The sequence below is a fragment of the Streptomyces sp. NPDC013157 genome (assembly GCF_042899865.1).
GTDB lineage: Bacteria > Actinomycetota > Actinomycetes > Streptomycetales > Streptomycetaceae > Streptomyces.
The window spans coordinates 732,778-790,448 of record NZ_JBIBAK010000001.1; the positions used below are offsets into that span (position 1 = coordinate 732,778).

A 57,671-nucleotide genomic window follows, 5' to 3' on the forward strand; every position below is an offset into this window, starting at 1 on the left:
ACCATCGCGTACCTGCCGCCGAAGAAGCCCGGCAGGGTGTCCGAACCGCCGCTGCCCAGGGTGGAGCCGGGCGCGCTGTGGTCGACGTCGACCTGGTCGTGGATGGTGCGCGGCACGACCTGGTCGGCGGCCCCGAACCGCACGGTCACCTTGCCGTCGGCACCCCGGTGGAAGAGCTGCCCGCCCGCCGACAGCGACAGGTTGAGCGTGGCGGAGACGGGCTCCTTGAGCGGCCAGGCGACGCCGTACCTGCCGTCGCCACTGAGCTGTTTGGTCACCTGCCTGAACTCGGTCCAGGTCCAGGGGTGTGCAGGGGTGGGCACGCGCACTCCGGACTTGGCGAGCCAGGCCCTGTTGGCGATCAGTACCCGGGGCTCCTGGAGGAACGGCACGCCGTAGACCCCTTTTCCGAATGCCGCCGTCTGCCAACTGCGCTGCGGTATGTCGGACTTGAGCCGGGCGGACAGCAGTCCGGTCAGGTCGGCGAGGTAGCCGCCGTAGGCGAAGTCCGCGAGGTCGTCGGAGGCGTCGTGGATGATGTCCGGGGCCTCACCGCCCTCGAAGGAGGTGAGCAGCTGGTCGTGCACGCTGTCCCAACTGCCCTGGACGTACTCGACCTTGACGTCCCGATGCGTGGCGTTCCACTCCTTCACCAGCTCCTTGCTGACGGCGACCGACTCGTCCTGCCAGGCCAGGGACTGGAACCGCAGGGTGATCGGGCCGCCGGTGCGGGATGCGGAGGTGCAGCCCGCGAGCAGCAGGAGCAGTACGGCGACCGCCGTGGTGAGCCTGGTGCGCATCAGCTCTTCACCGCCCCGGCGAGCATTCCGCCCGTGATCCGCCGCTGGACGAGCGCGAAGACGACCAGCGAGGGAAGGGTGGCGAGGAAGGCGGCCGCCGCCAGCGGGCCCAGGTCGGCCACGCCCTCCGCGCCGATGAAGTGGGTGAGGACGACCGGCAGGGTCTGTTTCTCGGGCGTCTTCAGCAGCACCAGCGCGAAGAAGAACTCGTTCCACGCGGTGACGAAGGCGAACAGCCCGGTCGCCACGATCCCGGGCGCCAGCAGCGGCGCCGTCACCGACACCAGCGTCCGCAGCCGCCCGGCCCCGTCGACGGCCGCCGCCTCCTCCAGTTCGACCGGCACCGCGCGGACGTATCCGACGAGCATCCAGAGCGCGAACGGCAGCGCCCACACCACGTACACCATCACCAGCCCGGCCAGGGAGTCGATCAGCCGCAGGTGTTTCAGCACCAGGAACAGCGGGATGATCACCAGGACGAACGGGAAGGCCTGGCTGACCACCACCCACCCGGTGGCCGCCCGGGACAGCGCGGTGCGCCGCCGGGCCATGACGTACGCCATCGGGGTCGCGAGCAGGACGGCGATCAGCGCGGCGCCGAGCGCGGCGAGCAGGGAGTTGAGACCGGCCCGGAGCAGGGGCTGCTCGTCGAAGGCCTGGCGGAAGTTGGCCAGGGTGGGGTGCCGGGGGATCCAGGTGGGGTGCAGACTGCCCAGCTCCTGCGGGGACTTGAAGGCGGTGGAGAGCAGCCACAGGAGCGGGAAGGCCAGGAAGACGAGGTAGGCGAGCAGCGCCGCGTACTGGCCGGCGCGGGCTGCGGTACGGCTCCTCACGCGTCCTCGCCTCCCCGCAGCCGGCCCGCCAGGAAGACGGCCAGGAGCACCGCGATCACCGCGACCATCACACAGCCCATCGCGGCCGCGTACCCGAACTGGCCGTAGCTGAAGGCCTCTTCGTAGGCGAAGAGCATCGGCAGCCGGGTCTTGCCGCCAGGGCCGCCGTTGGTCAGGACGTAGACCAGGGCGAAGGAGTTGAAGTTCCAGATCAGGTTGAGTGCGGTGACGGCCAGGGCGACCGGTCGCAGGGCGGGCCAGGTGACCGTGCGGAAGCGGCGCCAGGCGCCGGCGCCGTCCACCGCCGCCGCCTCGTGCAGTTCGCGCGGGGTGTTCTGGAGTCCGGCCAGCAGGGCGACGGTGGTCTGCGGCATCCCGGCCCAGACGCCGACGACGATCACGGCGGGCAGGGCGGTGGCAAGACCGCTCAGCCAGTCCCGGCCGTCGCCGAGGCCGAGGTCGTGCAAAGTCTCGTTGAGGATGCCGGCGTCCGGGTTGTACACCAGCCGCCAGATGATGCCGACGACGACCTCGGGCATCGCCCACGGGACGATCGCCAGGGCCCGGGCCGGCCAGCGCAGCCGTAACTCCTGGTCGAGGAGGAGGGCGAGGCCGAGGGCGAGCAGGAACTGGGGCACGGTCACGCCGACGGCCCAGACCAGGCCGATCCGGAACGACTCCCAGAAGAGAGTGTCGTGCACCAGGTCCCGGAAGTTGAGACCGCCGATCCACCGCGTCGCCGCGGTCCGGCCCGACTGGGCGTCGGTGAACGCCAGCAGGATCCCGTAGAGCAGCGGGCCGACACTCAGCACGAGGATCGGGATCAGCGCGGGCAGGACCAGGAACCAGGCGCCGCGGCCGGTGACACGTGCGGCGGCCGGCCGCCTCGTACTCGCCGCGTCGGTAACCAATGCCACGTCATCCCCCTTTGCGCGGCCCGGTCGGGCCTGGACATGGTCGTGAAGGCGGGTTGTCCCGTCAAGGCACCGCGCACACCGTCCGACCTCCGTGGATGCGAGACTGACCGCCGGATGGCGAGAAGACGACGCCGTGTGCACCCGCACAGCCACGGGCGCGCGGGCTTCGCGGACGGACACGGAGGCGGACCATGGACGAGGCAAGGGCGCGGGACGTACTGGCGGCGGCGGGTGTGCTGCCCGGTGCGGCGGCCGGCGCCTCGCTGCTCGCGCTGGGCGAGAACGCGGTGTTCGCCGCGGGGGACCTGGTGGTGAAGGTCGGCCGGGACGCGGAGCTCCTCGACCGGGCCCGCCGGGAGCTGGAGATCGCCGGGTGGCTGGCGGAGGCGGACGTGCCGGCCGTACGCGCCGCCGAGCCGAAGGCGCTGCTCGTCGAGGGCCACCCGGTGACGGTGTGGCACCGGCTGCCGGATCCGGTGCGGCCGGCCGAGCCGCGGGATCTGGCCGAACTGCTGCGGATCGTGCACGCACTGCCCTCTCCTTCCTTCGCGTTGCCGCCCCGCGAGTTGCTGGACGGTGTGGAGCGCTGGCTGCGGCTGGCCGGCGACGCGATCGCCCCCGCCGACGCGGCGTACCTCCGGGAGCGCCGGGACGGCTTCGCGACGGCCGCGGCCGCGCTGACGCCCCGCCTGGCGCCGGGGCCGATCCACGGGGACGCGCTCCCCCGCAATGTGCACGTCGGTCCCGACGGCCCGGTCCTGGTCGACCTGGAGACCTTCTCCTCCGACCTGCGCGAGCACGACCTGGTGGTGATGGCACTGTCCCGGGACCGGTACGGGATGCCGGCCGAGGCCTACGATTCGTTCGTCACGGCCTACGGGTGGGACGTACGCGAGTGGGAGGGCTGCGGTGTCCTCCGCGGCGCCCGGGAGACGGCCAGCTGTGCCTGGGTCGCGCAGCACGCCCCGAGCAACCCGAAGGCCCTGGCGGAGTTCGACCGCCGGGTGGCGTCGCTACGGGAGGGCGACGCGTCGGTGCGCTGGTACCCCTTCTGAGGAGCGCCCGCCGAGGAGCGCCCCAAAGGGGCGCGGGGCTGTGTTGGATGTGCGGCTACCGCCGCGTGGGCGCGACCAGCCACGACGGCGCCGCAGCCGAACGACCACGCACCGCAGCGTTTCCGGGCACTCAGACGACGTCGGCCAGCTCCCGCAGGGGCCACGCCCCGTCCACCACCGCGTCGGCCTCCCCCTTGCGCCGCAAGAACTGCTGGAAGTCCGCCGCCCACTCCGCGTACCACTCCACCTGGCGCCGGTGCAGCTCCGCCGGACCCAGCGCCGCGATCTTCGGGTGGCGCTCGGCTATCGCGCCGGCCAGCCGCGCCGCGGCGAGGGCGTCGGCCGAGGCGTTGTGCGCCGCGGCGAGGGTGATGCCGTACTCGGCGCAGACCGCTTCCAGGTTCCGCTTGCCGCGGCGGTAGCGGTCGACCCAGCGGTCGATGGTGTACGGATCGACGACCGGCGCCGGGTCGAGGCCGCCGAGGCGGTCGGAGAGGGACGGGAGTCCGTGCCGGCGCAGCTCCGCCGAGAGCAGGGTGAGGTCGAAGGTCGCGTTGTAGGCGACGACCGGGACACCGGTCTTCCAGTAGCCGGTGAGGACGTCGGCGAGGGCGTCGGCGACCTGGTCGGCCGGTCTGCCCTCGGCCGCGGCCCGCTCGTTGCTGATGCCGTGCACCGCCACCGCGTCGGCCGGGATCTCCACTCCCGGATCCGCCAGCCACTCGCGGCGGCCCAGCTCCTGCCCGGCCCTGACCTCGATCACGGCCCCCGTGACGATCCGTGCCTCGCGCGGATCCGTACCCGTCGTCTCCAGGTCGAAGCCGATCAGGAGCTCCTGGTGCCAGCCCATGGGCGGCCCCCCTTCTTGGTGGTGCTTTCCCCCAGTGGTCTCCACCCTCGCATGCGGCACTGACAATCAGACGACCGCGTTCCGCTTACCGGCACGTCCGGGTCGCACACGCGCGTCAGGACACCGGGCGCGAATCCGCCCAAGCCATCTCGAACTCCTCGCGGTATGTCGGGAAGAGACCCGTCTCCACGACGTCGTCCGACGTGACCACCTTGCTGCCGTTGCGGAGCACCAGGACGGGTGACTCCATCCCGCGCGCCCCGCGCAGATAGGACTGGATGATCCCGACGCCGTCGGCGCCGTCGCCGTCCACCAGGTAGGCGGAGAAGCGGGGGGTGTCGTCGTACACCTGGATCTCGAAGGCGCCCGGGTCGCGCAGCCGGGAGCGGACCCGGCGCATGTGGAGGATGTTCATCTCGACCGAGCGGGCCAGTTCGCCCCGTTTCATCCCGAGTTCGCGCTCGCGGCGCTTGACCGCGCTGGAGGCGGGGTTGAGGAAGAGGAGGCGGACCCGGCAGCCGGTCTCGGCGAGGCGGACCAGGCGGCGGCCGGAGAAGTTCTGCACGAGCAGGTTGAGGCCGATGCCGATGGCGTCCAGGCGGCGGGCGCCGCCGAAGAGGTCCTCGGCCGGGAACTGGCGCATGAGGCGGACCCGGTCGGGGTGGACGGCGACGACGTCCGCGTAACGGTCGCCGACCAGGTCCTCCACGGCGTCGACCGGCAGCCGGCGCGCGGAGGGCACGTCGCCGCCCGCGCCGAGCATCTCCAGGAGCCGCGCGGAGGCGCGCTCGGCCTGGTCGAGGACGGCCCCGGACAGCGCCCGGTTGCGGGAGACGACGTTGCGGGTAACCTCCAGCTCGTCCAGGGCGAGTTCGACGTCCCGGCGCTCGTCGAAGTACGGCTCGAAGCACGGCCAGTGCTGCACCATCAGCTCGCGCAGCTGGGGCAGGGTGAGGAAGCTGAGCACGTTGTCGTCGGCGGGGTCGAGCAGGTACCCCTTGCGGCGGCTGACCTCGCGGACCGCGACGGCCCGCTGGACCCACTCCTGGCCGGCCGGACCGGCCGCGGCGACCACCCACTCGTCGCCGTGGACGGGTTCGTAGATGGGCCGCAGCACGGCGGCCACGACCGTGCGCATCCGCTGCTCGACGAGGTTCAGCCAGATGTAGGCCCGACCGGCCCGCTGGGCGCGCGTACGCACCTCCAGCCAGGCGTCGGCGTCCCACTCCAGCTCCGGCCCGATGGAGCCCGTGGCGTCCATCGGCCGGGCCAGGGACACCGCGCCGGGCGGGACGTCTTTGGAGTTCCCCTCGTGACCCTCGTCACCAGGGGGCAGCTCCAGGCCTCCCGAGCCCACCCGTGCACCGCCTTCCGCTCCCCCGAGCTCTCCCTGTGCCAACGATCAAGGAAGGGTACTCCGGGAGTGGTCGGCGGTGCAGCCCGATGGACAGGTCGTTTCTCAACTACCGTTTCCGGGCTGTCCGTTCTGATCAGCGAGGGCGGCCGGAGTGAGCGGATTCATAGCGGTGACGTCCCGGGGGGCGATGGAGAAGCCCTGCCAGTGGACCGGCATCGGCTGCTGGTCCTCGTCGCGCGCGATGTGGTGGAAGCCGACGTTCACCCAGACCACGGGGTTGGTGAGGGTCTGCCCGTTGACGAACTTGTCGACCGTCTTGGGGTGACCGGTCGCGCAGCCCGGGTTGTTGCTGGCGAACTGCTCGCACTTGTCGTACTGGGTGAAGTAGACGTCGTGCGAAGTGAACGCGTGGCCCGGGTACTTGCTGCTGGCGCCCCGGACGATCTCGTACGACCGCGCGTGCCCGTCCTTGTTCTTGCCGGCCGTGCTGACCACGCGCCACCAGCGCATGTTCTCGGCGTCGCCTGCGAGTTCGTTGGTGACATTGGTGCGGGTGGTCTTGTTGCTGGGCGCCTCCTGGCCGTGCACAGGGGCGCTGACCTTCGAGTCGTACTGTTCGATACGGCTCTTGGAGGAGCCGTCGAGGTCGAAGTCCAGCTTCCAGAAGACGTTGTGGGCGTGGCTGGTGGCGTAGGCGTGGGCGCCCTTGCCGATCGGCCAGCCGCGGCCGTCCCCGGCGTCGTAGTCGCCCGGCGAGAGGCTGCCGGTGGCGCCGACGTTCATGTTGATCGTGCCGTCGTCCTGGAACCGCCACTCGGTCATGTACTCGTACCAGCCGACCTTGTTGACGGTGTAGATCAGCAGGTCCTTGCCCTGCTGCTGGTACACCCGGTTGCCGGTGTCGGCCTGCATCCGGTACGCGTGGCCGCGCGAACGGGTGGTGGTGCACAGACCGTTGACGTCGGGGTGGGCCGGATCCCAGGCCTCGGGGACCTTGACGGTCTTGATGGTGCCGCCGGGGCACTCGGCCGAGGCGAGCGGCACCAGGCCCTGGGCGAAGCCGAAGCCGGTCAGGTCGTCGTACTCGACGCTGCCGTCGTCGTAGGGGACGTCGATCTGGGCGAGCCGGGCGCTGGAGAGCACCTTGATGGGGGCGGCCTCGCCCTTGGGCTGGTAGGAGATGTGCTCCAGGACCAGTCCGGCCTTGCTGTCGTAGCGCCAGCACATCCGCCAGGTGGTGCCGGTGGAGAGCTTCTGCTCGATGCGGTAGGCCGCGGAGCAGTCGGCGGCGGTCGCGGCGGCCCGCTTCGGCTGGGCGACGGCGGGTCCGGCCGCGGTGGTGGCGCCGGCCGCCAGCGCGACCGCGGACAGGCCCACGGCGGCCGTCCTGCGGGCATGGCTGATTCTGGGCGCACGCGTGCTCGCGCGCAGGTTCACGTGCATGACGAAATGACTCCTGGTACGGGAGATGCAGGGTGGAAAGGTGACCGAAGGAGCCGGCTCAGCGGCCGAGCTTCACGACCTTGCGCGCGCTCAGGTCGACGATGAGCGACCTGGCGTCGATCCAGGGCCCGTTCTTCACCTTCGGGAAGAGCCGCACACAGCGGTGTTCGCCGCACGCGTCGAGCGCGGCCGGCTGGGCCCCCGGAGTGGCGCGGTAGACCGCGCTGTTGAGCAGCAGCTGCTGTTCCGGGTCGGCCAGCGCGCTGCCGGTGGCGTCCTTGAAGTCCGCCTTCAGGCCGGCGCCGAGCGGGTCGGCGATCAGCAGCTTGAGCGCCTCGACGTTCTCGTCGTGGCTGAGCGGCGGCTGGACGCCCGTCCGGCTGGTGGTCTGCTCGACCTTGCCGGTGTCGAGGTTGACGGTCCGGGTGACCAGGGTGTCGTCCCGGTAGTCGTAGAACGTCACGTCCGCGCGGCGCGGCGCGTTCGAGCTGTCCAGTTCGCTCGCGTCCGGCTCGGCGAGATCGACGCTGAGCCGCTCCGGGCCGCGCCGGCCCTCGACGTTCTCCCCGGCGGTGAACATCTGCTTGGTCAGAGCGAGTTGTTCGACGCGCTTGGTCTCGTCGTCGGTCAGCGGGTCGCTGCCCGTGCCCTTCTTCCCCTCGGCCGGTGCCTGTTCCACCACGCCCGGCTTGACGGCGTCCTGTCCCTGGCCCGCCTGCTGCGCGGTGACCGCGCCGTTCCCGTCGCTCCCTCCCGACTCGTTCGCCCCTGCCGTGCCCGGCAGGGTGATCCCGACCATCACGGCGGTCCCCGCCACCGCCAGTCCCGCACCGGCCACCACCTTGCCCAGATGGCGGTGCACTATCTTGCGCACATCTTCCCCCTACTCCCCCTTGGTCACAGGGAGTACGTGATTGCCCCACTGGTTCGGCACACTTCGCCACATAAGCCGCTGTGTGCACTGGTCGCCGGGTAAGAGGGCCGTAAGCCAGGAGGGGTTCCATTACTTTCGGGCAGACTCATGACCAAGGCGCCCCCGGGCGCGGGACACACCTGGAAGAGTCGACTTCATGCAGGTCTGGCCTGGAGAGGCATATCCGCTCGGCGCCACGTACGACGGCGCCGGGACCAACTTCGCGGTCTTCACGGAGGCCGCGGACCGAGTGGAGCTGTGTCTGCTGCACGACGACGGCTCCGAGACGGCGGTGGAACTGCGGGAGAGCGACGCCTTCGTACGGCACGCGTACCTGCCGGGCGTGATGCCCGGCCAGCGGTACGGCTTCCGGGTGCACGGCCCGTACGACCCCGGGCGCGGGCAGCGCTGCAACTCGGCGAAGCTGCTGCTCGACCCGTACGCGAAGGCGGTCAGCGGGTCGGTGCGCTGGGGCGAGGAGGTGTACGGCTACCACTTCGGCGACCCCGACAAGCGCAACGACCTGGACTCGGCGCCGCACACCATGACGTCCGTGGTGATCAACCCGTACTTCGACTGGGGCGACGACCGGCGGCCGCGCACCGAGTACCACCACACCGTGATCTACGAGGCCCACGTGAAGGGCCTGACCATGCGCCACCCGGGCCTGCCGGAGGAGCTGCGCGGCACCTACGCGGGCCTGGCCCACCCGGCCGTCGTCGACCATCTGACGGCGCTGGGCGTCACGGCCCTGGAGCTGATGCCGGTCCACCAGTTCGTGAACGACCACCGGCTGGTCGACATGGACCTGAACAACTACTGGGGCTACAACACCATCGGCTTCTTCGCCCCGCACAACGCGTACGCCTCCTGGGGCGACCGCGGCCAGCAGGTCCTGGAGTTCAAGTCGGCGGTCCGGGCGCTGCACGAGGCCGGCATCGAGGTGATCCTCGACGTGGTCTACAACCACACCGCCGAGGGCAACCACCTGGGCCCGACCCTGTCCTTCCGCGGCCTGGACAACCAGTCGTATTACCGCCTGACGGACGACCCGCGTTACTACATGGACACCACCGGCACCGGCAACTCGCTGCTGATGCGGTCCCCGCACGTCCTTCAGATGATCATGGACTCGCTGCGGTACTGGGTCACCGAGATGCACGTCGACGGCTTCCGCTTCGACCTCGCGGCGACGCTGGCGAGGCAGTTTCATGAGGTGGACCGCCTTTCGTCGTTCTTCGACCTGGTGCAGCAGGACCCGGTCGTCTCCCAGGTGAAGCTGATCGCCGAGCCCTGGGACGTCGGCGAGGGCGGCTACCAGGTGGGCAACTTCCCGCCGCTGTGGACCGAGTGGAACGGCAAGTACCGGGACACCGTGCGCGACCTGTGGCGCGGCGAGCCGCGCGCGCTCGCGGAGTTCGCGTCCCGGCTGACCGGCTCCTCCGACCTCTACCAGGACGACGGCCGCCGCCCGCTGGCCTCCATCAACTTCGTCACCTGCCACGACGGCTTCACGCTGCACGACCTGGTGTCGTACAACGACAAGCACAACCAGGCCAACGGCGAGGACAACCGGGACGGCGAGAGCCACAACCGGTCGTGGAACTGCGGGGTCGAGGGCCACACCGACGACCCCGCGATCCTCGAACTGCGCGAGCGCCAGATGCGCAACTTCATCGCCACGCTGATGCTGTCCCAGGGCGTGCCGATGCTCGGCCACGGCGACGAGTTCGCACGCACCCAGCAGGGCAACAACAACGCGTACTGCCAGGACAACGAGGTGTCCTGGGTGGACTGGCCGGCTCCCGAGGACGACAGCGAACTGCTCACCTTCACGCGCGCGATGGCGCGGCTGCGCAAGGAGCACCCGGTCTTCCGGCGCCGCCGCTTCTTCCACGGCCGCCCGGTGGAGGGCACCCACGACGAGCTCTCCGACATCGCCTGGTTCACCCCGGAGGGCCACGAGATGGTCCAGCGGGACTGGGACTCGGCCCAGGCGTCGGCCCTCACGGTGTTCCTCAACGGCAACGCGATCTCGGAACCGGGCACCAGGGGGCAGCGGATCGCCGACGACTCCTTCCTGCTGATGTTCAACGCGTCACCGGACCCGCTGGACTTCGTGGTGCCGGTGAATCACGGCCGGGAGTGGGAGGTGGTGGTCGACACGGCGCACGCCGAGGGGGTGCCACCGGGGCCGAAGGTGGACGCGGGGGCACGGCTGACTCTGGTGGGCCGGAGCCTGGTGGTGTTGAAGAGGCCGGCGTAGGGATGCGTGCTCCGATGGGCTGTGGGGCAGACGCGGGCCGGTGGGGGCTGGTCGCGCAGTTCCTCCCCCAGCCTTCGGCCGGGGGTACCCCCAGCGCCCCTTTGGGGCGCGTACCGCACCCGGTGGCACAGAAGCCGACCAGACGGGTACATACGTCCGCATGACAGCCGAGCGAACCGCCCCCACCGTCCCGACGGCCACCTACCGACTCCAGCTCCAGCCCGGCTTCCCCTTCTCGGCCGCCCAAGCCGCCGTGCCGTACCTCGCTTCGCTCGGCGTCTCCCACCTCCACCTCTCCCCCGTCCTGGAGGCCGTCCCGGGCTCCACGCACGGCTACGACGTCGTCGACCACGCACGCGTGCGCGAGGAACTCGGCGGCGAGGACGCGCTCCGCGCGCTGTCGCGCACCGCGCGGGAACACGGTCTCGGCCTCGTCGTGGACATCGTGCCCAACCACATGGCGATGTCCCCCCGGCACAACCACGCCCTGTGGGAGGTGCTCCGGGAGGGCCCGAAGTCGCCGTACGCGCGCTGGTTCGACGTCGACTGGGAGGCGCAGGGCGGGCAACTGCTGGTGCCGGTGCTGGGCGGGCCGGTCGGCGAGGTGCTCGGGCAGCTGGTGGTCGACGGTGACGTGCTGCGCTACCACGAGCACGCCTTCCCCCTCCGTGACGGCACCGCGGACCTGCCGCTGCCGGAGCTGCTGGACGCGCAGTGGTACCGCCCGGTGTGGTGGCGGCTGGCCCGTACCGAGCTGAACTACCGGCGGTTCTTCAGCATCTCGGAGCTGATCGGGGTGCGGGTGGAGGACCCGGAGGTGTTCGAGGCCACCCATGCCAAGATCCTCCAGCTGCTGCGCGAGGGCGTGGTGGACGGGCTGCGCGTCGACCATCCCGACGGCCTCGCCGACCCCGACGGCTATCTCGCCCGGCTGCACGAGGCGACCGGCGGGCGCTGGACGGTCGTGGAGAAGATCCTGGCCGACGGCGAGCACCTGCCGGCCGGCTGGGCGGTCGCGGGCACCACCGGGTACGACGCCCTGCGCCACGTGGACGGCCTGTTCACGGATCCCGCGGGCGCCGGTGAACTGCTCGGCCAGTACCGGAGGTTCGCGGCCCCGCAGACGGACCGGGGCGGCGACTGGGCGGCCACGGCGCGGCGGGCGGCGTACAAGGTGATCACGCACGAGCTGGCGGCCGAGACGGACCGGCTGACGCGGGCGGCCACGCGCGTGTGCGCGACGTCGCCGGATCCCGCGCTGCGCGACCGGGCGCCCTGGGCGCTGCGCACCGCGCTGCAGGAGCTTCTGGTGCGGATGCGGGTGTACCGGCCGTACGCCTCCGGTGACGCGGCCGCCGTGGTCACCGCGGAGGCCGCCGAGGACGCCCGGCGGGCCTTCGTGGTGCCCGAGGAGGGCGGGGCGGTGGACGTGGTGCGCCGGCTGCTCCTGGCGGGTGACGGGCCGGGGCTCGCGGAGTTCCGGACGCGGTTCGCGCAGACCGCGTCGGCGCTGCGGGCCAAGTCCGTGGAGGACACGGCGTTCTACCGCTACGTGCCGCTGCTGTCGGCGACCGAGGTGGGCGGGGACCCGGGCAGTCCGGGGGTCTCCCCGGAAGCCTTCCACGCGTACTGCGCGCGCGTGCAGCGCGACTGGCCGCTCACCGGGACGGTGGTGACCACGCACGACACCAAGCGCAGTGCCGACGTGCGGGCCGCGCTGGCGGTGCTGACGGAGTGTCCGGAGCGCTGGGCGGACGTGCTGGCCGAAGTGACCCGGAACGGGGAGGGGGTGCCGGACGCGCAGCTGGCCTGGGCGGCCTGGCAGACGGTGTTCGGGCTCGGCCCGGCGGATCCGGAGCGGGTCCGGGGGGCGCTGGTGAAGCACGTGCGGGAGGCGGGCCTGTACACGAGCTGGACGGAGCAGGAGCCGCCGTACGAGGAGGCGGTGGTCTCGTTCGTCGCGGCGGGGCCGTGCGGGGCGCCAGGAGAGCAGGTGGCGGCCTTCCGGGCCTCGCTGGGGCCGCACGTCCGGGCCAACGTGCTGGGCACGGCCCTGGTCCATCTGACGATGCCGGGGGTACCGGACGTCTACCAGGGCACGGAGGGCGAGTACCGGGCGCTGGTGGACCCGGACAACCGACGGCCGGTCTCCTTCCCGCCGGAACATCCGGGCGAGAAGGACGCGGTGACGGCGGCGGCGCTGCGGCTGCGGGCACGGCGCCGGGACGTCTTCGGCGACACGGCGACGTACGCGCCGCTGACCGCCGAGGGGCCGGCCGCGGCGCACTGCCTGGCGTTCGCTCGCTCCGGGGAGGTGGTCACCGCGGTGACCCGGCTGTCGTTGCGACTGGCCGCGGCGGGCGGCTGGCGGGACACGGTCCTGACGCTGCCGCCGGGACGGTGGGCCGACGTGCTCGCGCCGGCGCGGGAGTTCACGGGGCACGCGCGCGTGGGCGAGCTCTTCGACGGGCTGCCGGTGGCGCTGCTGGAGCGGGTGGGAGACGGGGACTGAAGGCAACTGACCGGAACCGGCAGGAACCAGCAGGAACTGACAGGAACTGACGAGAGCCGACGGGGGCTGGCGTCAGAATTCACTCGTACGAGTGAATATGTGGCTGATCCGTCGGTTTACTGAAACTCGTCGGGCGCCGACGGCGTCGGTTATCGGCGCGCGGAGCCGTTCCGCGCCCCTTAATGGCTTCGCACCCCCGTCCGCGCCATCAGCCCCGCCGGCCGACCGCACACGCCTCTGGGCGCCCCCTGGAGCCTCCCCCGGGAGGTTCTTGACAGTTCACCTATGCCGTGCGGGACTGGGGAATGCGAAGCCGGGCGGACAAGTCGGGGGTGAGTCTCCTGCCGGAGCTGCGTTACCCCAGTGTTCCCGAACTCGTCGCCACCGCCCGGGCGCTGGCCGCGCACCGGCCCGGCCTGTGCACGTTGCGGGAGATCGGCGTCTCCCGCGCGGGCAGACCGCTGCACCTGCTGTCCGTCGGACACGCCCGCCGGGCGGTCCTGGTGGTCGCGGGTGCCCACGCCAACGAGCCGACCGGAGGCGGCACCCTCCAGGTACTGGCCGAACGGGTGCTGAACGAGCGGGAGCTGCGGGCGGAGAACTCCTGGCACTTCCTGCTCTGCGCGGACCCGGACGGGGCGAGCCTGCACGTCACCCCGGCCCCGCGCAGCCTGTTCGACTACCACCTCGGCTTCTACCGGCCGGCGGGACCTGAGCAGCCGGAGTGGTCGCCGTCGGTGCTGCCGCCGGACCGGCTGCCGCCCGAGACCAGGGCCCTGCTCGGGGTGATCGACGAACTGCGCCCCTACCTCCAGGTGACCCTGCACGGCACCGACCTGGGCGGCAGCTGGGTGCAGTTGACGAGGGACGTGCCGGGGCTCGCCGAACCGTTCGCCAAGTCCGCGGCGGAGCTGCACATCCCGGTGGAGACGGGCGCCTCGGACGCCGCGGGCTGGCCGCACTCCGGGCCCGGGGTGCGGGTGATGCCCGGTCCGGAGACCGGGGTGGCGTACCCGAGCATGCCGGACGACGCACGGCACAGCACCTGGTACCACGCGCACCGGTACGGCGGTCTCACGGCGGTGGTCGAGGTGCCGATGTGGGCGAGCGACCTGGTCGACGACCCGGCGCCGCACCCGGCGCCGGCGGCGGCGATGCGCCGGCTGGCGCGCCGGCTGCTGCGGGACTCCCGGGAGGTGGAGCGGGTGCTGGCCGAGGTGCTGCCCCGGCTGGACGGCCTCGGCGGCCTGGACGGGCCGCTGCTGCGGGCCGCCCGCTGGGCGCTGGGGCTGATCCCCGGGCTGGCCCAGGACTGGATCCAGCGGCCGCCGGTCGACACCACGATGGCGTACGTCGGCAGCGTCGACGCCTTCGGGCGGCGGCTGCCGTTGCGGGCCGCGTCGATGCTGCTGCGGGTGCTGCGGGAGGCGGACGACCACGCGGCGCCGCGGCTGGAGGAGCTGGTGGCCGCCTGGTGCGAGGCCTACGGCGAGCGTTTCGGGGCCCGCTGGGTGCCGTTGGAGCGCCAGGTGGAGCATCAGTCCCGGACCGTGCTGGCGGCCGCGCAGCACGCCCGTGAGCGGGCGGCGTGAGGACCCGCCCCGGGGCCTGCCCCGGGGGCCGCACGCCGCCCTCGGGCTCAGTCGTCGAGGGCGAAGACCGGACCGGTCCGGGCCGCCATCTGGCAGGAGTTCGGGAACGTCTCGCGGTACTCGATCGGCCTGCCGTTCCACTGGCCGCTCGCCTGGGCGGTCACCGGGGCGTAGACCATCGGGCACATCGCGTCCTTGGCCGGGGTGAGGCGCCCGATGTCGCCGCCCGTCGCGGCGAGTTCCGCACAGGTCTCGGCCGCGTGCGAGTACCCCTGGGGCGGGTCGCACAGCAGGACGGTGCCGCGCGCTTCGCCGGACAGGTTCTCGCCCTGGGTCACGGTCAGGTACAGGTAGTCGTCGCCGCGCGTTCCGGCCGGCGCGGCCTGGGCGGGGCCGGCGGCGAGAAGGGCGGCCACGGCCAGCAGGGCGCCGGCGGCCGCTGTCGCTTTTCTGAGATGTGTCATTCCCCGTGCATCGGCACGGCGGGCTCGGTCCCCCAGTCCGACTCACCCGATCGGGCAAGCCCGCGCAGGTGGCGGTGGGCCAGTTCGAAGGCGCTCAGGACCATCCGTGTCTGGTACTCGGCCTGGCGGGCGACCGGGATCCAGCGCGCGCCCAGGGCGTCGTGGTACCCGGCGCACCAGGTGTCGATCAGCCGGTCCAGGTCGGGCAGGGCGGCGTCCGGGTCGTGGCCGGTGCTGCGCAGGAGCTGGTGCAGCATGCCCGCGGTGCGCAGGGCCAGCCGCCGCCCGGCGATGCGCAGGGCGGCCAGGTGGGCGGAGCTGAGCGGGGGCAGCGGGCGGGTGCTGCGGGTGTCCGTGTCGGGGTCCCAGGCGTCGGCGAGGCCGGGGCAGACCAGCAGGTAGTCGTCGACCGGAGCGAGCAGCCGGGCCGCGTCCGGCGCCGCGGACAGCTGCGGCCGGACCCGGGCCAGGACGCCGTCCAGGAGCTCCGTGTCGCGCCGCAGGGTCCGGCTGACCGAGCGCAGCGCCGCGTCCCGGTCGGCGGGCGGTGTGCCGTCCTGCACGGCGGCCACGCCCCACATGGGCGCCTCGACGATGGCGGTGACGGTGCCGTGCCGGTACGGGTGGAACCAGGTGGACTCGACGGCGGCCTCGGTGATGGCGGCGGCCAGGTCGCCCCGGCGGGGCGGCGGGACGCGGTAGACGGCCGGGCCCAGGGTGGGCCAGTACAGGGTGTCGTAGGCACCGAGTTCGCGGGGGATGCCGAGCCGGGTGGCGGTGTGCGCGAGGCGCCGGTCGAGGCCGGGCAGCTCGCGGGTCAGCTCGACGAAGCCGCCGCCGACGTCGACGCCGTGCAGCGAGCACTGGAGGAAGGGCCGCAGCTCGTCCTGGAGGTCGAGCAGTGCCCGGGTCTCGGGCAGCGCGGCGGCGTCCGCCCCGTCGGGCAGCCACTCGGGCTGCTCCAGGAAGCCGGGTCGGAAGAAGTTCCGGAAGTAGTGGCCCAGGGTGTAAGGCCCGGCAAGCCAGCCCTCGTTGCGCCGTGAGCCGTCGGGGTCCAGGCACAGCAGCAGGTCCCAGGTGACGTCGGCGTCCTCGGTGAGCCTCGGGTCGGCGAGGACGCGGTCGGCGAGGCGCAGCACGGTGGCGCCGCCGACGGGTTCGTTGGCGTGCGGGCCCGCCACGACGAGGGCGTGTCGGGTGCCGTGACCGATGGAAAGCAGCCACATCGGGGTGCCCGCGCGGGAGGTCCCGACCCTGCGCAGCCGGGCGTCCCGGGGGCGGTCGGCGACCAGTGCGGCCGCCCGCGAGGCGAGCTCGTCCACGGACGGGTAGCGGAGGAGGGGCGGCAGGTCACACCTCCACAGAGCGGTGCCGTCGGTTCACATGGTGTGCACGGTGTACGCACAGTCAGTCACGACTCGGGAGGTTCGTCAACACCACGACGGACAAACACTTTTCAGCCACCGCGCAGGACGGGTCCGGGTGACGGCGGGCGGGCCCGGGGTTCAGTCGCTCGCGAGCCGGAAGGCCATCCGGCCGAACCCGACCTGGTCGCCCTCGCGGACGACGGCGGCGCCGATCACCCGGCGGCCGTTCACGGTCGTGCCGTTGGTGGAGCCGAGGTCCCTGAGGACCCACAGGCCGCCCTGGCGGCGGAGCTCGGCGTGCACCCGGGACACCGTCTCGTGGTTGAGCCGCAGCCCGTTGGCGGGGTCTCGGCCGATGCGCAGCGGGTGACCGTTGCCCGGGTGCGGCAGCAGCAGCTTGGGCAGCCGCTCGGCCTGCCAGGCCCGGCGCAGCCGCACGGTGAAGCCGGAGACGGCCTCGACGGTGCCGAAGAGCAGGCGCGTGAAGCGGTTCTCCTGCGGCAGGTCGGCGGTGAGCGCGGCGAGTTCGTCGGAGCGGCGGGCGGCCAGCGCCAGCTCCATGCGGCGCACGAACGTGTCGTGCGACAGCCGTCCCATGGCGACGCCGTCACGCAGCACGCTCAGCACTTTGTCGCGCTCCGCGTCGGACAGCCGCGCGGGGTAGGTGTGGAACTCGAAGGACGACGTCACGCTGCCGATTCTGGGTCAGTGAACCCCGGGTGTCCAGAAAACAGGGAAACGGCCGTCACGCGCGCGTACGTACGGCGACACCCGTTCCGCAAAGCCGGGATTCAAAGCGGATTGATCTCGTTTCACGGCACGATGGACGTACTACCTCACGATGAGCCAGACGAAGGGGACCGTCCGTGCAGTTCGAGGTGTGGGCACCGCAGGCAGACCGTGTGACGCTCCATTGCGACGGCGCCACGCGCGCGTTGGAGCGCGCCCCGGGACGGTCCGGCTGGTGGACCGGGGAGGCGGACGCCGAGGACGGCACGCGGTACGGGTTCGCCCTGGACGACGGCCCGGTGCTGCCCGACCCGCGCTCGCGCCGCCAGCCGGACGGACCGGACGGGCTCAGCGCGGTCGTCGACCACGAGCGCCACGAGTGGCGAGCCGCCTGGCCGGGACGCGCGCTGCCGGGCGCGGTGCTCTACGAGCTGCACGTGGGCACGTACACCCCCGAGGGCACCCTGGACGCGGCTGCCGACCGCCTCGAACACCTGCGGGAACTGGGCATCACGCACGTGGAGTTGATGCCGCTGTGCCCGTTCCCCGGCCGACACGGCTGGGGGTACGAGGGCGTCTCGCTGTGGGCGGTGCACGAGCCGTACGGCGGCCCCGAGTCGCTGAAACGGTTTGTCGACCGGGCCCATGAACTCGGCCTCGGCGTCGTCCTGGACGTCGTGCACAACCACCTCGGCCCGTCCGGCAACTACCTGCCCGCGTTCGGGCCGTATTTCACGGAGGCGCACCAGACGCCCTGGGGCTCCGCGGTCAACCTGGACGCGCCCGGGTCGGACGAGGTGCGCGCGTACCTGGTGGGCAGCGCGCTGGCCTGGCTGCGCGACTACCGGATCGACGGGCTGCGCCTGGACGCGGTGCACACGCTGTGCGACACGCGCGCGTGCCACTTCCTGGAGGAGCTGTCGTCCGCGGTGGCCGGTCTGGCGGCCCAGTCGGGCCGGCCGCTGTTCCTCGTCGGCGAGTCCGACCTGAACGACCCGCGGGTCATCACCCCGCGAACGGAGCACGGGTTCGGCCTGGACGCGCAGTGGAACGACGACTTCCACCACGCCCTGCACGCCGCGCTGACCGGCGAGTCCCAGGGCTACTACGCCGACTTCGCCCGGGCCCCGTTCGCCGCCCTCGCCAAGACGCTCACGGGCGGCTACTTCCACGACGGCACGTACTCCAGCTTCCGCGGCCGCCGGCACGGCCGCCCGCTGGACCGCGCACAGGTGGCCGGGCACCGGCTGCTCGGCTACACCCAGACCCACGACCAGGTCGGCAACCGCGCCCAGGGCGACCGGCTCTCGGCAAGCCTCTCCCCCGGCCTGCTGGCCTGCGCGGCCACGCTGAGCCTGACCGCGCCCTTCACGCCGATGCTGTTCATGGGCGAGGAGTGGGCGGCCGGCACCCCCTGGCAGTTCTTCACCGACCACACGGACCCGGACCTCGCGGAGGCCGTACGACGCGGCAGGCGGCGGGAGTTCGCGGCGCACGGGTGGGCCGAGGAGGACGTGCCCGACCCGCAGGACCCGGCGACCCGGGACCGCTCCTGCCTGGACTGGTCGGAACCGGAACACGAGCCGCACGCGCGCGTGCTGGCCTGGTACCGCCGCCTGCTGGCGCTGCGCCGCGAGCAGGCGGACCTCACCGATCCCGATCTCGCCGACACCAAGGTGGCGTACGACGAGGCGGCACGCTGGCTGGCGTTCCGGCGCGGGGACGTGCGGGTGGCGGTGAACCTGGGCAAGGAGCCGGCCGAGATCCCGCTCGGCACCGGCCGGGTGGAGGTCCTGGCCGCGTGGGACAGCGTGGCGGCACCGGACGCGGACGGGGTGCTGCGGGTGCCGGGCGAGTCGTGCGTGGTGCTGACCCAGGCCTGATCCACGTCCGGGTCGTTCCCGGGCACCGGGCGGGCCGCTACAGCTCCTCGTCGTCCTCGGCGTCCTCGCGCAGTTCGGTCACCCGCTCCAGCAGGATCGCCTCCCAGGCGCGCCGGAGTTGGGTGCGCAGCAACGGCAGGGGGCTGTCGTCGCGGCCTTCGAGGCGGCCGGCGAGGCGGACGACGGTGTCGCAGCGGGCCAGCCACAGGCCGCGCAGACAGGGGCGGGCGCCGTACCCGGCGAGGGTGGCCGCGCGGACGGCGGCGCCGGAGCCGACCGCGAGGGCGAGCCCCGCGATGTCCTCGGCGGGGTCGCCGACCGCCGCGTCGGTCCAGTCGAGGACGCCGCGCACCCTGCCGTCGGCGCTGACCACCAGGTGCTCGCCCTTGAGGTCGTGGTGGACCAGCACGGCGGTACCGGGCTGGGCGGCGAGCTGGGCGGCGCCCGGCGGGGTCAGCTGGAGCAGCCGGGCGGGGTCGAACTCGTCGGCGGCGGCGAGCCGTTCGGCGGCGGGCACCGCCATCCGGCGCAGCGCCTCCAGGGAGCGCGGCGGGGTGCGCGGCACGCCGAGCGTCTCGGCCTGCCGTACGGGCACCTCGCGCAGCCCGGTGAGCAGCCCGGCCAGGTCCGCCTCGCCGACCGCGGAGACGTCGTGCTCCTCGGCCGTACCGCCGGGGATCACGGTGTCCAGCGTGTACGTCAGCCCCGGCGCCCACTCGCCGTGCGCCACGCCGGCCGGGACGGCGACCGGCAGGTGCGGCCGCATCAGGTCGCGCAGACGCAGTTCGCGGCGCTGGCGGACGGAGGCGTCCCGGTCGGGGGCGAGGCGCAGCACATGCCGGGTGCCGACCCACCAGGTGGAGTGTTCACCGCCCTCCGCGACGGGCCGCACGTCGGGGCCCGAGGCGCCGCCCGCGCCCTCCTTGAGCAGCGAACGGACCAGTCGGCGGACGGTGTCCGCGGTGGGAGTCGGTGCCTGGGTCATGGATCGCGCCGTTGCCGTTCGGGATGGGGTAGGGGCGAGCGGATGGTTCCGGGGCCGGGCCGGTCAGCCCACGACCACCATCTCGCGGGTGGTGTTGTTGAAACGACGGCCGCCGTCCGCGGTCACCGTGACGATGTCCTCGATGCGCACCCCGAAGCGGCCGGGCAGGTAGATGCCGGGCTCCACGGAGAAGCACATGCCGGGCACGAGCGGCTGCTCCTCGCCCTCGATCATGTACGGCGGCTCGTGCGTGGTGACGCCGATGCCGTGGCCGGTGCGGTGGATGAAGAACTCGCCGTACCCGGCGTCGGCGATGACCGCGCGGGCGGCCCGGTCGACCTCCTGGCAGGCGACGCCGGGGTGTACGGCCCGGAAGCCCGCCTCCTGTGCGGCGCGCACGATGTCGTGCACCTCGCGCTCCTCGGCGGTGGGCGGGCCCACGTGCACGGTGCGGGTGGTGTCGGAGCCGTAGCCGTCCTTGAGGCCGCCGAAGTCGAGGACGACCATGTCGCCGTCCTGGATGACCCGGTCGCCGACCTCGTGGTGCGGGTTGGCGCCGTTGGGCCCCGAGCCGACGATGGTGAAGTCGACCTGGTCGTGGCCGAAGCGGCGCAGCAGGTCGGCGAGGTCGTGTCCGACGTCGGACTCGCGGCGGCCGGCGAAGGGAACCTTGCGGATCTCCTCGAACGTCGAGTCCGCGGCGGCTCCGGCGGCGGCGAGGAGTTCCAGCTCGGCCGCGTCCTTCACGGCGCGGAGCATGGGCAGCGCGTCGGTGAGGGAGGCGTAGGACGTGTCGGGGAGTGTCTTCTGCAGGCCCAGCAGGTGCATGGCCCAGGCGTTGTCGCTGACACCGAACCGGCCGGTCCCGTCGAGCAGGTCGGCGGTCACGGCGTAGGGGTCGGTGCCGTCGGTCCAGTCCCGCAGGGTCAGCACGGCCGCGCCGTCGGCCTTCTCGGCGTCGGGGGCCTCCAGGGTGGGGACGATCAGTACGGGGTCCCTGCCGGGGGCCAGGACGAGGAGGGTCAGCCGTTCGGTGACCGCGGTGGGGGTGTAGCCGGTGAGCCACACCAGGTCGGGGCCGGGGGCGATCAGGAGGCCGGCGAGGCCTGCGTCCGCAGCGGTGTGCGCTGCGCGCGTCATGCGGGACTCGTAGTCGCCGGCGGTGAAGGGGGCGGCGGGGGTGGTGCCGGTCATCCTGGGCCTCCTTGCGCGGGTGACGGGGCTGTGCAGGCCTCCGCATGCATCCTGCCGGGTGCGGCGGGGGCGCGCGAGCCGGTTGGGCAGAGCCGCCGTTGTGGGTTGCGGTTGTGTGGCCGGTGCGGGTGGGTTGTGGCCGGTCGCGCAGTTCCCCGTGCCCCTTTGGGCTGCAGCCGTGCGGGTGTTCTCAGATGACGACGCCCGGCACCACAGTCAGCTGCTGGTAGCCCCCGCTCGCGTGCCGCACGGTGAGTTCGACCTCCTTGCCCGGCCGGGCGTCGGTCACCGCCCGGACCAGGTCGGCCGCGGTGTCGATCCGTCGGGCGCCGAACTGGAGCAGGACGTCGCCGCGTACCAGTCCCGCCGAGTAGCCCGGGCCCGGCACATGGACGCCCGTCACCATGGCGCCCACCTTCTCGGCGTCCACGGCCTCCAGGCCCAGGGTCGCGGCGGCCGTCGGCGAGGGGGTGGGGGTGGCCGGAGGTGCGGGGCTCGGTTTCGCGGGCGGGGTCTGCTGCCGCAGTTCCGCCAGTCTGCTCATGCCGATCACCGTGGCGCCGATCGTGCCGATGCCGACCCCGGACAGCACCAGGACCGTGCCGACGAACGATCCGAGCAGCAGGGTCCTGATCCGGTTGCCGCGGCGGCGCGCGGCGTGCGGGCGGTGGGCCGGGTCGGGTGGGGGGCTGTCCCCGCCTTCCTGACCGGGGATCGGCTTGGGACGCAATGCGGTCTGTTCCATGGTTCGCCTCCACCCCGAGCCCTACCCGGCGCACGCGGGCGCGACGAACCACGAACGAGTGAGACTGACCCCGGGTCAAGGGCGGGAAGGCTCAGCGCTCACCTGCGCCACGGGCGCACCGTCGATAAGGCTCGCCACCAGGTCCGCCGCCGCCCCCGCGGGGGTCCCGGCGTACACCAGTTCCACGCGGTGGACGAGGCGCGGGGCGGTGACGGGGACGGCGACCGTGCCGGGGACGCCGGTGGCCGCGCGCAGGGGCAGCAGGGTGAGGCCGTGGCCGGCGGCGGCCAGGGCGGTGAGGGTGCGCACGTCGGAGCCGTCGTAGCGCAGGGCCGGGCGGAAGGCGCCGCCGCCGGTCGCGGTGCGCAGCCGGCTCAGCGGCGGGGCCGCGTCGGGTGCGTCGAGCCAGCGGGCGTCGGCCAGGTCCGCGAGGCGCAGTCCGGGGCGGCGGGCGAGGGGGTGCCCGGCGGGGAGCAGAACGGCGACGGGCTCCTCGCCGGCGCCGCGTGTGGTCAGGGGGGCCACGTCGGGCAGCCGCAGCGGGTCGCTGGGGGCGGCGAGGCCGTCGAGCAGGCCCAGGTCGGCGGTGCCGGTGGCGACGGCGGCCGGGATCCTGTCACGGGACAGGACGCGCACGGTGACGCCGGCGGCGGGGAGCGCGGCGAGGACGGCGGGGCCGAGGGCGGTCGGGGTGGCGGCGAGGGTCAGGCCGGGCGCGGGCGCGGCGGCCATCCGTACGACGTCGGCGCGGGCCGCCTCCAGGCGCAGCAGCAGCGGGGCGGCGTGCTCCAGGAGCCGGTCACCGGCGGCCGTCGGGGTCACCGGACGCCGGGTGAGCAGGGTGGCGCCGAGGTCCTGTTCGAGGGCGGCGATGTGCTGGGAGACCGCGGACTGGGTGTAGCCCAGCTCGCGCGCGGCCTCCGAGAAGGACGCGAGGCGGGCCACGGTGACGTACGTGCGCAGGAGGTGCGGGTCCATGCCGCACAGGATCGCATCAGTGATGCTTATCGAGAGTGCATCATTCATCGTTGGACGTGAACCGGACCCCGCGCCCAGGATGAGCCCATGACGAACTCCGCAGCTCGGACCGCCACGATCGCCCTGGTCGGGGACCGCTCCCCGAACGTCGTGTCGCACACCCGGATCCCGTTCCTCCTCGACGCCCTCGCCCAGCGCGACCGGCTGGTCCTCGACGCCTACTGGATCCCGTCCGAGGACGCCGAGGCCGCGGACGCGGTGCGCGGCTTCGACGCGGTATGGGTGCTGCCGGGCAGCCCGTACCGCAGCGAGGCGGGCGTACTGCGCGCGATCCGCACCGCCCGTGAGGAGGGCATCCCCTTCCTCGGCACCTGCGGGGGTTTCCAGCACGCGCTCCTGGAGTACGCCCGCGACGTCTGCGGCCTGACCCGGGTCGCGCACGCCGAGAACGACCCGGACGCCGAGGACCTCCTGATCGAGCCGCTGGCCTGCTCGCTGGTGGGTCACGAGGCCGCGGTGCGGGTCGAGCCGGGCACACTGGCCGAGTCGGCGATCGGCTCCGGGCACACGGTCGAGCGCTATTTCTGCTCGTACGGCCCCTCCCGCCACCTGGACACCCTGCGCGCCCACGGGCTGCGGCTGTCCGGCCACGACGAGGACGGGCACGTCCGCGTCGCCGAACTGCCCGGCCACCCCTTCTTCCTGGCCACGCTCTTCCAGCCGGAGCTGTCGGGCGACGGCTCGCGTGCGCATCCGGTGATCCGGGCGCTGGCCCGGGCGGCGGTCGCGCACGCCACGGAGCGGGCGCGCGCGTCGGTGTGAGGGCGGCGCCGCTCCGCCGCCCGCCGGAACCCGAGGCCGTTGTCAGTGGCGGCTGTTACGTTCTGTGACATGACCGATCACTGCCTGCGGCTGCTCCGGCAGCACCGCCGCTTGGCCGAACTGGCCGCGTTCCCCTTCGACTTCGACCTGGACCGAGCCGCCCACGGCCATGCCGAGCCGGTTCGCCTCGCCTCCGGCGGCTCCCTGGAGGTGGTGGCGGGGAGCGACACCGGCGGCACCTATTTCGGGTGCGCGGACGGCTCGTTGCTCTACGCGGACTCGGAGGGCTCGGCCGGGATCATAGGGTCGTCCGTCGACGAGGCGCTGGAAATCGTGATCGGCCTGCCGGGCTGGCGTGACCTCCTGCACCTGTCTCCGGCGGACGGCGAGACGGCGATCCTCGCGCGCGTGGCCGAGATCGAGGAGGAGATCCGCGAGTACCACGGCATCGACGAGGAGCGCGCCGAGCTCCGCGCCGCCCTGGGCCTGCCCGACCGCTCCCCCGTCGAGCTGCTCGGCATGCTGCACGGGGCCCTGCTGCGCACCGAGCCCGGCTTCCTCCTGCTGAACGCGGACGAAGGCTGCGCCTACGACCTGCTCGACCCGCACCCCCGGCCGCCCCTGTGGGCATCGGTACGGCACGAGGTCCCCGGCGACCCGGCCGACCAGCCGCTGTCGACGTGGACCCGGCTGGCGGCCGAGCAGGGGATGACCGAGCTCGCCCGGGTCGCGCTGATCCGCCGCCTCGACGACATCTTCATGGACCAGAGCCTGCTGCTGCGGCCAGGCAGCAGAAAGGACCTCGATCCGGCGCCGCTGCTCCGGCTGGCCGGGGAGTTCGAGCGGCTGGGCGACCTGGCGCAGGCCGAGCGGGCCCGGGGTCTGTACACCTCCCTCCGGTAGGAACCCGCGCGACGGGCGCCGTCAGCCGACCGGCAGCGACGGGGCGAGCGGTGGGCGGTCCGGAACGAAGCCGTGGGCCCGGCGGGCGAGGTGGTCCGCCTGGTAGCGGTCGACGTGCTGGTGCCAGTTGAGGATGCCGGCCATCCAGTTCTGCAGGTCGCGCACGTAGCCGTCCACGGCCTCGCGCGCCTCGGCGGACAGCTCGAAGTCGTCGTACACGACCGGGAGTTCGCTGGCGACGACGTGCTCGAACTGCCGCATCCGCTGGGTCATCAGGTCGTGCACGACGTGCAGCGCGGTCGGGTAGTCGACGCCGAAGAAGTTCTGGACGACGAGGACGGCGTTGTGCAGCTCGCCCTCGTACTGGATCTCCTTCTGGTAGGAGAAGACGTCGTTGACGAGCATGCCGTAGTCGATGGCGGCGTTCTCCAGGGAGCGCACCGGGCCGCTGCGGTACACCTCCGGGGGAATCGCGGGGCCGTGGCCATGGCGGGCCAGGCTCAGGGTGAGGTCCGAGCCGAAGGTGGACCGGCGCATCTCCAGGTAGTCGACGGGGTCGGGGATGCGGTGCTGGAGCTGGTTGGACATCTCCCAGAGCCAGCTCTCGGTCATCCGGTCGACGGACTCCTTGAGGGCGAGCCGGTCCTCGGGGCTCATCCCGGCGGTGGTGCGGGCCCACAGGTCGGTCAGGCCGCGTTCCATGCCGGTGGCCGGCACCGGCACGGGCTCGTCGGCGAGGGGCATGCACGCCGAGAGGCGGGCCGTGGCGAGCCGGGCGCCGGCCAGGTCGCGCCGGGTGCCGAAGCAGAGGGGGTAGTAGTCGTCGGCATAGGTGCCCCAGGCCAGCCACTGGGCGCTGAGGTCGAGTTCCCCGGGGCCGGCGTCGGGGTCGAGTCCCGCGGCGCAGAGCGCGAGGTCGGAGGCGGCCAGCCGGTCCTCGTCCCAGACGCCCTCGGACAGCATTCCGGTGCCGTGCATCCAGGCGGTCAGCCGGGGCCGGGCGGCATCGAGATGCGGGTTGAGCTCGACCTCGTACGGCATGTGGAAGTCGGGCAGGAGGGAGGGGCCGACCTGCTGGAAGGGCACATGGGTGTAGGCGCGCAGGCGCTCCGCGGCGGCCGCGGCCAGTAGGGCGCCGACGTCGGCGGCGGAGGTGCCGGGGCCGGTGAGGTGCTGCCAGGGGGAGGACGGGACGGCGCCCTGGTTCATGTAGCGGCTGGAGCGCAGGTGCCATTCGTGGCCGCCGGACTGCCAGTCCTGCAGGCCCTTGGTGTAGGCGGCGATCGCGGCGGCCTGGCCGGGGGTGAGGCCCTTCTCGGCGGCGAGGGCCGGGACTTCGGTGAGGGCGGTGTGCTCGAACTGGTGGAGGCGGGAGGTGAGGATGTCGTTGACCGCGTCGGCGGCCTCCTGGGTGGTGCAGTCGAAGAAGGTCTCCAGGACCAGGACGCCGTTGCTGTTCTCGCCCTCGTCCTCCACCTCGCGCTGGTAGGAGAACAGGTCGTTGCGCAGGTGGACGGCGTCGGCGAAGGTCTCCATGAGCACCCTCAGCGGCCGCGAGCCGGCGGCGACGGCGGGCACCTCGGCCGTCGCGTACTCGACCAGGCCCGCCGACCAGGGGGCGCCGCCGACCTTGCGGCGCATCTCGATGTACTCGACGGGGTTGGCGATCCGCCCCTCGTTGATGTTGGACAGCTCCCACATGGACTCGTTCAGCAGGTGCTCGGTGGCGACCGAGAAGCGCCGCCGCCAGTCGACCGACATCGACGGCACCGTGCGCGCCCACAGGTCGGCGAGGCCCGCCTCGACCGGGTTCTGCGGCTCCGGCACGGGCGTCGCCGGGTCGAGCGGCATGAACAGCGGGAGCCGGTCGAGGTGGGCCTTGCCGGCGGCACGGTCCTGGGTGCGCTTGTACATGTCGAGGAAGTGGTCGTCGAAGAAGAACACCCACACGTACCAGTCGGTGATCAGCGAGAGGGCGGGACCGTCGCAGTCGGGGTGGGTGTAGCTGCACAGCAGGCCGTAGTCGTGTGCCTCCAGGTCGGCCTGGGTCCAGATCCCGGAACCCTCCAGCATGCCCATCTCGCGGGCCCACTCGGTGGAATGGGCCCGGGCCTCCTCCAGATGCGGGTTGAGCCGCGCGGGATACGGCATGTAGAAGTGCGGGAGTTCGAACGGCTGCGTCATGGCCGGGGCCCTACCCGCGCGCCACAAGTGCCATCCACCGCGGGGCACATGATCACACCATCGCGTGAACCGGGGCGGAATCCGGGAATTCCGGGCGGACAAGGCCCTGCGAGGCGTTCACGGAGCGCGCCTTCGGGCTGCCGCCCTGCTGCGGCCCGTCTTGCCCGGCCCCGCCGCACGGGCCACCGTGGTCGCATGACCACCTCCGCCGACGGCGGTGCAGCCCCGCCCGTCCCCGATGTGTTCGATCCGCGCCGGTACGCGGCCGGCGTGCCGTACGCCGCCTACCGCGTCCTGCGCGACCACCACCCGGTGTCCTGGCAGCGGGAGCCGGAAGTACTGGGGTGGCCGGCCGGGCCGGGGTTCTGGGCGGTGGCACGGCACGCGGACGTGGTGCAGGTGCTCAAGGACCCGGGGACGTACTCGTCGCACCTCGGCGCGACCCAGATCCGGGACCCTGCCCCAAAGGACCTGCCGTTCATCCGGCGCATGATGCTCAATCAGGATCCGCCGCACCACGGGCGGCTGCGGCGGACGGTGAGCCGGGCCTTCACTCCGGGGAGGATCGAGCGGTTCGAGGCGGTGGTACGGGAGCGGGCGCGGACCCTGTTCGCCCGGGCGCTGGAGGCGGCCCGGGCGGGGGACGGCACCGTGGACCTGGTCGCCGCCGTCACCGACGAGTACGCGCTGCTCAACCTCGCCGATCTGCTGGGTGTCCCGGAGAGCGATCGGGGGCTTCTGCTGCACTGGACGCGGCGGGTGATCGGCTACCAGGACCCGGACGAGGCCGGGCCCGGGATGCTCGACGGCGAGGGCAGGCCGGTCGATCCGCGGTCGCCCGCGATGCTCCGGGACATGTTCGGGTACGCCCGGCGACTCGCCGCGCACAAGCGCCGGAACCCGGCCGACGACGTCATGACGGCCCTCGCCCACGACCCGGAACTCGGCGACGGCGAACTGGAGATGTTCTTCTTCCTGCTGACCGTCGCGGGCAACGACACGGTGCGCTCGGCCGCCCCCGGCGGACTGCTGGCGCTGGCCGAACACCCGCAGTCGTACCGCCTGTTGCGTGCCGGGAAGGCCGGGGCGGGCGCCGCGGTGGACGAGTTGCTGCGCTGGCATCCCCCGGTGCTGACCTTCCGCCGTACGGCCGCGCGGGACACCGAGCTGGGCGGGCGGCGCATCAGGGCGGGCGACAAGGTGGTCGTCCTGCACGCCTCGGCCAACCGTGACGAGCGGGCCTTCGCCGGGCCCGACCGGCTCGACCTCACCCGGGCGCCGAACCCGCACGTGTCCTTCGGGGACGGACCGCACGTCTGCCTGGGCGCCCACTTCGCCCGGCTCCAGCTGCGCGCTCTCTACGCGCAGGCGCCGGCCGTGCTGGAGCCCGCCGGTCCCGCCGTGCGGCTCGTGTCGAACTTCATCAACGGGCTCAAGTCGCTGCCGATGCACCTGGGTTGACCTGGATCAGGGCATGGGTGCCGGCCGTGCGCCAGCGCTCCGGCTCGGCCGCATCCAGGGCCGCTTCGGTGTCCGCGGAGAGTCCGGTGACCACATCGGACTTGAGGGTGCGCAGCGCCGCCACCGGGCCCGGGAACCAGGCGGTGACCTCGGCGAAGGGGGTGGTCGGCGCCCAGAGCCGGTCGCCCACCAGACGACGGTAGTTGAGGTCCCCCTTGAAGATCGTCAGCGCGGCGGAGGCGAAGTCGGCGCGCAGGTCGCCGGGCATCTCGGCGTACGGCAGCGGGGCGCAGGAGAAAGGGTGGGCGCGCATGGTGAGGCGGCCGTCGGCCATCGCCGACCAGAGGGTACGGCCGTACCCGGCGGCGGCGCCCGGGGCCGCGGTGAGCCTGCGCAGGGCGTCGAGCACGTCGGCGGTCGTGGCGTCGGAGACGTAGTACGGGTGGGGCTTGATGTGCAGGACCGCCCGTGCGATGCGGTCCGTGTCCAGGAGGTGGGCGATCAGCAGCAGGTCGGGGACGAGTTCGCGGCCGGCGTTGTCGGCGACGAGGCACAGGGTGCCGCCGCCGTGGAGCAGCGGCCACAGGGCGGTGGCGTCGTCGGCGACCAGGGCGGCGACGGCCTCGCCCGACTCGGCGGCGGAGAGCCGGAAGCCGAGGTCGGCGCGGTTGCCCCACAGGGAGCCGTGCAGCAGGGCCCGGTCCGCATCGCCGCCGAGGTCGTCGAGCGCGGCCAGTTCCTCGTCGGTCTCCTTGGCGTCGAGTTCGGCGAGCTTGAAGGGGCGGAAGGGGTCGATGCCCTGCCAGGGGCCGGGGCCGAAGTAGCCGACGGCGTCCAGGAGCCGGCGGTAGAACCAGCTCTCCGACCACAGCCACGGCACGTCGAACCAGGACCGGCCGGCGTAGGTGTCCAGTCCCCAGTCACGCCAGACGCCCGCGTCGCCGGGCAGAGGTTCGATCACGCCCTCGGTGCAGTTGTGCAGCAGCGCGTCGAGGGCGCGGTGCTGCTCGGGGCCGTACGGGAAGGCGTCCCGCACCTGGCGGATGATCGCGGGGTGCCGTTCGGCCAGCACGCTGTGCGGGAACGGGCCGGTGATGCCGAGGATCACGGGTGCGGCGGCGGAGTCGGGCATGGGCGCCACGCTATCGCGCGGGCCGCCCGGCTCCGCCGCACCGCAGGGCACCTGTCAGGCGGTTCTGATCTCGCGCTCCAGCTGGGTGGCGAGGGTCAGGTAGCGGGCGCGCCGGTGCACCGGGACCAGGCTGCGGATCATCAGGTGCCACATCTCGGCGACCCTGCGAGGCAGCCGCGCCACCGGCTCCAGGTTGCGGCCGGCGACCCGGGTGCCGACGAAGAAGCAGACCAGGGAGTGCGCGACCGCGCCGACGTCTATGTCCGGGTGGACGTCGGACTCCTTGACGGCGGCCATGAGTTTGCGGGTGGCGAACTCCAGCCACTCGGTGAACGGGTGCCTCAGCGGCGGCCGTACGGTGACGTCCGCGGTGGCCAGGCGCAGCCCGGCGCGCGGGATCGGGCCGTCGACGGAGAGCCGCGCGATCGCGAACGTGGTGCGCATCAGGGCTTCCAGTGAGGAGTAACCACGGCTGTCCATCTCCCTCACCAACTGGCTGGAGGTGCGGGACTGGAGCTCCATGATGGCGTGCGCCAGGTCCTCCTTGGCGGCGAAGTGGAAGTAGAGCGCCCCCTTGGTGACCTTCGCGTGTTCGACGATCTCGCTCAGGCTGGTGGATTCATAGCCGTGCCGGTCGAAGAGGTCGGCGGCGGCCGTGATGATCGTGGCACGGGTCTGCTCCGCGCGTAACTGCCTCGCCATCGACTCGACGCTCCTTCACGGCTCCACGACTTCACGGCTTCAGTGCTCGACGCCTTCTGGGCTCGACGCCCTCTGGGCTTCACGGCTTCCAAACCGACGGGGCATGCGGTTTGTTTCTTTACCCCGTGCACACGATAGCTCACCGTGCGGCAACGGGAGGCAACTGTGCGGACCTGGTGAGGGACGCGGGCAAGTCGCGCGTGCGACCACGTGAACGGGGTCCGCAGTGCACGAACGGACGAGATCAGAACGCGCCCCTCCCTAGCGTCCGCGCCGGTTTCCGGAATGCCGCGGCCCACCGGGCGGCCATCGGTGATCGCCACGATACGAGCCGCACGGTTGGTTCTCAATGACACCCGGAAAGACGGCAAAACGGGCGATCCGGTCGGTGCCGTGCACTTCAACCGGCCCTGTGACCAACCGCGCTGAACAGTGCGGCGCCGATTCCCGTACTCAACCGGACAGAACCCCGTACCCGCCACCCGCCGAGGAGACGTCCCGCATGACTCGGACGACCGCCCGCCTGAGAGTCGCGGGAGCCGCCGTCGCGGCCCCGCTCCTGCTCCTGTCGTGGGCGGCGGGGTCCGCCCGGGCACACGGCGCGCCCACCTATCCCGTGAGCCGGGCCTACGCCTGCTCCCCCAGCGGCGGCAGCGCCTCGACGGCGGCCTGCAAGGCGGCGATCGCGGCGAGCGGGCAGAACTTCGTCGCCTGGGACGACGTGCGGGTGGCGGGCGTGAACGGCCGGGACCGGCAGGTGATTCCGGACGGCAGGTTGTGCGGCGGCAGTCTGCCGGCGTACAAGGGGCTCGACCTGGCGCGCGCGGACTGGCCCGCGACCGAACTGACCCCGGGCGCCCGGCTGACGATGACGTACGCCGCGACGATCGCGCACTCCGGCACGTTCAGGCTCTATCTGACGAAGCCCGGGTACGACCCGACGAAGCCGCTGACGTGGTCCGAGCTGCCCGCGCAGCCCTTCGCGGAGTTCAAGGACCCGTCGCTGACGAACGGGGCGTACCACTTCACCGCGACACTGCCCACCGACCGGACGGGTCGTCAGGTGCTCTACACCGTCTGGCAGACCACCAGCACGCCGGACACCTACTACTCGTGCTCCGACGTGGTGTTCACGGCGAAGAAGGCCGCGAAGAAGGACCCGGCGAAGGACGCGCAGAAGGACGGCGGGGCGACGGCGGGCGCGAAGCCGCGGGCCCGTACGACGCCGGCTCCCAGCGCCTCGGCGAGCGTCGCCGGCCGGGCACAGCGGGCGGCGGCGACCCCGGTCTCCCCAACGACCGGAACCGCCGCCGCCGACAGCACTCCGGTGGCGTCCGACACGGACTCCGGTTCGGGTCCCTCGGCGCCACTGGTGGCGGGCGGCGCCGCCGCGGTGCTGGTGCTCACCGGCGGCGCCGCCCTGGCGTTGCGTCTGCGTCGACGCTGACGCCTCTCGTTACCGGGTCAGTTGGTGAAGACGGCGGCGCCGTTGTCGCTGACCGGGGCGTACTTGGCGGTGAAGTAGCCGGCGGAGGGACAGAGGATGGAGCCGGAGGACTTCGTGAACGCCTGGTTGCTGAAGGCGAGGCTGTTGTCGGTGTTGGAGCTGGTTCCGGACAGGCTCGCGGCCTGGTAGACGCAGGTGATGCTGCCCAGGAGGGTGGTCAGCTTCACCGTGGTCTGGACGGTCGAGCCGCTCGGCGGGGTGACCGCGACCGTGCCGTCCGAGGAGACCGCGGTGGTGTAGGGCAGGTTGTCGACCGTGATGCTGGAGACGCCGGTCACGCCGGTCACGTTGCTGGTGCAGCTGCTGAAGGTCTGCGCGGTGGCCGACTCGGTGGCGGTGCCGGAGGCGGCGGGGTTGTCGGTGACCGTCGCGGTGAAGGTCGAGGCCGCACAGGTGATGCCGCTGGTGCTGGTGGCGCTGGAGTAGAGGGTGGCGGTGGTGCCGCTGGCCAGCGACGCGCTGAGGGTGTCGCCGACCGCGACGGCGGTGCCGCCGGCGCTGCCCGTGGTGAGCACGGCGCCGTCGGCGGAGGCCGGAACGGTGGCCGCGACCGAGAGGGCGACGACGGTACCGGCGAGGGCGAGGAGGGATCGCGTACGCATGCGGGTTTGCCTCTTTCTTTGGGGGGTCTTGCGTGGGGTGAGGTGGGGGGTTCGAGGGCGCGCGAATGCAGCGCCGGCCGTCGCCGGCTCGTCACGCCTTCTCCGTACGTGACGGGCCGGCAACGGCGGTCTGGCCGGACACCGGCCGAAAGCCTGGGGGGGTTAGGCCTCCGACCGGGCCGGTCAAAGGCGTTCGGGCACGGTCCCTGGGGGGAAGCGACCGTGCCGACGCCGCTGAGCGGAGCGGTGATCGAAGAGGCCGGGAAGCGGTCGATGCCGCTCGGCGGATCCGGCGCCACGGATCCGAAAGAAACCAGGGAGAGTTGTAGACCTGATCGACCGTCAACGTCAAGGCCGATCAAGGGAGTTGAGCAGTCGATCAAGGGAATGCATGGTCGGAACACAACTGACGCGAATTCAACACTCTTTTTTCACAACTGTCTTGACCCTGAAAAGTAACCGCCGGTAACTTTCGGCTTGGCTACTGCTGCGTAACGAGAAAGCCCTTGCACCCGCCGGGAGTTGTGAGGAGGCGTGCGCGGCAGCCGCTGTCCGCGCCAGGACAACGTGCCGCTGAAGCCCAACCCGCGTGACTAATGCATGGGAGCAGACATGGCCGAGTCCCCGGACGTTCCGTCCGCCGACAACACGCCTGAGAACCCGGGAAGCGGTTCTCTTTCCGAAACACCAGACACCACCGGGGGTACTGGAGGAGCACCGAGACGGGGACGCGTCCGGGGCCGCCGGGCCGCCATGATGGCGGTGCCGGCCACCCTGGCCCTCGCCGGTATCGGGGTCCTGACCGCCCAGGGGGTGCTGGGGGTGACGCTCTTCATCTCCGGCATGCCCTTCACGGTCACCGCCAAGTCGCTCGACGGCACCGGCTTCGAACAGTTCGGCGCGCTCGACACCATGGCCGACGGCAGCCCGAACGCCGGTGACACCGGCGGCCAGGTGCTGGTCGTCACCTCCGCGATCAAGAAGGCGACCCTGGACAGCCTGTGCCAGAGCGTCGACCTCGGCGGCACCAACCTGCTCATCAAGGCGGGCAGCGGCTCGTCGAAGGTGCAGGCGACCGATCTCACCACCGACTCGACCCTGCTGTCGGGTGACGCGTCCTTCACCAACATCGAGATCGGCAACGACGCGAGCGAGCTCGACAAGGCCGGGGTCAAGGGACCCAAGGGCGTCTTCGCCCAGCAGTCCGACACCGTGCACATCGACAACCTGCGGCAGACCAACTACAAGACGACCGCCGGGACGTTCACGCTTCCCGGCCTGAAACTCAGCTTCAGCGACACGGGTTGCTGATGTCCGGCACAGACACTCCAGATCAGGGGTGGCGGCCCGCCTTCCGCGGTTGGCGGGCCCGTCGGCCGTTCCTGGGCGGCCTGCTGCTGACCCTGGGCGGCGGCTGGATCCTGCTCACCGTGAAGGCCTCGTTGAAGGTCGTCGTCCATATCGGCATGCAGGGTGTGGCGGGCTATCTGCTACCGGCGGTCATGGTGCTGTGCGGCCTGCTGACCCTCTTCAGCCCCTCGCAGCGCCTCTTCTACTCCATCCTCGGCATGCTCTGCTCCCTGGGCAGCTGGGTCACCTCCAACCTGGGCGGCTTCTTCGTCGGCCTCCTCCTCGGGGCCGTCGGCAGCTGCCTGATCTTCGGCTGGCTGCCGGACCAGGAGCCGCGGGTGAGCCGGCGCAAGCGCCGCAAGGCCGCGCGGGCCGCCGCGCAGCAGGCGCAGGGCTTCGGGGAAGGGGCGGGAGAACCCGCCTGAAGTCACGGAAGAGGCGGACCGAGGAGTTTCGGTCCGCCTTTCCGTGTGTCCGTATGTGCGGAGCCAAGGAGTACTCAGTCCGGCAGAGCCGCGCCGACTCTCTGCAACTCCCGCAGTACGTCGACCTGTTCAGCCACGTTCGCCGACGCTTTGTTGACGATCAGTACCGTGTCGCGACAGCCGGATGCCCCGAACACCTGGATCTGCGTACGGAGACGAGTCCGCTCAATTCCGCGGACCGCCCGCCAGGCACCGCTCGCGGCTTGTTCGGACGTCATCACCACCTGGGTGAGCGGATCCCGTCGAATCAGCCGGGCGGGGATTCCGGGGCGAAGACTCAGGCTTCCGGAGACTTCGGAGATGTCCAGCGCCCAGTCGCCCTCGCTCAGGAGCTCCACCCAGTGCTCACCGTTGGCCCGGTCGTACAGCTGTGGCAGGTTCCCGGGATGAACGCCCAGACCGGGGACGACCAGGAGGTTCCGGACCGTCCCGCGCAGCACCACTCGCCGGAACGCGCACGCCGCGACACGCAGGAGCTCGTCGTCGTCCACCACCAGCCCGTCGACCGTGACCTCGTCGAGCAACGCGCCTTCCAACGTGCAGGCTCGCGCCTTGCAGTCGCGCAGCGTGACACGGCGGAAGACGGGACGTCGCCGAGGGTCGTCAACAGCCTCTGCGGTTGCTCCGAAGATCTCGTACCCGTCGAGGTCCAGGTCCTCCACCACCGTGCCGGGCACCGCCCTCAGCGCACCGGTGCTGCCGGGCAGCTTCTTGTAACTGGACGGTTGCACGACTAGAACACTCCGAATCCGTACGGAACGCTGGGATAGGTGACGTATGTCATGGGGTTCACATACGACCTGGCGAAGTGGCTGATCATCTGGCCGAGCGTGTCCGTGGTCACTTCGTACATCTCGAGGTTGGTGAGTCCCACGAAGTCCGGCATGGACGCGCCTCCCACCTGCATGAAGTACGGTCTGACGTCCGGGTGCCTGGCCACTGCACGCTCCAGGGCCTTTCCGAAGTTCGCCTGCCCCATCCCGGGGTGGTCCATCAGGTAATCCAGTTCTCCGTCGGACAGCTCCGAGAGCGCCAGGCTTGGGTTGGCGCGGAGTTTTTCATATGTCTCCCTCACCGCGCGTCTCATGGTGTCGTCGGGGTCCTCGCATCCTACCGACGTCAGGATCTCGCCCGGATCGCATCCTTCGGCTCCGACCGCGGTCGTGTTCCCACCGGTTCCCCCGCCACCGCCCAGTCCCCCGCTGGCGGCCGTGGCGGTCTCGGTGTCGGCGCCGGCCGTCGAACTGGTCGCGAGATGCCCCGCCGCGGCGGCCGCGTCCTCGTCCGGGGTGGTGCCGATGGCCGGGGTGGTGTTGACGCCGCCGAGGTTCTGGTTCTTGGGGCGGGTGGGAACGCCGTGGGCGCCGCAGTCGTCGTCCGCCGAGGCGGCGAGGACAAGGCCAAAGAGGAGTTCCTCGGCGCTGGCCGAGGCGAGTTCCTCCCAGATGACGTCGCCGACCGCCTCCAGCCCCTCGGCGGCGGCAGCCCCGCCGCCCGCGGAGCTCGCGGCGCCGTAGCCGTAGGTCAGCGCCCCGCCGAGAGCGACTCCGTAGTAGAGGGACGAGTAGCCCCCGGACGAGCCGTAGGAGCCGTACGAGTTGCCGTAGGAGACGCTGTACGAGCCCGAGTCCGAACCCGAACCGCGGCCGCCCGAGTGACCCGACGGCTGCCAGTTCATGGCGTCGTCGAACTCGTTCTCGAACTGCCGCTCCTGATCGGCGATCTGTTGCTGCAGGGCCCGTTCGTCGGCTTCGTTCTGGGCCATCCTCCGGGCGTTCTCGCGTTCCCAGGCCTTGTGCTGGTCCTGGGAGTACTTCTCCATCCGGTCCCAGGCCCCCGCCTGCCACTGCTTGAGATAGGCCTGCTGCGCCTCGTAAGCCTCCTCCTGGGCCTTGATGTCGTCGCTGGTGCAGGCGTCGTGGCCGGAGGTGTCCGTGGCGTCGAGCGGGTCGTCGTTGCCGTACGCGTACGGGTTGGCGTTGACGGCCGGGGTGGGCGGGTTGCTCACCGTGTCGGCGCTGGTGAAGTCGCCGTTGGCCGGGTTGTACCAGCGGGCGGCGGCGTTGACGTAGCCCGTCCCCGGGTCGGTCCAGCCGGACTGGTAGCCGAGGTCGGTCTGGCTGCCACTGGTGGCGGTGGGGGTGCCGTAGGGGTCGTAGGCGGTGGAGCCGGTGAGCGCCGTGCCGGTTGCGGTGAAGGTGGCGGTCACGTCGTCATGGCTGTCGGTCAGGGCCAGCCGTGCGGAGGTGCCGTCCGCCGCGCTCACCGCCAGCAGGCCGTCGTCGGCGCCGCGGGCGAAGTCCTGGGCGCCGTCGGAGACCGCGTTGTTCGTGCCGTCGGCGTAGCTGAAGGTGTGCGTGGAGCCGCCGGACGTGGCGGTGGCCAGCCGTCCCAGGCCGTCGTAGGTGTAGCCGCCGCCCGCGCTGGTGGCGGTCAGCTCGTCGAAGGCGTCGGCGGTGTACGTGGTGGTGGAGCCGCCCGAGGTGACGCTCGACGTCGTGCCCCGCGCGGTGTAGCCGTACGTGGTGGTGGTCGAGCCGGACGTGACGGACATCAGTTCGTTGCGGGCGTTGTACGTGGCCGTGCTCGAACCGGCGCTGGTGCGGTTGCCGTTGGCGTCGTAGCCGTAGGCGGTGGTCGAGGAGCCGGTGGTGGCGGACTTCAGGCGGCCGGCGTAGTCGTAGTCGTAGGTGCTGGTGCCGGAGCCCGCCGTGCCGGTGGTGGTCCGGGTGGCCGTCTGGCCGTCGGCGTTGTACGTGTACGCCACCGACGCCTCCGTCGTCCCGGAGGGGGTCTTCAGGACGTCGGAGGTGAGCTGGTGCAGCGCGTTGTAGTCGTAGCTCCGGGCCGCGCCGCCCGTGCCGTAGCTGACGTTCTTGGTCTGGCCGAGCTGGTTGTAGGTCAGCGTCGCCGTGGTGCCGGTCAGCGGGTCGGTCTCGCTGTTGACCCGTTCGTCGGCGTCGTAGCCGAAGGTGGCGGTGCCGGTGGCGTCGGTGCGGCTGCTGATCCCGCCGTTGGCGTCGTAGGCGTAGTTCGCGGTGCCGCTGGGGCCGCCCAGGGTGAGGACGAGTCCCCGGTCGTCATAGGTGAAGGTGTCCGTGCCGGTCGGTGCCGAGACGGAGGTGAGGCGGCCGTCGTCGTCGTAACCGAAGGATCGGCTCGCGGTGGTGCCTTCGGCGCCGCTGCCGGACTCCGCCGTCAGCAGCCCCTTGTCGTCATAGGACTCGGTGAGCTTGACGCCTCCGGGGCGTGTGACAGCGTGCTGGCGCCCGTCGGCGTCGTAGGAGACGGCCGTGGTGCGGTCGGCGGCCGAGGTCAGGCCCGTGACACTGGGCGCGACCGTGCTCTCCAGCTGGCCGAGCGGGTTGTAGGTGTAGAAGGTGGCGTTCTTGTCGGCGTCGGTGTAGCGGGTCTCGTGGCCCGCGGCGTCATAGCCGAACGAGGTCGTGATCGAGGTGGAGGCGTCCACCGGCTGCGTCTGGCTCACGGTCCGGCCGAGCGCGTCGAACGTCGCGGTGGTGGTGTGCTGCCGGGCATCGGTGGCCGAGGTCTGGTCGCCCGCCGCGTCATAGCCGTACGAGGTGGATCCGACGGTCGCACCGGACGTGTCGAGCTGGGCCGCCGCGACCAGCCGCTCGGCCCCGTCGTAGCCCTGCGTCGTCGCGGTGCCGTCGGCGGCGGTGGTCTTGGTGACCTGCCCCGCAACGTCGTACGCGTACGACGTGGTGTTGTGCAACGAGTCCGTGACGGTGCTGGTCTCGCCGAGGGCGTCGTAGCCCGCGGTGGCCGTGTTGCCCAGCGGGTCCTCGATCGAGGTCAGGTCGCCGAGGCCGTCGTAGCCGTACTTCGTCGTGTAGGCCGCCGGGGTGGGCCTGCGCTCCACCTGGGTGCTGGTGGCCTCGCGGCCGAGCGCGTCGTAGGTGGCCTCGGTCCTGGCGCCGGTCGGGTCGGTGGTGTTGAGGACCTCGCCGTCGGTGTCGTAGCCGACGTGGGTGACCAGACCGCCGGGCAGGGTCTGCTGGACGCGGTCGCCGAGCTGGTCGTAGACGTACGACGCGGTGTGCTGCAGCGGGTCGGTCTCGGTGTGGACGTCGCCGAGCGCGTCGTAGGTGTAGGAGGTGGTCGGGGTGATGGTGCCGGAGCCGTCCGGCGGGGTGTACGCCGGCTGGGAGACGGCCTGGACACGGCCGTCGAGGTCGTAGGTGGTGGTGACGATGTTGCCGTCGGCGTCGTCGGTCTCGACCGGTTCGCCGAAGGTGTCGTAGCCCGACTTCGCGACGGCCACGGTCTGTTGGGCCGCTCCCCCGCCGGTCTCGGTGCTGACGGGCGGCGAGGTCGTGGTGGTCAGCCGGCCGTCCTCGTCGTAGGCGTAAGTGGTGGTGTAGGCGGATGCGGTGGCGCCGGCGGCGTTGCCGCGTGCGTCGGTCATCGTGACCGGCAGGCCGCGCTGGTCGTAGGTCCAGCTGGTGATCAGCGGCGCGGAGCCCGCGGTGCCGGCCGAGGTGTGCAGCGCGGCGACCTCGGTGGCGGACAGGACGCGGTTGTACGTCTGGACGTTGCTGACCGAGCCGTTGAAGTACTGGGCGGCCGCGCCTGCCGTGTAGCCCCGGCCGATGACGAACGGCCCGGAGCTCGCGATGGGTGTGGTGTCCGTCGCCGTGTTCTGGGCGGTGCCGTTGACGTAGAGCGTCATCTTGCCGCTGCTCGCGTCGTAGGTGCCGACCAGGTGGGTCCAGGTGTTGAGGGTGGGGGCGGCGGTGGAGGTGGCACCGGCGAGGGTCGGGGACGCCACGTCGGTGGTGGCCCGGTCGAACGCCCAGCGGCCCGCGGTCGGGTTGTAGTCGAGCGAGAACCCGGCGGCCTGGGTGCCCTGCTGGGCCATGACCGTCTGCCAGGTGCCGGTCGGGGTGGTGGTGATCTTCGCCCAGGCGGACACCGAGAAGCTCTTGGTGGTGTCGACCACGGACCCGCCGGTGGCGATCTGTCCGGCACCGGCGAAGACGGCGGAGCCGCCGTTCTCCGTCGACCAGCTCGTCGACGTGTTCAGGGTGCCGGCGTTCCCGGCGCCGGAGCGGTCGCCGGCGGACGGGTTCTCACCGTCGTCCAGCTTCCACCAGCCGGCCGCGCCCACCGTGACCGGGGACTCACCGGTGGTGGTGGAAGAGGCGTAGAGCTGGCTGATCTCGTTCGGCTGGAGTTCGCGCCCGTAGAGCTGGACGTCGCGGACCCGGCCCGCGAACCAGTTGACCGAGGCACCGGCCGCCTTGCCCCGGCCGATCGCCACGCCCGTGGTGCTGGCCATCGGCGTGGGGTCGGTCACCAGGGTGCAGTTGAGGCAGATGCCGCTGACCTCGACGTCGTTGACGTACAGGCTCATGTTGCCGAGCGCGTCCATGATGCCGACCAGGTGGGTCCAGGTGCCCGCGGTGGCCGGAGTGGGGTCGCTGGCGACGTAGTTGGTGGCCGTGCTGGTGTCGTTGCTCGCGCGGACGAAGGCCCAGGACTTGGTGGTGTGGTTGTACTCCAGCTGGAAGGCGCTGTTCTGGGCGCCCTGCTGGCTGACGACCGTGAAGTCCTTCGTGGTGCTGGTGGCGCTCAGGTACGCCCACGCCGAGACGGAGAAGGCCTTGCTGGTGTCCACGACGGGGGTGCCGCTGGTGAGGACGGCGCCGGAAGTTCCGTTGAAGGAGGTGTAGTTGCTGCCGGGCGGCCCCCAGGAGGTGCCGGTGGACGGCGTGCCGGTGAAGCCGTTGCCCGAGGAGTCGGCGGCCGTGACCGCGCCCTCGGTGAGCGGCCAGTAGCCGGTCGGCCCCGTGGTGTCGGTCCGTACGGACTGGGCGGTGCGGTTCCCTGCGGCGTCGTAGGAGTAGCCGATCTGCCGGGTCTGGCCGCCGCCGGTGAGGATGCGGGACAGGACGTTGTCGTCCGGGTCGAAGGTGTTGACGGTGATCCGGTTGACGCCGGACGGGTCGACCACGGTCTTGGCGGTCCGGTCGGCGGCGTCCACGGTGTACTGGGTCTGCTTGAGGCAGGACGTGCCGGACCAGACGTCGCACTCCCACGTCATGTTGCCGGCGGCGTCGTAGTCGTAGGCCTTGGTGGTGGTGGCGACGGAGGTGCCGGAGGCGTCGGTCTGCGACTGGAGCAGGTTGTCGTCGAAGTAGCTGTAGGCGGTGGTCCGGCCCATGGAGTCGGTGACGGACGCGAGCCGCCCCGCCGGGTCGTAGGCCCGGGACTCCACGACCAGGTCGGTCGGGTCGGAGGGGGCGGTCGGGTCGCCGGTCCAGCCGAGCAGGCTGGTGGTGAGCAACTGGCCGGTCGGCGAGTAGGCGTAGCGGTAGGTGGTGCCGGCCGGGTTCGTCTCGGTCGTCTTCCGGCCGAAGGTGTCGTACGTGTACCCGGTGACCTGGCCCGCCGGGCCGGTGACGGTCTTGACGCGGTCGTTGTCGTCGTAGACGTAGCCGGTGGCGCGGGTGGCGTCGTGGCCGGTGGTGTCGGCGGTCGAGGTGCCGGTCAGGTCGCCGTCCGCGTCGTACGTGTAGGTCGTCTTCGGGGTGTGGGTGACGCCCCTGACCGCGTCGGTGGTCGCCGGACCGGTCTCGGTGAGGGTCCGGCCCAGCGCGTCGTAGGTGTACGCGGTCTGCACGCCGCCGACCGGTGCGCTGACCGGAGGGAACGTCGCCGGGTAGGTGTCGGAGCTGACCACCTTGGTGGTGAGGTGGCCGAGGGTGTCGTTCAGGTAGTAGGTGACCTGGCCGGACGGGTCCGTCTCGCTGCAGACCTTCCCGAGGCGCACCGTGCCGCAGTAGTGGTAGCGGGTGACCTGGCCGCTCGGGTCGGTGACCGTGGCGAGCATCCCGTACACCTCGGTGTACGCGACGCCGGTGTAGTCCGTGAAGGTCTCGTTGTCGTTGTAGTACGTGTATCTGGTCCTGCGGCCGCTCGGGTAGTCCGGTGTCGGGGGCGTGGTGACGGAGGCCAGGGCGCCGAACGGGGTGTAGGTGTAGGCCGTCCGGTAGGCCGGGTTGGCGGTGCCGGTCGCGCCGGAGCGGGCGTCGGCCGCGTAGAGGACCTTGCCGTTGAGCGGGTCCATCGGGTCGGCCGCGTTGGTGTGGTAGCTGAAGTAGGAGGTCTGGCAGGAGTTCACCTGGCGGCAGGTCGTCGTCGCCAGGACGTTGCCGTACACGTCGTGCTGACGGCTGGTCGAGTGCCCGTCGGGGTCGGTGACGGCGTCCTGGAAGCCGAGGGAGTCGTAGGCGTACGTCGTCCGGCCGCCGCCCGCGTCGGTGACGGAGGTGGTGCGGTTCCCGTTCGACGGGTCGAAGGTGTACGTCTCGGTGTGCTGCGCGGGGTCGGTGACCGTCAGCGTGGTCGACGGCGTGAGCAGGGTGGCCGAGCCCTTGGCCGTGTACAGCCCGAGCGGGGCCTCCACGCTGCTCTGGCCGAGGTCGGTCTGGTAGATGCCGACCTGGCCGATCTCGCCGTTGAAGTACCCCTGCGCGTTGGCGGGCGGCTTCGGCCAGGAGCCGGCGACGTATCCGGCGCCGACGCTCACCGTGGTCTCGCCCCAGGTCTTCACCTGGCCCGCGATGGTCTTGCCGGTGCGGGTGGCCTGGCTCTGTCCGTCGAGCCACAGGGTCTGGCCGGTGCCGCTCGCGGTCATCACGACGAGGTGCCAGTTGCCGTCGTTGACCGCCGCCTTGGAGGCCATCGGGGAGAGGCTGCCGTCCCAGAACTGGCCGTGCAGCAGGCCGTCCGTGCCGATGTAGAGCGCCGGGGTGTAGCTGGTGGGCACCGAGCCGATCGGGGCGTTCTGGTACGAGAGGAGGACCCCGCCCGCCTGTTTGGTGTTGAACCACAGGGCGACGGAGGCGGTTCCGCTGCTGTCGTCGAGGGCTCCGGCGGGCAGGGACAGGGAGGAGTCGGTGCCGTTGAAACCGGCCGCAGTGTCCCCGCCGGGGCCGAAGATGCCGGGTTCGCCGAGCATGACGTCGTTGTAGATGCCGTCGGACGCGCCGTCGGCCGGTTTGTCGACGCCGTACTGGTCGGCGGCGGTGAGGCCGGCCGGCTCGGTCATCGGGTAGTCGTGGGCGGGCCGGGTGCCGCGGACGGCGCCGTAGTAGTAGTCGTTGCTGCCGGTGGTGACCGGGGTGGCCAGCTGGTAGGCACCGCCGTCGGCGTCGGTGACGGAGGAGGCGCGGTCGGTCAGCGCGTCGTAGCCGACGGCGAGCGCGGTCTTGCCGGAGGGCAGGGTGGTGCCGGTCAGTTCGCGGGCGGCGAGGGTGGCGGAGGCGTACTCCTGCTGGACGGCGGGCAGGCCGAGCGGGTGCTGGAGGAAGGAGACGTCCTCGATCTGGCCGTTGAACCAGCCCAGGGCGTTCCCCGAGGGGATCGACGGCCAGGATCCGGCGAGTTCGCCCGCGCCGACGGTGGTGTAGGGCTGGCCGCTCACGGTGATGGTGCTGCCGGTGCGGGTGGCGACCTGGGCGCCGTCGAGGAACAGGGTCTGGCTGGTGCGGGCCCCCGACAGCACCACGTAGTGCCACTTGCCGTCGTTGACGGCCGCGGGCGACGCCATCGGCGTGGCCTTGCCGTCCCAGAACTGGGCGTGGACCTTGCCGTCGGTGCCGATGTAGATCGACGGAGTGTAGTTCGCGGAGACGGCGGTTCCGGGTTTTCCGCTCTGGTACGAGAAGAGCGTCCCGCCCGCCTGTGTGGTCTTGAACCACATGCCGACCGCGAGGTTGCTCGCGTTGGCCGGCAGGTTGTCGGGCAGCGCCAGGTAGGAGCTGGTGCCGTTGAAGGAGGCCGCGGTGGCGGGGGTGCCGGCCAGCGGGCCCGCCTGGCCGAACGTGACGTTGGCGGCGGTGGCGGCGGTGGTGCCCTCGTTGGCGGCGACGCCGTCCTTGGCGGTGGCCGAGCCCGTCGCGTCCCCGAGCCGCCAGTAGTCCGTGGGGTTGGAGTCGAGGACCATCGAGGCGAAGTGCGACCCGGAGGCGGCGCCGGAGGTGTAGCTGTACTGGGTGCAGGCCGTCGCGGTGGTGCTGCTGGAGGCGGGCGGGCACACCGAGGTGAGGTCGCCGGCGGAGTCGTAGCCGTACGTCCACGGGTTGCGGGTGGCGGCGAACAGGCCCGGCTTGGAGGTGACCTCGTCGACGTGCGGGACGTTCTTGACGGTGCCGTCGGAGGCAGTGACCTGCTGGACGCCCCAGGTGAGCTGGAGGGTGACGGGCATGTCGGCCGTGTTGTGGTCGCCGTCGTTGAACCCGTTGTCCTGGCTCAGGTTGTAGCCGACCCCCGTCGGCTCCTCGGGCTTGATGGTGCTGCCGTCCGGAAGGGTCAGGGTGACGGGCAGCCACTGGACGTCCAGGCCGTGACCGTCGCGGTTGCCGTACTGGGTCAGACCCCAGTAGGTCTGGCCGGTGACCGGATCGGTGTTCTGGTCCTGGAAGAAGTACCGCGTGCCCGACTTCTCCGTCAGCATGAAACCGGACGTGCCGTACCCGGACGCCGGTGCGGACAGGACGGCGTAGTCGCCGGCGGGCGGGCTGTAGGTGCCGTCCCCGTTGGCCCCGAACCGTTCCTGGCGTCCGTCCGCCAGAGTGATCACGACGTTGCCGGAGCCGTCCGCGTCCTCGGTGGCCCGCATGTCCAGCAGCGACGACCAACCCGCGCCGAACGCCTTGAAGACACCGGGGTCGAGGCTGTTGTACGTCCGCTGGACGCTGAGCGTGGGGCTGTCCGTCGGGCCCGGGATGGTCGCGTCGGTGGTCTGCGTCGAGTAGTCGCCCAGCTGCGGGTCGACGCCCTTGACGGTGGCGTCGTAGGGGGCCGCGCCGAGATGCGCGGTGACCAGCGGCTGGGGTGCGGCCGGGATGGTGAAGTAGTCGGGCGCGGACCACAGCGAGGCGGCGTTGCCGTCACTGACCTGCGCGGTCCAGTAGAACGTCTTGCCGTAGGCGAGCTTGCCCGAGGGGACGGTCCACACCGGCGTGGTCAGCGAGCCCGAGGAGGCCAGCGCGGTCGTCGAGCCGTTGGCGTAGACGTTGAACGAGTAACTGAGCGCGGTACCGGGGTAGTTGTCCGGGTCGTGCGCGGTCACGGCCAGCGTCGGGGTGAGGCTGAACACCGAGCCGTTGTTGCCGGGCGTGAACGTGTCGACGATCGGCGGGTTGTTGACCACGGGCAGGGAGTAACAGGTCTGCGGGACCCCGTAGGTGGAGAACAGCGTCCCGTTGTAGGACATGTCCCAGCAGATCAGGTAGGTCTGCCCGGCGGTGAGCGCGGGGATCGACGCGGTGACGGTGACCGGTTTGTTCGGCGCGACCGTCGAGGGCATCACCGCCGGGGTCGCGGCGGGGCTGGTGAGCAGGGTGCGGGTGGTGCCGGAGACGGTGTAGAGCTGGTACGAGAGCTTGTAGCCGTTGGTCGGGGTCCAGGTGGCCGTACCGCGGTTCTGCACGGTGACCTTGCCCCAGCCGGGCTGGTTGTTCCACGGCGAGGCGTAGCTGACCTCGGAGTAGGAGGCTCCGGCGCCGTTGGGCGTGTACTCGATGGCCAGGTAGGGGTCGTCGGCGTAGAACTCCTTGGCCGCCGCCGCGGTGGACGCCGCGCTGAGCCGCAGACCGTAGTTGGCCGCCCAGCCGTGCGCCCAGTTCATCACCGTCTTGGTGTCGAGGCTGATGCCCTCCCACTGACGGCCGTTGGAGCAGTCGGTGCCGGCCGCGAAGGAGGCGGTGCCGATCTGGGCGGCGGCCGCGGGCCCGGGGTAGGTGTCGATCTTCGCCGGGTCCCAGGAGGCGGAGACGGGGGCGACGTTCACCGCCTCGGCCGAGCACGCGCCGGTGGTGTCCAGGCCGGAGAACTCGGTGTCCAGCCAGAGCGTCGAGTTGACGATGTAGTCGTTGGCGAACTGGGTGCCGAAGCCGCTGAACTGGAGGAAGGAGTTGTAGTCGTGGCTCTGGTACTTGCCGACGTACAGCTGCCCGTTGCCGTGGAAGTTCTGCGTGACGCCGGACTCGACGTAGGTCGAGGAGGAGGCGTTGCCCTGGCCGGTCGGGTTGCCCGCGGCGGCGGTCCGGTAGGAGGCGGTGGAGGCCGTTCCCGGGGTGGCGGTGGCGGTGGCGCCGGCGGGGATGCGTGCCCAGGTGCCGTCGGATTTCCGGTAGTTGACCGCGTGCGTATGGATCTGGGCGGTGTAGGTCCCGTCGGCGTTCTTGAACACGGTCGTCGTGGCGGTGTCGAGCCCGGGCTGCTCCACGCTGGTGGACGCGGAAAAGCCCCGAGGCTTCTTCGCCGCCGGTGCGGCGACGGGCTTCGGGGCTTTGTGGATCCGGCTGCCGGAGTTCACCGGGTCGCTCTTCGCGCCGTGGGCCTGGTACGCCCCCACCGCGCCCTTGACCCGGCCGGGCCCGGAGTCGGCCAGCGAGGTGCCGGCTCTGCTCCTGGTCGCCGAGGCCGGCACGACGTGCCGCTTGCCCGCCGCGGTGCCGGTCTGCTGTTTCGGGGTGGCGGGGGTGGCCGCCGTTCCCGGTAACGCCTGGGCGGCCTGGCCGCCCTGTACCGCGACCAGCGCGCCGACCGCCACGAACGCCGTCGCTCTCAGCGCCACCCGCACATGCCGGACGGATCTCCACAAGCGGCCCATCATCGTTGCCCCCCCCCAGCGATGCCCAACATCCAACTCCGGACAGCCGGTTCTTCTATCAGCGCGACGACGGCCACGGACAGGCATATATCCCGGGCCTTTGCCAACAAAGACCGGCATTGCACGCCAAGGTTGACCGGTACATTGCAAGCCCTTGTGTGTTTCCTGGCCAACTCCCGCCCCACTCTTTCCAGTTGGAGGGGGAGGCTGCTCCCACAGGACATCGGAGGGGCTGCGGGGGCAGATGGGACTGGGACAGTCGGGCGCTTTACGGGCCTGCGCATACGTCGGCCTGCCGCTGCTGCTCCTGCTGGCCGCCGCACCTCCGGCCACCGCGCGGCAGCCCGCCGCCCCCACCCCCCTCAGTGCCGAATGGCCGCTGGACGCAGCGCACTTCGACGCCGCCCGGATCTGGCGCCTCAGCCAGGGGGCCGGCGTCACGGTCGCCGTGGTCGACACGGGGGTGAACGCCCGCCATCCGGATCTGGCGGGCCGGGTCCTGCCCGGCACCGATGCCACCCAGCAGGCCGCCGACGGCCGGGTCGACCTCTCGGCCGACTCGCACGGCACCTCGGTCGCCGGGGTCATCGCGGGCTCCGGCGGCACGGGCAAGGGCATGGCCGGACTGGCCCCCCGGGCGACCGTGCTGCCCGTCCGGGTCAGCGCCGGCAACGCCGCGGATCCGCTCGCCCTGGCCCGGGGCATCGTCTACGCCGCCGACCACGGGGCCGCGGTCATCAACGTCTCGATGGTGACCACCGACCCCGACCCGCAGGTCCGGGACGCGGTCGCCTATGCGCGCCGCCACGACATCGTCGTGGTCGCGGCGGCGGGCAACAGCGGCCGGGAGGGCAACCCGGTGACCTATCCGGCCGCGTTCCCCGGCGTGGTCGCCGTCTCCGGTACCACCCGCGACGGCGGCTCCTGGGCCGCCGGCGAGTCCGGTTCCTACATCGCGCTGGCGGCCCCGGCGGTGGACATCTACTCGACGAGGAACAGCGGCGGCTACCTCACCGAGGACGGGACCAGTTACTCCGCTCCCTACGTCTCCGCGGCCGCCGCACTGCTGCGTGCCGCGTACCCCTCGGAGAGCGCCGGGCAGATCGTCGCCCGGCTCATCGGCACCGCCGACCGCCCCGGCGGAGGGTCCGGCCGTGACGACCGCTTCGGCTACGGCATCGTCGACCCCCTGAAGGCCCTGGGCGCGCCGGTTCCGGCCGCCAGTGCCGATCCGCTGCGCACCGCCTCCGGGGGCGGCGCCCCGAAGGCAGCCGACACGACGGGCGGCGTTCCGGGCGGAACCGTGGCGGTCATCGGCGCCGTGGCCGGGGTGACCGCCGCCGGGGCGGGCGGCTTCCTCGTCCGCCGCCGCTCCCGTCGTCGTACGTGATCCACAGAAGGAACCCGATCAGCATGCGGCTCCCGGCCCTCACCGCGCGCCCCGTCCGCCGCTTCACCGGTCTCGTACGCGGGCACCCGATCGTCGCGGCCACCACGGCCGTCGCCCTCCTGGCGGTCCTGTCGCTCACCGTGCTGCTCACCGGGGACCGGAGCGCTCGGCCCCGGGCCGACAACGTCTCCCGCAACTTCCGGGCCTGTCTGCTCGTCTCGCCCGCGGGCGCCACCGACGCCCGGCTCAGCCAGGCGTCCTGGCAGGGCATGCAGGACGCGGCGCGCTCCGGCGGGGTCAACGCCGAGCGCTTCCCGGCCCCCACCATCGACGCCAAGGCCGCGCTGCCGTACTTCAACGGCGCCGTCCAGCATCACTGCGAGCTGATCGTCACCGTCGGCACCGGCATGAAACCCGCGACGGAGGCCGCCGCGCGCGCCAACCCGCACCAGCAGTTCGTGATCGTCGGCGCCACCTCGGCACATCCGCGCGTCTCGGCCATCGCCGCGCCTGCCGACCCGGCGAAGGACGAGGCCGGAAAGGAACTGGCCGGCAAGGTCAGCGCCTTCATCACCGCCAGGCGCTGACCGCCCGGAGCCGGTCGGGCAGCGCGACACGCCCCACGGCCGCGTGACCGGCCCGGGGCACCCCCGGACCGGTCACACCGTTCGCAGCACGGACCCGCGAAGCACGGGACCAGGCGGCGTCAGCTCGTCGTGACGGTCGGCTCGCCGGTCGTCCGGGGCTCCGGCTGCGCGGGGGCCGCGGCCGGCTCCGCCGCCATCTGTACCGACGTCGGCTCCACCGGCGCCGCCGCGGCCGCGTCGTCGGTCTTCATGGCCTTCGCCTCGCTCTTCAGGATGCGCATCGACTTGCCCAGGGCCCGGGCGGTGTCGGGCAGCTTCCGGGAACCGAACAGCACGATGAAGACGATCGCGACGATCAGCAGGTGCCAGGGTTCGAGTCCGTTGCGGAGCATGACCGCCCCCTCCCTTTCTCACGTTTTCGGGCCGACGGAGGGTGCTGCGTGCGCCCCGGCCGGGCAGCGACGATTGCTACATTGCGCAACTGTACAACCCGGAGCGGGAAACGCACCCTGGACCCGGCCCGCAGTCGCTACCGCCGGTCCTGGCGTGCCCGCACCGCCCGCAGCGCGACGGCGTAGAGCCCCAGGACGGCGGCGAGCAGCACGTGGTAGGCGGCCGGCAGCCCGGTCATGCCCAGGGCCGTGCCCAGCGGGCCGGGCGGCAGCAGCAGGCCGACGGCGGCGAGTACGGCGGCGGCGCGGCCGACGGGCCCGGAGCGGGTGCCGCCGCGCAGCAGGAACATCACCAGGGCCTGGGTGAGCAGGTTCTCGGTGAACCAGGCGGAGTGGAAGACGGCCTCGTCGTCGAGGGCGTCGGGGCCGCGCAGGGCGAGCGCGAGGACGCCGAAGGTGGCGAGGTCGGCGATCGCGTTGAGCACCCCGAAGCCGGTGATGAACCGCAGGAAGGCACGCGGCCGCAGCACGGTCGGGCGGAGCAGTGCCGCAGGCCCGGGGCGGTCGTACGCGAAGGCGAGCTGGGCGGCGTCGAAGCAGAGGTTCTGGGCCAGCACCTGGACCGGGAGCATCGGCAGGAACGGGAGAAGCAGACCGGCGGCGAGCATCGCGATGACGTTGCCGAGGTTGGAGGAGAGCGTGACCCGTAGATAGGAGGCGATGTTGGCGCTGCTGTGCCGGCCCGCGGTGACGGCGTGCCCGATCGCGCCGAGGTCCTTCTCGGCCAGCACCACGTCGGCCGTCTCGCGGGCGAGGTCCACGGCGGTGCGGGGCGCGATCCCGACGTCGGCCGCGCGCAGGGCTGGGATGTCGTTGACGCCGTCCCCGAGGAACCCGACGGTGTGCCCGGCGGCACGCAGCCCGGCGACGATCCGGGCCTTGTCCTCGGGGGTGCAGCGGGCGACGACGACGGGGCCGGGGACCGCCACGGCACCGTCCGGTTCCGCCCCGCCCGCCTCCGGACCGGCCCAGTCCGCCGCCGCCCCCGCCTCGACGGCTCCCAGGCCCAGGTCCCGGCAGGCCCGCACGGCGGTGGCCGGATGGTCGCCGGTCAGGATCCGGACCGTGATACCGAGGCCGGTGAGACCGCGCAGGGCCTCGGCGGCGCCCGGGGCGAGGGCGTCCCGGAAGGTGACCAGGCCTCGGAAGGTGAGCCCGTGCTCGTCGGCGGCCGTGTAGGGGCGGGCGCGGGACGGGCGTCGGGCGGTGGCGACGCCGAGGACCCGCAGCCCGGCGCCGGCCTCGCGGGCGGCGAGGGCGAGGAGGCGCTCGCGTTCGGCGGGGTCCAGGTCGCAGCGGTCCAGCACGTCCTCGGCGGCGCCCTTGGTGACGAGGACATGGGTGCCGAGGGTGCCGGCGACGACGGCGGTGGCGGTGCGCCGCCCGGGATCGAAGGGCACGGCGCCGATCCCGTCGTGCTCCTCTCCCACCGGCCCGGCGGCCGTGAGCAGGGCCTCGTCCAGGGCGTCGGGGGCGGGCAGTTCGGCGAGCTGCAGGGTCCACCAGGCACCGGCGGCCGCCCAGCGCAGCACCTCGGGGTCGTCGTCGCCGTCGGGTCCGAGGGCGCGCTCCACGACGGGCCGGTCCTGGGTGAGGGTGCCGGTCTTGTCGAGGCAGAGCACGTCGACCGCGCCCAGGTCGTGCAGCGCGGGCAGCCGTCGTACGACGACCTGGTGGGCGCGGGCCAGCAGGGCGGCGCCCCGGGCCAGGCAGGTGGTGACGATCACCGGGAGCATCTCGGGGGTGAGCCCGACGGCGACCGCGACGGCGAAGGGCAGCGTCTCCAGCCCGCGGCCGCGCAGGGCGGCGTTGGCCATGAGGACCAGCGGCGGGGTGAGCAGCATGAACCGGATGAGCACCCAGGAGATGCCGTGCACGGACCGGTCGAAGGCGCTCGCCTCCCGCGGTGCGGCCGCGCCGTGCGCGACGGCGAACCGGGTCCGCTCCCCCGTCTCCACGACCACCGCCGTGGCACTGCCAGAGGCGACCCCGCTGCCCTGGAAGCAGAGGTAGGGCACCTGGAAGGGCGCCGCGTCGGCCGCACCGGTCCCCCCGGCCGCGTCGGTGACGGCGGGGACGTCGACGGCAGCCTTGGCGACGGGCGCCGACTCGCCGGTGAGCACGGCCTGGTGCACGGTCAGTCCGCGGGCGCGCAGCAGTCGTACGTCGGCCGGCACGAGGTCGCCCGGGCCGAGCCGGACGACGTCGCCCGGGACCAGTTCGGCGACCGGGACCTCCCGCGCCCGCGGCTCCGCGTCCGGGCCGGCGCGGCGCAGCACGGTGGCGGTGCCGGCGACGAGTTCGCGCAGGGCGGCCAGCGAGCGGTCGGCGCGGTGTTCGCCCGCGGCGCGCAGTCCGCAGCTGACCGCGACCAGCGCGAGGATCACGACGGCCGTCCCCCAGGAGGCGACGAGGGCGGAGACCAGGCCGAGGGTGAGGAGGACGGCGGTGAAGGGGTCGCGCAGGGCACGGGCGCCGCGCAGCGGCCAGGAGGCGGTGTGCGGCAGGGGCGGGGAGTTCTCGCCGAGGTCGGCGAGCCGGGACGCGGCCTCGGCCTCGGTCAGCCCGCGCGGTCCCGTGTCCAGTCGGCGCAGCACCTGCAGCGAGGTGGCGGCCTCGCCCTCAGAGACCATGGAGCCGTCGGGGGGCCGGGAGCTCGGCGCCGGTGGTGCGGGCGGTGAGGCGGCCGACGAGCAGACGTACGACGTCGACGACGTCCGGGTCGTCGACCAGGTACACCTGGCGGCGGCCCTCCCGGCGGGAGCGGACGAGGCCGGCGAGCTTCAGTTTGGTGAGGTGCTGGCTGACGGCGGGCAGCGCGCCGCCGACCCGCTCGGCGAGCCCGGTGACATCGCTCTCGCCCTGGGCCAGCGCCCAGACGATGTGCAGCCGGGCGGGCGAGGCGAGCAGACCGAAGGCCGCGGCCGCCTCCGTGAGCACGTCCGCGGTGGGGTCCTCCTCGTAGCCGCTGCCGGGCACCGTCGTGGTCCTCCTGTCCACCGCGTCGAGGGACCCGGCGCGGATCGGTCCGAAGCGACCCGTCGCGGGTCGGAGGACAGTTTAGGACGCGGGAACTTATCGGCCGCCGCGCAAGTTTCTACGGTGTTGTAGAAGTAATTTCTTGGCAAGCAGGTCTCTTACCGACCGAGGAGTGAGTGCGCATGGCCCTGTGGGACCGCATCAAGGATTCCGCGACGCAGATGCAGACCCAGCTGGTGGCGAAGAAGAACGACCTGAAGAGCGGTGCGTTCCGCGACGCGAGCATGGCGATGTGCGCGCTCGTGGCCGCCGCCGACGGCACCATCGACCCGGCCGAGCGCCAGCGGGTCGCCCAGCTCATCGCCACCAACGAGGTGTTGCAGAACTTCCCGGCGGACGACCTGCGCCGCCGCTTCGAGGAGAACCTGAACAAGCTGACCACCGACTTCGCCTTCGGCAAGGTGAGCGTGCTCCAGGAGGTCGCCAAGGCGAAGAAGAAGCCGGCCGAGGCGCGTGCCGTCATCCAGATCGGCATCGTGATCGGCGGCGCGGACGGCGACTTCGACAAGACCGAGCAGGCCGTGGTCCGCGAGGCGTGCTACACGCTGGACCTGCCGCCGCACGAGTTCGACCTCTGACCGAGCCTGGGCCGGAGCTGGCGGGACGGAGGCGGCTCACATCCGCCGGCTCGTGGCCCAGCAGAGCGCGGTGAGGGCCACGGCCACGGCGCAGGCCGCCGCCGCCGAGCCGTCCAGATACGTACTGCCCAGGACCGCCACTCCCAGCGTCGCCCCCAGTTGCTGTACGGCGTTCAGCGCACCCGCCGCCGAGCCGACCTCCTGGGGGCGCAAGGGCTTGAGGGCCAGCGTGAAGAAGGCGGGGGTGAACAGGCCGGCGCCCAGGCCGACCAGGGCCAGCGCGGGAAGGAGCGGCCAGGGGTAGCGGGCGGTGGTGGTGTCGGTGGCGTAGACGGCCACGGCGGCCGTCAGGCCGATCAGCACCAGGGCCAGACCGTACGGCATCATGCGGCGCCGGGCACCGCGGCGGCCCGACAGCCATGACGACACCGCCAGGCCGATCGACCAGGGCGTGAGGCTCAGGCCCGCCGCCAGTACGCCCTGGCCCGCCTCCAGTTGGAGCTGGAGGACGACCACGGTCGTCAGCCCGTTGGTCACCGCGAAGAACGCCGTCGAGGTGGCGAGGGCGGGCGGGAAGCTGCGGTGGGTGAAGAGGGTCGGCTCCAGGAGGGGCGCGGCCGTGCGGCGCTGCTGCAGTGCGAAGGCGGTCAGGGTCAGCAGGCCGAGGGCAAGCAGTACCCAGTCGTGCGGCGGGAGTTCGGTGAGGTTCGTGCCGATCAGGGGGTAGACCAGCAGGCCGGTGCCGGTGCCCGCGAGTGCCGTGCCCGGCCAGTCGAGGGCGGGGCGGTGCGGGGCGCGGTTCTCCGGGAGTTTCGGGGACAGGGCGAGGACGGCCAGGGCCACGGGGACGTTGACCAGGAAGACGGCCCGCCACGAGAGGCCGAACAGGTCGGCGTGGGTGAGGACACCGCCGAGGACCGGGCCGCAGACGGCCGCGAGACCCATCACCGGGCCGATGCTGCCCAGCGCCCGGGACAGTTCGTCGCCCTCGAACATCGCCCTGATCAGTCCGATGGTCTGCGGGACGATCGCGGCCGCCGCCGCGCCCTGCACCGCGCGGAAGGCGATCAGCAGATCCGGCGTGGGGGCGAGTGCGCAGGCGGCGGAGGCCGCGGTGAAGAACGTGACGCCGAGGACGAAGAGCCGGCGGCGGCCCGCGATGTCGCCGAGCCGTCCGCCGGTGATGAGGAGGACCGCGAAGGGCAGGGTGTAGGCCGTGCTGAACCACTGGACGTCGGAGAGGGAGCCGCCGAGGCCGGCGTGCACGGCGGGGGCGGCGACCTGGACGATCGTCGCGTCCAGGAGGTTCATCGCCTCGGCGAGGAGCAGGGCGAGGAGGGCGGGCCACCGCGAGGGGTAGGGGGGCGGGGCGGTGGGGATGTGCGTGGGTGTGGTTGTCATGGGGGCAGCGTGCGTATCGCGACGCGGGGGCCGACGGTTCCCGAGGGGAAGTGGAGCTTTTCTTCCATCGGCAGCGGCAATTCTGACGGAATCACACGCGTTGAGTTCGGCTGCGGATCGGTGGGGGCTGGTCGCGACCACGCGGCGGAGCCGCAGATTCGACACGGCCCCGCGCCCCTGAAGGGGCGCCTTTCACACGTCGGCCAGTAGTGGCAGTAGCTCCATTGCTGCCGTCACGCCTCCTGTCAGGGCGCGGTCCTCCATGTCCCCCGGCAGGACCGCTGCCGCCAGCTGGTACGCGGGCACCGTCGGTTCCACCGGGCTCAGCCGCAACGCGCGTACCGCCGCCACCAGTTCGCAGGCCAGTACCACCGGGTACGCCTCGGCCGCCCGCTCCGCCTGTTTCGCCGCTTGGCCCGCGAAACTCGCGGCCTCCTCCAGGCCGTGGGAGAGGACGGTGTGGCCGGCCGATGCCGGGGCCGCGCTGGAACGGAGTTCGGCCAGGGCCGAGTTGGCGGTGTACTCCAGGATCATCGTGCCGGAGCTGCCGGCCGGGCCCGCGGCCAGGAAGGCGGACAGGCCCGTGAGGTCGGCACGGGTGAGCGCGTGGAGGCGGGCGGCGGAGAGCTGGGCAGCAGGCGCAGGGTGCGGCCGTCCGCGTCGGACGGGTCGACGGTGACGGAGCGGTGGGCGCCCACGCCCGTGCCGCGGCCGTACCAGCGTCCCTGTGCGGCGAGGCGGCCCGCGCTCTCGTGGACCAGAGGGACCCGGCCGAGCGCCTCGGCCGGTACGACGGGAGCGGCAACGGCGTCGGCCGGCCGGACGAGTCCGGTCAGGCCGAGGCCGTTGCCGTCGAGCACGACACGGTCCACGGAAGGTCCAGGGAAGATCCGGGGAAGATCCGGGGCGGGCCGGGCCCGGGTCAGCTGCTGAGGCCGACCTTCTTCAGCCAGGCCTGGGCGACGTCCAGCGGGTCCTTGTTGTCCGACTGCACCTGGGTGTCCAGGTCCAGCAGGGTCGCCGTGTCGAGCTTGGCGGAGACGGCGTTGAGGGCGTCGGTGGCCGTCTGGTTCAGGGCGCTCTTGTATACGAGGGGCTGGACGTTCTCGAAGCCGAAGAGGTTCTGCGGGTCCTGGAGGACGACGAACTTCTCCTTGGTGATGGTCGGGTCCGTGCTGAAGATGTCGCCGGCCTGCACCGCGTTCTTCTTCAGGGCGGCCTGGGTGAGCGGGCCGCCCGCGTCGAGCGCCTTGAAGGACTTGAACTCCAGGCCGTAGACGTCCTTCAGGCCGACCAGGCCCTGCTGGCGGGTCTGGAACTCCGGCGAGGCGCCGATGACCAGGTCCTTGGCGATGCTCTTGAGGTCGGCTATGGAGGACTTCTCGGTGAGGTTGTACTTGGCGGCGGTGGTCGCGTTGAGCGTCACCGTGTCCTTGTCCTGCGCGTCCGCCGGGTCGAGCAGGGTCAGCTTGGAGTCCAGCTTGGCCTCGATCGCCGAGGTGGTCTCCTCGACGGACTTCGGGGCCGCCTTGGGGTCGAGGTAGGCGAGCAGGGCGCCGTTGTACTCGGGCAGGACCGAGATCGACCCGTTCTTGAGCAGACCGTAGGTGGTCTCACGGCTGCCGATGTTCGACTTGTAAGTGACCTTGACGCCCTTGGCCTTCAGCGCCTCGCCGTAGATGTCGGCGATCAGGATGCTCTCGGCGAAGTTGTTGGAGCCGACGACGACGGTGTCCCCGCTCGCCTTGCTGTCCGACAGCGGGTCGGACTTGCTGTCGTCGGAGGAGGAACAGCCCGCCAGCAGGGCCGTCGTCGCGGCGAGCGCGACGGCCGCCACGCCTCGGTATGTCCGGATTGACCTGCTGGGAAGGGTGTTGGAAGTCACGGTTGCCGTTCCGGGAGCTGTGGGAAGGGTGGGGGTGTTGCGAACCACGCGGGAGATGTTGCGCGGCACGGGGCTGTTGCGAACCACTCCCGACGATCCAATCCAGCCGGTTCTCGATCAGTCAAGTGTCTCCGGGTCACCGATTGGCTTCGATCCGTGGCCAGTTGTGGACGGAGAGCGGTCTCTTTGTAACGGATTCTTGATAAAGCGCAAGCGGAATGGGGCTTCAAGAACGCTGTAGTCTCACGGCAGTTGATATCGGTCACAGCGGTGCACGGGGCCCGCTACTCGGTGTCGTTCCGCAACAGCTCGGGGTGAAGACGCCCCCCAGACCAGACACCCTCATGAAGGAGGCCCGGTGTCCACGAACCAGGTGGACGCGCCCGTCCGGCCCGCCCAGGCGCGGGGCGGGATACGGGGTTTCGCCGACCGTTGGCCCTTCCGGCGCAAGCTCAACCTGCTGGTCGGTGTCCCGCTCGCCGTCATCGCCGTACTGCTGGCGTACGTCTTCACCGACCTGGTGCGGCAGTCCACCAGCGCGGAGGACGCCGCTCGAACGGTCCGGGACAGCGCGCAGGTGGCACGCCTCGTGGACAACGTCGAGGCGGAGCACCAGCAGGCGATCCTGCTCTCGGCGCGGTACGAGTCCGGCGACGCCAAGCCCTCGGCCGCCGCCTACCGCAAGGCCCAGGACGCGGTGGACTCCCAGGTCACGAAGGTCCGTGACGCCTTCGGCGACCGGCTGCCGGACACCGAGGCGGACGCCCTGCGGCAGGTCGAGGGCCTGTCCAGCCTGCGCGACTCGGTCGAGCAGGCCTACCTGCCGGCCGACAACATCGACCCGGCGTACAGCAACGCGTCCAACGACCTGATCGACGGCCTCGGTCTGGACCGCGACACCGACCTCGCCTCCACCTTCACCGGCAACCTGCTGGACTCGCTGCTGCGCGCGGACGCCGCCCACGGCGCCTTCGAGACCAACGTGCTCGCGGCGACCACCGGCGACACCAACGCCCTGATCGAGTTCACCAACGCGGTCGGCGCCTACGACCTCTACCAGCACCAGGCCGACCGGTTCACCCGGTTCGCCACCGAGGGGCAGGCCCGGCAGCTGGCCGACATCGAGCACACCAAGGCCCAGAGCACCATCGCCGAGTCCTTCGCCGAGCTGCAGATCGACCCGACCAAGCTGGATGCCGGCGGCCAGGACGAGATCCGGCTGGCCGTCAAGGACGCGCTCGGCGACTACCCGGCCTACCTCGACCAGGCCGCCGCCCGGCTGACCATCACCACCTCGCTCATCGGCCAGATCGCCGTCCGGGCCGACGCCGCCGCCGACTCGGCCAAGTGGCGCGCGATCTACCTGCTGAACGCCTCGCTGCTCGGCTTCGTCCTCTGGATCACCCTCGCGGCGCTGGTCCGCCGCTCGGTGATCCGCCCGGTGCAGGCCCTGACCGGGGTCGCGCACGAGGTCGCCGAGGTGGCGGGCCGCGAACTCGCCCGGGTCGCCGACGACGACGCCGAGGACTCCGGCCCGCCCCGGCTGCGGGACATGCCGGTCACCGCCCGCGACGAGATCGGTGACCTGGCCGAGGCGTTCAACCAGGTGCAGACCACGGCCGCGGCCCTGCTCGAACGCCAGGTGCTCAGCCGCCGCAACACCGCCGAGATGTTCGGCAACGTGGGCCGCCGTGTCAGCAACCTGACCACCCGCCAGCTCGCCTTCATCGACGCGGTGGAGCGGGCCGAGACCGACCCGGCGCTCCTCGAACGCCTCTACTCCATCGACCACATCGCCGTCCGCCTGCGCCGCAACGCGGACAGCCTGATGCTGCTGGCCGGCATCCGCGAGACCGTGCTGGCCGCGGGCCCGACCCCGGTGTCCAACGTCGTCCGGGCCGCGCTCGGCCAGATCGAGGGCTACCAGCGGGTACGGCTGTACGCCGGCACGGACGCCGTGATCGAGCCGGACATCATCGGCGACCTCACGCTGATGGTGGCCGAACTCCTGGAGAACGCGGTGTCGTTCTCGCCGGCCGGCAGCCCCGTCGAGGTCACCGTCCGCTCCAGCGACGCGGGCGCGCACATCGTTGTCACCGACCACGGCCTCGGCATGAGTGCCGAGCGGCTGGCGGAGGAGAACCAGCGGCTGATCCGCCGTGAGCGCCTCGACCTGGTGCCGACCAAGGTGCTCGGCCTCTTCGTGGTGGGTGCGCTGGCCCGGCGCTGGGAGATCGGCGTCGAGCTGACCCGGACCCCGGGCGGCGGTGTCACCGCCGAGGTGACGCTGCCCGCACGTCTGTTGCTGACGATGAGCGCGGTGGCGGACACCTCCGGCACCCCGATCGCCACGGAAGCGGCCGCTCCGGCGGCGGTACCGGCGTCACCCCCAGCACCGGCCGAGACCGGCCCGACGGCGGCCGTCACCGTACCGGCCGCGGCCGAGCCGGAGAGCCCGCTCCCCCGCCGGCTGCCGCGCCGCGAGGCCGCCCCCGAGCCCGCGGCACCGCAGCCCCCGCTGATCCCGGCCGCACGCTCCGGCGAGCCCCCGGCCGACGCCGATGCCGACTCCGACTCCGCCGACGGGCCCCGCCCGCTGCGCCGCCGGGTACGCGGCGCGACCCTCCGCACCACCGTCGGCGCCGCCCAGACCCTCGCCCA

General features: G+C 72.2%; 42 protein-coding genes (2 of these 42 only partly in view). 15 read left to right on the top strand and 27 right to left on the bottom strand.

Annotated elements, in window-relative coordinates; genetic code table 11:
* The 3 genes in view from ACFY6U_RS03325 to ACFY6U_RS03335 are tightly spaced (each overlapping or abutting the next) and all read right to left on the bottom strand, a layout consistent with a single transcriptional unit that may run on beyond the window.
* Window positions 1-800, bottom strand: partial view of an ABC transporter substrate-binding protein gene (locus tag ACFY6U_RS03325; protein ID WP_390034830.1) — the 5' portion only. The gene continues 478 nt to the left of window position 1, outside the view; 800 of the gene's 1,278 nt are visible here — the first part of the coding sequence; the start codon lies at window positions 798-800; its stop codon lies off the left edge, out of view.
* Entirely contained in the window at window positions 800-1,633 is an 834-nt protein-coding gene (locus tag ACFY6U_RS03330; protein WP_390034831.1) for a carbohydrate ABC transporter permease, read from the bottom strand. Before ACFY6U_RS03330 ends, ACFY6U_RS03325 begins: the two co-directional genes overlap by 1 nt.
* Window positions 1,630-2,550, bottom strand: coding sequence for a carbohydrate ABC transporter permease (locus ACFY6U_RS03335; protein ID WP_390034832.1), 921 nt, complete (start codon window positions 2,548-2,550; stop codon window positions 1,630-1,632). The genes ACFY6U_RS03330 and ACFY6U_RS03335 overlap by 4 nt, the downstream gene beginning before the upstream one ends.
* Window positions 2,551-2,741: 191 nt before the next feature.
* On the opposite strand from ACFY6U_RS03335, the gene ACFY6U_RS03340 reads away from it, so the two are divergent.
* The gene (locus ACFY6U_RS03340; RefSeq protein WP_390034833.1) at window positions 2,742-3,605 is read left to right on the top strand and encodes a phosphotransferase; all 864 of its coding nucleotides are present in this window, start codon (window positions 2,742-2,744) and stop codon (window positions 3,603-3,605) included.
* Between the two features lie 130 nt (window positions 3,606-3,735).
* Here the strand turns inward: ACFY6U_RS03340 and ACFY6U_RS03345 are convergent, their stop codons facing one another.
* The 4 genes from ACFY6U_RS03345 to ACFY6U_RS03360 all read right to left on the bottom strand — a co-directional run bounded on the left by ACFY6U_RS03345 (window position 3,736) and on the right by ACFY6U_RS03360 (window position 8,129).
* Window positions 3,736-4,455, bottom strand: coding sequence for a 3'-5' exonuclease (locus ACFY6U_RS03345; RefSeq protein WP_390034834.1), 720 nt, complete (start codon window positions 4,453-4,455; stop codon window positions 3,736-3,738).
* A 115-nt stretch (window positions 4,456-4,570) separates the two neighbouring features.
* Window positions 4,571-5,812, bottom strand: a complete 1,242-nt coding sequence (locus tag ACFY6U_RS03350; protein WP_390034835.1) for an SAV2148 family HEPN domain-containing protein — start codon at window positions 5,810-5,812, stop codon at window positions 4,571-4,573.
* Window positions 5,813-5,914: 102 nt separating this feature from the next.
* Entirely contained in the window at window positions 5,915-7,255 is a 1,341-nt protein-coding gene (locus ACFY6U_RS03355) for a copper amine oxidase (RefSeq protein WP_390034836.1), read from the bottom strand.
* A 58-nt stretch (window positions 7,256-7,313) separates the two neighbouring features.
* Complete coding sequence (locus ACFY6U_RS03360; RefSeq protein WP_390034837.1) at window positions 7,314-8,129, bottom strand: Tat pathway signal sequence domain protein; 816 nt, start codon at window positions 8,127-8,129, stop codon at window positions 7,314-7,316.
* 196 nt (window positions 8,130-8,325) lie between these two features.
* Here ACFY6U_RS03360 and glgX point away from each other — a divergent pair, with 196 nt between their 5' ends.
* The 3 genes from glgX to ACFY6U_RS03375 all read left to right on the top strand — a co-directional run bounded on the left by glgX (window position 8,326) and on the right by ACFY6U_RS03375 (window position 14,538).
* On the top strand, window positions 8,326-10,434 hold the full coding sequence (gene glgX / locus ACFY6U_RS03365) for a glycogen debranching protein GlgX (protein ID WP_390034838.1): 2,109 nt from the start codon (window positions 8,326-8,328) through the stop codon (window positions 10,432-10,434).
* Window positions 10,435-10,594: 160 nt separating this feature from the next.
* Window positions 10,595-12,946: a malto-oligosyltrehalose synthase gene (gene treY, locus ACFY6U_RS03370; protein ID WP_390034839.1), complete on the top strand. Its 2,352-nt coding sequence runs from the start codon at window positions 10,595-10,597 to the stop codon at window positions 12,944-12,946.
* 332 nt (window positions 12,947-13,278) lie between these two features.
* Window positions 13,279-14,538 (top strand): M14 family zinc carboxypeptidase, encoded by a 1,260-nt coding sequence (locus tag ACFY6U_RS03375; RefSeq protein ID WP_390035191.1) that lies wholly within the window; start codon window positions 13,279-13,281, stop codon window positions 14,536-14,538.
* A 47-nt stretch (window positions 14,539-14,585) separates the two neighbouring features.
* Here the strand turns inward: ACFY6U_RS03375 and ACFY6U_RS03380 are convergent, their stop codons facing one another.
* The 3 genes from ACFY6U_RS03380 to ACFY6U_RS03390 all read right to left on the bottom strand — a co-directional run bounded on the left by ACFY6U_RS03380 (window position 14,586) and on the right by ACFY6U_RS03390 (window position 17,059).
* Window positions 14,586-15,002 carry an SSI family serine proteinase inhibitor gene (locus ACFY6U_RS03380; protein WP_390034840.1) on the bottom strand — a complete coding sequence of 139 codons (417 nt, stop codon included), beginning with the start codon at window positions 15,000-15,002 and terminating at the stop codon, window positions 14,586-14,588.
* The gene (locus ACFY6U_RS03385) at window positions 14,999-16,324 is read right to left on the bottom strand and encodes a M14 family zinc carboxypeptidase (RefSeq protein WP_390034841.1); all 1,326 of its coding nucleotides are present in this window, start codon (window positions 16,322-16,324) and stop codon (window positions 14,999-15,001) included. The genes ACFY6U_RS03380 and ACFY6U_RS03385 overlap by 4 nt, the downstream gene beginning before the upstream one ends.
* 183 nt (window positions 16,325-16,507) lie before the next feature.
* On the bottom strand, window positions 16,508-17,059 hold the full coding sequence (locus ACFY6U_RS03390) for an FHA domain-containing protein (protein ID WP_390034842.1): 552 nt from the start codon (window positions 17,057-17,059) through the stop codon (window positions 16,508-16,510).
* Between the two features lie 176 nt (window positions 17,060-17,235).
* On the opposite strand from ACFY6U_RS03390, the gene treZ reads away from it, so the two are divergent.
* Window positions 17,236-18,981 carry a malto-oligosyltrehalose trehalohydrolase gene (gene treZ / locus ACFY6U_RS03395; protein WP_390034843.1) on the top strand — a complete coding sequence of 582 codons (1,746 nt, stop codon included), beginning with the start codon at window positions 17,236-17,238 and terminating at the stop codon, window positions 18,979-18,981.
* 37 nt (window positions 18,982-19,018) lie between these two features.
* Here the strand turns inward: treZ and ACFY6U_RS03400 are convergent, their stop codons facing one another.
* From ACFY6U_RS03400 to ACFY6U_RS03415, 4 genes are all read right to left on the bottom strand, one after another.
* Window positions 19,019-19,966 (bottom strand): aminoglycoside phosphotransferase family protein, encoded by a 948-nt coding sequence (locus ACFY6U_RS03400; RefSeq protein WP_390034844.1) that lies wholly within the window; start codon window positions 19,964-19,966, stop codon window positions 19,019-19,021.
* A gap of 63 nt (window positions 19,967-20,029) precedes the next feature.
* On the bottom strand, window positions 20,030-21,160 hold the full coding sequence (locus ACFY6U_RS03405) for an aminopeptidase P family protein (RefSeq protein ID WP_390034845.1): 1,131 nt from the start codon (window positions 21,158-21,160) through the stop codon (window positions 20,030-20,032).
* 190 nt (window positions 21,161-21,350) lie between these two features.
* Window positions 21,351-21,905, bottom strand: a complete 555-nt coding sequence (locus tag ACFY6U_RS03410; RefSeq protein ID WP_390034846.1) for a PDZ domain-containing protein — start codon at window positions 21,903-21,905, stop codon at window positions 21,351-21,353.
* 75 nt (window positions 21,906-21,980) lie between these two features.
* Window positions 21,981-22,883 carry a LysR family transcriptional regulator gene (locus ACFY6U_RS03415; protein WP_390034847.1) on the bottom strand — a complete coding sequence of 301 codons (903 nt, stop codon included), beginning with the start codon at window positions 22,881-22,883 and terminating at the stop codon, window positions 21,981-21,983.
* An 87-nt stretch (window positions 22,884-22,970) separates the two neighbouring features.
* Between ACFY6U_RS03415 and ACFY6U_RS03420 the strand changes: the two genes are divergently transcribed.
* On the top strand, window positions 22,971-23,705 hold the full coding sequence (locus tag ACFY6U_RS03420) for a hypothetical protein (protein WP_390034848.1): 735 nt from the start codon (window positions 22,971-22,973) through the stop codon (window positions 23,703-23,705).
* 69 nt (window positions 23,706-23,774) lie between these two features.
* Window positions 23,775-24,608 carry a hypothetical protein gene (locus ACFY6U_RS03425; protein ID WP_390034849.1) on the top strand — a complete coding sequence of 278 codons (834 nt, stop codon included), beginning with the start codon at window positions 23,775-23,777 and terminating at the stop codon, window positions 24,606-24,608.
* A gap of 21 nt (window positions 24,609-24,629) precedes the next feature.
* On the opposite strand, the gene cyc2 is transcribed toward ACFY6U_RS03425, so the two are convergent.
* A complete protein-coding gene (cyc2, locus tag ACFY6U_RS03430; protein ID WP_390034850.1) occupies window positions 24,630-26,792 on the bottom strand; it encodes a germacradienol/geosmin synthase Cyc2 in 2,163 nt (720 codons plus the stop codon).
* A gap of 195 nt (window positions 26,793-26,987) precedes the next feature.
* Between cyc2 and ACFY6U_RS03435 the strand changes: the two genes are divergently transcribed.
* A complete protein-coding gene (locus tag ACFY6U_RS03435) occupies window positions 26,988-28,253 on the top strand; it encodes a cytochrome P450 (protein WP_390034851.1) in 1,266 nt (421 codons plus the stop codon).
* Here the strand turns inward: ACFY6U_RS03435 and ACFY6U_RS03440 are convergent.
* Together ACFY6U_RS03440 and ACFY6U_RS03445 are read right to left on the bottom strand one after the other, a co-directional pair.
* Complete coding sequence (locus ACFY6U_RS03440) at window positions 28,225-29,385, bottom strand: damage-control phosphatase ARMT1 family protein (RefSeq protein WP_390034852.1); 1,161 nt, start codon at window positions 29,383-29,385, stop codon at window positions 28,225-28,227. The genes ACFY6U_RS03435 and ACFY6U_RS03440 overlap by 29 nt on opposite strands.
* Before the next feature lie 54 nt (window positions 29,386-29,439).
* Window positions 29,440-30,087 carry a ScbR family autoregulator-binding transcription factor gene (locus tag ACFY6U_RS03445; protein WP_390034853.1) on the bottom strand — a complete coding sequence of 216 codons (648 nt, stop codon included), beginning with the start codon at window positions 30,085-30,087 and terminating at the stop codon, window positions 29,440-29,442.
* A 502-nt stretch (window positions 30,088-30,589) separates the two neighbouring features.
* Here ACFY6U_RS03445 and ACFY6U_RS03450 point away from each other — a divergent pair.
* Complete coding sequence (locus ACFY6U_RS03450; RefSeq protein ID WP_390034854.1) at window positions 30,590-31,534, top strand: lytic polysaccharide monooxygenase; 945 nt, start codon at window positions 30,590-30,592, stop codon at window positions 31,532-31,534.
* 17 nt (window positions 31,535-31,551) lie between these two features.
* Here ACFY6U_RS03450 and ACFY6U_RS03455 read toward each other — a convergent pair whose 3' ends face one another.
* Window positions 31,552-32,196 (bottom strand): Tat pathway signal sequence domain protein, encoded by a 645-nt coding sequence (locus ACFY6U_RS03455; protein ID WP_390034855.1) that lies wholly within the window; start codon window positions 32,194-32,196, stop codon window positions 31,552-31,554.
* A 612-nt stretch (window positions 32,197-32,808) separates the two neighbouring features.
* Here ACFY6U_RS03455 and ACFY6U_RS03460 point away from each other — a divergent pair.
* A complete protein-coding gene (locus ACFY6U_RS03460) occupies window positions 32,809-33,507 on the top strand; it encodes a DUF6230 family protein (protein WP_390034856.1) in 699 nt (232 codons plus the stop codon).
* A complete protein-coding gene (locus tag ACFY6U_RS03465; protein WP_390034857.1) occupies window positions 33,507-33,971 on the top strand; it encodes a DUF6114 domain-containing protein in 465 nt (154 codons plus the stop codon). Before ACFY6U_RS03460 ends, ACFY6U_RS03465 begins: the two co-directional genes overlap by 1 nt.
* A gap of 74 nt (window positions 33,972-34,045) precedes the next feature.
* Here ACFY6U_RS03465 and ACFY6U_RS03470 read toward each other — a convergent pair whose 3' ends face one another.
* The gene (locus ACFY6U_RS03470; RefSeq protein ID WP_390034858.1) at window positions 34,046-34,762 is read right to left on the bottom strand and encodes a hypothetical protein; all 717 of its coding nucleotides are present in this window, start codon (window positions 34,760-34,762) and stop codon (window positions 34,046-34,048) included.
* 2 nt (window positions 34,763-34,764) lie between these two features.
* Window positions 34,765-45,669, bottom strand: a complete 10,905-nt coding sequence (locus ACFY6U_RS03475) for a LamG-like jellyroll fold domain-containing protein (protein ID WP_390034859.1) — start codon at window positions 45,667-45,669, stop codon at window positions 34,765-34,767.
* A 253-nt stretch (window positions 45,670-45,922) separates the two neighbouring features.
* On the opposite strand from ACFY6U_RS03475, the gene mycP reads away from it, so the two are divergent.
* Entirely contained in the window at window positions 45,923-47,068 is a 1,146-nt protein-coding gene (gene mycP / locus ACFY6U_RS03480; RefSeq protein WP_390034860.1) for a type VII secretion-associated serine protease mycosin, read from the top strand.
* Window positions 47,069-47,091: 23 nt separating this feature from the next.
* The gene (locus tag ACFY6U_RS03485) at window positions 47,092-47,655 is read left to right on the top strand and encodes a hypothetical protein (RefSeq protein ID WP_390034861.1); all 564 of its coding nucleotides are present in this window, start codon (window positions 47,092-47,094) and stop codon (window positions 47,653-47,655) included.
* A gap of 119 nt (window positions 47,656-47,774) precedes the next feature.
* Here the strand turns inward: ACFY6U_RS03485 and tatA are convergent, their stop codons facing one another.
* The 3 genes from tatA to ACFY6U_RS03500 form a co-directional block, all read right to left on the bottom strand.
* Entirely contained in the window at window positions 47,775-48,047 is a 273-nt protein-coding gene (gene tatA, locus ACFY6U_RS03490; RefSeq protein ID WP_390034862.1) for a Sec-independent protein translocase subunit TatA, read from the bottom strand.
* Between the two features lie 137 nt (window positions 48,048-48,184).
* Window positions 48,185-50,740 (bottom strand): magnesium-translocating P-type ATPase, encoded by a 2,556-nt coding sequence (mgtA, locus tag ACFY6U_RS03495; protein ID WP_390034863.1) that lies wholly within the window; start codon window positions 50,738-50,740, stop codon window positions 48,185-48,187.
* Entirely contained in the window at window positions 50,730-51,086 is a 357-nt protein-coding gene (locus tag ACFY6U_RS03500; RefSeq protein WP_390035192.1) for an ArsR/SmtB family transcription factor, read from the bottom strand. Before ACFY6U_RS03500 ends, mgtA begins: the two co-directional genes overlap by 11 nt.
* Before the next feature lie 182 nt (window positions 51,087-51,268).
* On the opposite strand from ACFY6U_RS03500, the gene ACFY6U_RS03505 reads away from it, so the two are divergent.
* A complete protein-coding gene (locus ACFY6U_RS03505; protein ID WP_132890095.1) occupies window positions 51,269-51,724 on the top strand; it encodes a tellurite resistance TerB family protein in 456 nt (151 codons plus the stop codon).
* Window positions 51,725-51,760: 36 nt separating this feature from the next.
* On the opposite strand, the gene ACFY6U_RS03510 is transcribed toward ACFY6U_RS03505, so the two are convergent.
* The 4 genes from ACFY6U_RS03510 to ACFY6U_RS03525 all read right to left on the bottom strand — a co-directional run bounded on the left by ACFY6U_RS03510 (window position 51,761) and on the right by ACFY6U_RS03525 (window position 55,010).
* Window positions 51,761-53,125 carry an MFS transporter gene (locus ACFY6U_RS03510; RefSeq protein WP_390034864.1) on the bottom strand — a complete coding sequence of 455 codons (1,365 nt, stop codon included), beginning with the start codon at window positions 53,123-53,125 and terminating at the stop codon, window positions 51,761-51,763.
* 192 nt (window positions 53,126-53,317) lie between these two features.
* Window positions 53,318-53,704 (bottom strand): aromatic amino acid lyase, encoded by a 387-nt coding sequence (locus ACFY6U_RS03515; RefSeq protein ID WP_390035193.1) that lies wholly within the window; start codon window positions 53,702-53,704, stop codon window positions 53,318-53,320.
* The gene (locus ACFY6U_RS03520; protein ID WP_390034865.1) at window positions 53,656-53,997 is read right to left on the bottom strand and encodes a hypothetical protein; all 342 of its coding nucleotides are present in this window, start codon (window positions 53,995-53,997) and stop codon (window positions 53,656-53,658) included. The genes ACFY6U_RS03515 and ACFY6U_RS03520 overlap by 49 nt, the downstream gene beginning before the upstream one ends.
* A 50-nt stretch (window positions 53,998-54,047) precedes the next feature.
* Window positions 54,048-55,010, bottom strand: a complete 963-nt coding sequence (locus tag ACFY6U_RS03525) for an ABC transporter substrate-binding protein (RefSeq protein WP_390034866.1) — start codon at window positions 55,008-55,010, stop codon at window positions 54,048-54,050.
* 358 nt (window positions 55,011-55,368) lie between these two features.
* Here ACFY6U_RS03525 and ACFY6U_RS03530 point away from each other — a divergent pair, with 358 nt between their 5' ends.
* A protein-coding gene (locus ACFY6U_RS03530) for an ATP-binding protein (protein ID WP_390034867.1) crosses the window boundary here: on the top strand, window positions 55,369-57,671 show its 5' portion. The gene runs 178 nt beyond the window's last position; 2,303 of the gene's 2,481 nt are visible here — the first part of the coding sequence; its start codon is at window positions 55,369-55,371; the stop codon falls past the right edge of the window.

Coding starts and splice junctions, on each gene's coding strand:
- cyc2 (WP_390034850.1), bottom strand. CDS start 26,792: ATGACGCAGCCGTTCGAACTCCCGCACTTCTACATGCCGTATCCCGCG.
- ACFY6U_RS03510 (WP_390034864.1), bottom strand. CDS start 53,125: ATGACAACCACACCCACGCACATCCCCACCGCCCCGCCCCCCTACCCC.
- glgX (WP_390034838.1), top strand. CDS start 8,326: ATGCAGGTCTGGCCTGGAGAGGCATATCCGCTCGGCGCCACGTACGAC.
- mgtA (WP_390034863.1), bottom strand. CDS start 50,740: ATGGTCTCTGAGGGCGAGGCCGCCACCTCGCTGCAGGTGCTGCGCCGA.
- ACFY6U_RS03355 (WP_390034836.1), bottom strand. CDS start 7,255: ATGCACGTGAACCTGCGCGCGAGCACGCGTGCGCCCAGAATCAGCCAT.
- mycP (WP_390034860.1), top strand. CDS start 45,923: ATGGGACTGGGACAGTCGGGCGCTTTACGGGCCTGCGCATACGTCGGC.
- treY (WP_390034839.1), top strand. CDS start 10,595: ATGACAGCCGAGCGAACCGCCCCCACCGTCCCGACGGCCACCTACCGA.
- ACFY6U_RS03505 (WP_132890095.1), top strand. CDS start 51,269: ATGGCCCTGTGGGACCGCATCAAGGATTCCGCGACGCAGATGCAGACC.
- tatA (WP_390034862.1), bottom strand. CDS start 48,047: ATGCTCCGCAACGGACTCGAACCCTGGCACCTGCTGATCGTCGCGATC.
- ACFY6U_RS03410 (WP_390034846.1), bottom strand. CDS start 21,905: ATGGAACAGACCGCATTGCGTCCCAAGCCGATCCCCGGTCAGGAAGGC.
- ACFY6U_RS03445 (WP_390034853.1), bottom strand. CDS start 30,087: ATGGCGAGGCAGTTACGCGCGGAGCAGACCCGTGCCACGATCATCACG.
- ACFY6U_RS03455 (WP_390034855.1), bottom strand. CDS start 32,196: ATGCGTACGCGATCCCTCCTCGCCCTCGCCGGTACCGTCGTCGCCCTC.
- ACFY6U_RS03340 (WP_390034833.1), top strand. CDS start 2,742: ATGGACGAGGCAAGGGCGCGGGACGTACTGGCGGCGGCGGGTGTGCTG.
- ACFY6U_RS03450 (WP_390034854.1), top strand. CDS start 30,590: ATGACTCGGACGACCGCCCGCCTGAGAGTCGCGGGAGCCGCCGTCGCG.
- ACFY6U_RS03465 (WP_390034857.1), top strand. CDS start 33,507: ATGTCCGGCACAGACACTCCAGATCAGGGGTGGCGGCCCGCCTTCCGC.
- ACFY6U_RS03460 (WP_390034856.1), top strand. CDS start 32,809: ATGGCCGAGTCCCCGGACGTTCCGTCCGCCGACAACACGCCTGAGAAC.
- ACFY6U_RS03440 (WP_390034852.1), bottom strand. CDS start 29,385: ATGCCCGACTCCGCCGCCGCACCCGTGATCCTCGGCATCACCGGCCCG.
- ACFY6U_RS03400 (WP_390034844.1), bottom strand. CDS start 19,966: ATGACCCAGGCACCGACTCCCACCGCGGACACCGTCCGCCGACTGGTC.
- ACFY6U_RS03420 (WP_390034848.1), top strand. CDS start 22,971: ATGACGAACTCCGCAGCTCGGACCGCCACGATCGCCCTGGTCGGGGAC.
- ACFY6U_RS03415 (WP_390034847.1), bottom strand. CDS start 22,883: ATGGACCCGCACCTCCTGCGCACGTACGTCACCGTGGCCCGCCTCGCG.
- ACFY6U_RS03405 (WP_390034845.1), bottom strand. CDS start 21,160: ATGACCGGCACCACCCCCGCCGCCCCCTTCACCGCCGGCGACTACGAG.
- ACFY6U_RS03485 (WP_390034861.1), top strand. CDS start 47,092: ATGCGGCTCCCGGCCCTCACCGCGCGCCCCGTCCGCCGCTTCACCGGT.
- ACFY6U_RS03435 (WP_390034851.1), top strand. CDS start 26,988: ATGACCACCTCCGCCGACGGCGGTGCAGCCCCGCCCGTCCCCGATGTG.
- ACFY6U_RS03425 (WP_390034849.1), top strand. CDS start 23,775: ATGACCGATCACTGCCTGCGGCTGCTCCGGCAGCACCGCCGCTTGGCC.
- ACFY6U_RS03380 (WP_390034840.1), bottom strand. CDS start 15,002: ATGACACATCTCAGAAAAGCGACAGCGGCCGCCGGCGCCCTGCTGGCC.
- ACFY6U_RS03345 (WP_390034834.1), bottom strand. CDS start 4,455: ATGGGCTGGCACCAGGAGCTCCTGATCGGCTTCGACCTGGAGACGACG.